The sequence below is a fragment of the Cedecea sp. NFIX57 genome (assembly GCF_900177785.1).
Classification (GTDB): domain Bacteria; phylum Pseudomonadota; class Gammaproteobacteria; order Enterobacterales; family Enterobacteriaceae; genus Cedecea; species Cedecea neteri_C.
Genome location: NZ_FXAS01000019.1, coordinates 1 through 56494, shown reverse-complemented (window position 1 = coordinate 56494; position 56494 = coordinate 1). Strand labels below are relative to the sequence as shown.

Annotated in this window: 59 protein-coding genes (1 of these 59 cut by a window edge); 30 read left to right on the top strand and 29 right to left on the bottom strand. The window is 56.2% G+C overall.

The features are described from left to right. From rlmC to B9Y90_RS16795, 13 genes are all read right to left on the bottom strand, one after another. Positions 1 to 839: the 5' portion of a 23S rRNA (uracil(747)-C(5))-methyltransferase RlmC gene (gene rlmC / locus B9Y90_RS16855; RefSeq protein WP_085541957.1), read on the bottom strand. The gene continues 292 nt to the left of window position 1, outside the view; the window shows 839 of its 1131 coding nt (coding positions 1-839); the start codon lies at positions 837 to 839; its stop codon lies off the left edge, out of view. Between the two features lie 48 nt (positions 840 to 887). Then, a complete protein-coding gene (locus B9Y90_RS16850; RefSeq protein ID WP_039291443.1) occupies positions 888 to 1361 on the bottom strand; it encodes a YbjO family protein in 474 nt (157 codons plus the stop codon). Between the two features lie 75 nt (positions 1362 to 1436). Next, the gene (gene potI, locus B9Y90_RS16845; protein WP_085541956.1) at positions 1437 to 2282 is read right to left on the bottom strand and encodes a putrescine ABC transporter permease PotI; all 846 of its coding nucleotides are present in this window, start codon (positions 2280 to 2282) and stop codon (positions 1437 to 1439) included. Continuing rightward, the gene (potH, locus tag B9Y90_RS16840) at positions 2279 to 3241 is read right to left on the bottom strand and encodes a putrescine ABC transporter permease PotH (RefSeq protein WP_085541955.1); all 963 of its coding nucleotides are present in this window, start codon (positions 3239 to 3241) and stop codon (positions 2279 to 2281) included. The genes potI and potH overlap by 4 nt, the downstream gene beginning before the upstream one ends. A gap of 9 nt (positions 3242 to 3250) precedes the next feature. Next, positions 3251 to 4384 carry a putrescine ABC transporter ATP-binding subunit PotG gene (potG, locus tag B9Y90_RS16835; protein ID WP_038474177.1) on the bottom strand — a complete coding sequence of 378 codons (1134 nt, stop codon included), beginning with the start codon at positions 4382 to 4384 and terminating at the stop codon, positions 3251 to 3253. A 141-nt stretch (positions 4385 to 4525) separates the two neighbouring features. Beyond that, the gene (gene potF / locus B9Y90_RS16830; protein ID WP_008461059.1) at positions 4526 to 5638 is read right to left on the bottom strand and encodes a spermidine/putrescine ABC transporter substrate-binding protein PotF; all 1113 of its coding nucleotides are present in this window, start codon (positions 5636 to 5638) and stop codon (positions 4526 to 4528) included. A 383-nt stretch (positions 5639 to 6021) separates the two neighbouring features. Then, positions 6022 to 6501, bottom strand: a complete 480-nt coding sequence (locus B9Y90_RS16825; RefSeq protein WP_008461058.1) for a YbjN domain-containing protein — start codon at positions 6499 to 6501, stop codon at positions 6022 to 6024. Positions 6502 to 6593: 92 nt separating this feature from the next. Beyond that, positions 6594 to 7496, bottom strand: a complete 903-nt coding sequence (gene rimK, locus B9Y90_RS16820) for a 30S ribosomal protein S6--L-glutamate ligase (RefSeq protein WP_038474187.1) — start codon at positions 7494 to 7496, stop codon at positions 6594 to 6596. Positions 7497 to 7571: 75 nt separating this feature from the next. Then, entirely contained in the window at positions 7572 to 8477 is a 906-nt protein-coding gene (locus tag B9Y90_RS16815; RefSeq protein ID WP_085541954.1) for a LysR family transcriptional regulator, read from the bottom strand. Positions 8478 to 8542: 65 nt separating this feature from the next. Beyond that, entirely contained in the window at positions 8543 to 9799 is a 1257-nt protein-coding gene (locus tag B9Y90_RS16810) for a nucleoside permease (RefSeq protein ID WP_085541953.1), read from the bottom strand. Positions 9800 to 9828: 29 nt separating this feature from the next. After that, positions 9829 to 10662: a xanthosine phosphorylase gene (gene xapA / locus B9Y90_RS16805; protein WP_085541952.1), complete on the bottom strand. Its 834-nt coding sequence runs from the start codon at positions 10660 to 10662 to the stop codon at positions 9829 to 9831. A gap of 140 nt (positions 10663 to 10802) precedes the next feature. Then, the gene (gene nfsA / locus B9Y90_RS16800; protein WP_061274268.1) at positions 10803 to 11525 is read right to left on the bottom strand and encodes an oxygen-insensitive NADPH nitroreductase; all 723 of its coding nucleotides are present in this window, start codon (positions 11523 to 11525) and stop codon (positions 10803 to 10805) included. After that, positions 11509 to 11808 (bottom strand): YbjC family protein, encoded by a 300-nt coding sequence (locus tag B9Y90_RS16795; protein WP_039291432.1) that lies wholly within the window; start codon positions 11806 to 11808, stop codon positions 11509 to 11511. Before B9Y90_RS16795 ends, nfsA begins: the two co-directional genes overlap by 17 nt. Positions 11809 to 11983: 175 nt before the next feature. Here B9Y90_RS16795 and B9Y90_RS16790 point away from each other — a divergent pair, with 175 nt between their 5' ends. Continuing rightward, positions 11984 to 12256: a GrxA family glutaredoxin gene (locus tag B9Y90_RS16790; RefSeq protein ID WP_008461049.1), complete on the top strand. Its 273-nt coding sequence runs from the start codon at positions 11984 to 11986 to the stop codon at positions 12254 to 12256. A 26-nt stretch (positions 12257 to 12282) separates the two neighbouring features. Here B9Y90_RS16790 and B9Y90_RS16785 read toward each other — a convergent pair whose 3' ends face one another. After that, on the bottom strand, positions 12283 to 12672 hold the full coding sequence (locus tag B9Y90_RS16785; RefSeq protein WP_085541951.1) for an inner membrane protein YbjM: 390 nt from the start codon (positions 12670 to 12672) through the stop codon (positions 12283 to 12285). A gap of 297 nt (positions 12673 to 12969) precedes the next feature. On the opposite strand from B9Y90_RS16785, the gene B9Y90_RS16780 reads away from it, so the two are divergent. Next, positions 12970 to 14652 (top strand): aspartate:alanine antiporter, encoded by a 1683-nt coding sequence (locus B9Y90_RS16780; protein ID WP_039296624.1) that lies wholly within the window; start codon positions 12970 to 12972, stop codon positions 14650 to 14652. 205 nt (positions 14653 to 14857) lie between these two features. Here the strand turns inward: B9Y90_RS16780 and B9Y90_RS16775 are convergent, their stop codons facing one another. Continuing rightward, the gene (locus B9Y90_RS16775) at positions 14858 to 15418 is read right to left on the bottom strand and encodes a TetR/AcrR family transcriptional regulator (protein WP_085541950.1); all 561 of its coding nucleotides are present in this window, start codon (positions 15416 to 15418) and stop codon (positions 14858 to 14860) included. A gap of 110 nt (positions 15419 to 15528) precedes the next feature. Between B9Y90_RS16775 and B9Y90_RS16770 the strand changes: the two genes are divergently transcribed. From B9Y90_RS16770 to B9Y90_RS16760, 3 genes are read left to right on the top strand one after another with little or no spacing between them, the layout of a single operon-like run. After that, a complete protein-coding gene (locus B9Y90_RS16770) occupies positions 15529 to 16734 on the top strand; it encodes an MFS transporter (protein WP_085541949.1) in 1206 nt (401 codons plus the stop codon). A gap of 11 nt (positions 16735 to 16745) precedes the next feature. After that, positions 16746 to 17558 carry a Cof-type HAD-IIB family hydrolase gene (locus B9Y90_RS16765; RefSeq protein ID WP_085541948.1) on the top strand — a complete coding sequence of 271 codons (813 nt, stop codon included), beginning with the start codon at positions 16746 to 16748 and terminating at the stop codon, positions 17556 to 17558. An 18-nt stretch (positions 17559 to 17576) separates the two neighbouring features. Then, positions 17577 to 18017: an acetyltransferase gene (locus tag B9Y90_RS16760; RefSeq protein ID WP_085541947.1), complete on the top strand. Its 441-nt coding sequence runs from the start codon at positions 17577 to 17579 to the stop codon at positions 18015 to 18017. A gap of 126 nt (positions 18018 to 18143) precedes the next feature. Here the strand turns inward: B9Y90_RS16760 and B9Y90_RS16755 are convergent, their stop codons facing one another. From B9Y90_RS16755 to mntR, 3 genes are all read right to left on the bottom strand, one after another. After that, positions 18144 to 19187, bottom strand: coding sequence for an aldo/keto reductase (locus tag B9Y90_RS16755; protein WP_085541946.1), 1044 nt, complete (start codon positions 19185 to 19187; stop codon positions 18144 to 18146). A 123-nt stretch (positions 19188 to 19310) separates the two neighbouring features. Next, the gene (locus B9Y90_RS16750) at positions 19311 to 20423 is read right to left on the bottom strand and encodes an SLC13 family permease (protein ID WP_085541945.1); all 1113 of its coding nucleotides are present in this window, start codon (positions 20421 to 20423) and stop codon (positions 19311 to 19313) included. 2 nt (positions 20424 to 20425) lie between these two features. Beyond that, positions 20426 to 20893 carry a manganese-binding transcriptional regulator MntR gene (gene mntR / locus B9Y90_RS16745; protein ID WP_008461034.1) on the bottom strand — a complete coding sequence of 156 codons (468 nt, stop codon included), beginning with the start codon at positions 20891 to 20893 and terminating at the stop codon, positions 20426 to 20428. Between the two features lie 190 nt (positions 20894 to 21083). Between mntR and mntS the strand changes: the two genes are divergently transcribed. Both mntS and B9Y90_RS16735 read left to right on the top strand, forming a co-directional pair. Then, complete coding sequence (gene mntS / locus B9Y90_RS16740) at positions 21084 to 21212, top strand: manganase accumulation protein MntS (RefSeq protein WP_085541944.1); 129 nt, start codon at positions 21084 to 21086, stop codon at positions 21210 to 21212. A 321-nt stretch (positions 21213 to 21533) separates the two neighbouring features. After that, the gene (locus B9Y90_RS16735; protein ID WP_085541943.1) at positions 21534 to 23117 is read left to right on the top strand and encodes a phosphoethanolamine transferase; all 1584 of its coding nucleotides are present in this window, start codon (positions 21534 to 21536) and stop codon (positions 23115 to 23117) included. Positions 23118 to 23188: 71 nt separating this feature from the next. Here B9Y90_RS16735 and ompX read toward each other — a convergent pair whose 3' ends face one another. Beyond that, entirely contained in the window at positions 23189 to 23695 is a 507-nt protein-coding gene (gene ompX, locus B9Y90_RS16730; protein WP_039291417.1) for an outer membrane protein OmpX, read from the bottom strand. Between the two features lie 370 nt (positions 23696 to 24065). Between ompX and rhtA the strand changes: the two genes are divergently transcribed. The 5 genes from rhtA (at position 24066) to glnQ (ending at position 28382) form a co-directional block, all read left to right on the top strand. After that, positions 24066 to 24953, top strand: a complete 888-nt coding sequence (gene rhtA, locus B9Y90_RS16725; protein WP_085541942.1) for a threonine/homoserine exporter RhtA — start codon at positions 24066 to 24068, stop codon at positions 24951 to 24953. Positions 24954 to 25263: 310 nt separating this feature from the next. Then, entirely contained in the window at positions 25264 to 25767 is a 504-nt protein-coding gene (gene dps, locus B9Y90_RS16720; RefSeq protein ID WP_016535541.1) for a DNA starvation/stationary phase protection protein Dps, read from the top strand. Positions 25768 to 26129: 362 nt separating this feature from the next. Beyond that, on the top strand, positions 26130 to 26876 hold the full coding sequence (glnH, locus tag B9Y90_RS16715) for a glutamine ABC transporter substrate-binding protein GlnH (RefSeq protein WP_008461028.1): 747 nt from the start codon (positions 26130 to 26132) through the stop codon (positions 26874 to 26876). Positions 26877 to 27003: 127 nt separating this feature from the next. Then, positions 27004 to 27663, top strand: coding sequence for a glutamine ABC transporter permease GlnP (glnP, locus tag B9Y90_RS16710; RefSeq protein WP_008461026.1), 660 nt, complete (start codon positions 27004 to 27006; stop codon positions 27661 to 27663). Beyond that, positions 27660 to 28382: a glutamine ABC transporter ATP-binding protein GlnQ gene (gene glnQ / locus B9Y90_RS16705; protein WP_008461025.1), complete on the top strand. Its 723-nt coding sequence runs from the start codon at positions 27660 to 27662 to the stop codon at positions 28380 to 28382. The genes glnP and glnQ overlap by 4 nt, the downstream gene beginning before the upstream one ends. A gap of 56 nt (positions 28383 to 28438) precedes the next feature. On the opposite strand, the gene rlmF is transcribed toward glnQ, so the two are convergent. Continuing rightward, positions 28439 to 29380, bottom strand: a complete 942-nt coding sequence (rlmF, locus tag B9Y90_RS16700) for a 23S rRNA (adenine(1618)-N(6))-methyltransferase RlmF (protein ID WP_085541941.1) — start codon at positions 29378 to 29380, stop codon at positions 28439 to 28441. 102 nt (positions 29381 to 29482) lie between these two features. Between rlmF and B9Y90_RS16695 the strand changes: the two genes are divergently transcribed. From B9Y90_RS16695 to B9Y90_RS16675, 5 genes are all read left to right on the top strand, one after another. Next, a complete protein-coding gene (locus B9Y90_RS16695; RefSeq protein WP_039291410.1) occupies positions 29483 to 30109 on the top strand; it encodes a flavin reductase family protein in 627 nt (208 codons plus the stop codon). A gap of 181 nt (positions 30110 to 30290) precedes the next feature. Then, positions 30291 to 30548 (top strand): multiple stress resistance protein BhsA, encoded by a 258-nt coding sequence (bhsA, locus tag B9Y90_RS16690; protein ID WP_085541940.1) that lies wholly within the window; start codon positions 30291 to 30293, stop codon positions 30546 to 30548. Positions 30549 to 30740: 192 nt separating this feature from the next. Then, positions 30741 to 32048: a PTS cellobiose transporter subunit IIC gene (gene celB, locus B9Y90_RS16685; RefSeq protein WP_085541939.1), complete on the top strand. Its 1308-nt coding sequence runs from the start codon at positions 30741 to 30743 to the stop codon at positions 32046 to 32048. A gap of 6 nt (positions 32049 to 32054) precedes the next feature. Then, positions 32055 to 33023, top strand: coding sequence for a N(4)-(beta-N-acetylglucosaminyl)-L-asparaginase (locus B9Y90_RS16680; protein ID WP_085541938.1), 969 nt, complete (start codon positions 32055 to 32057; stop codon positions 33021 to 33023). After that, positions 33020 to 34462 (top strand): leucyl aminopeptidase, encoded by a 1443-nt coding sequence (locus tag B9Y90_RS16675; protein ID WP_085541937.1) that lies wholly within the window; start codon positions 33020 to 33022, stop codon positions 34460 to 34462. The genes B9Y90_RS16680 and B9Y90_RS16675 overlap by 4 nt, the downstream gene beginning before the upstream one ends. Before the next feature lie 33 nt (positions 34463 to 34495). Here the strand turns inward: B9Y90_RS16675 and B9Y90_RS16670 are convergent, their stop codons facing one another. Further along, on the bottom strand, positions 34496 to 35329 hold the full coding sequence (locus B9Y90_RS16670) for a helix-turn-helix domain-containing protein (protein WP_085541936.1): 834 nt from the start codon (positions 35327 to 35329) through the stop codon (positions 34496 to 34498). A 361-nt stretch (positions 35330 to 35690) separates the two neighbouring features. On the opposite strand from B9Y90_RS16670, the gene ybiJ reads away from it, so the two are divergent. Next, the gene (ybiJ, locus tag B9Y90_RS16665) at positions 35691 to 35951 is read left to right on the top strand and encodes a DUF1471 family protein YbiJ (RefSeq protein WP_008461011.1); all 261 of its coding nucleotides are present in this window, start codon (positions 35691 to 35693) and stop codon (positions 35949 to 35951) included. Between the two features lie 130 nt (positions 35952 to 36081). Here the strand turns inward: ybiJ and ybiB are convergent, their stop codons facing one another. From ybiB to B9Y90_RS16635, 6 genes are all read right to left on the bottom strand, one after another. After that, positions 36082 to 37044: a DNA-binding protein YbiB gene (gene ybiB, locus B9Y90_RS16660; protein WP_039291403.1), complete on the bottom strand. Its 963-nt coding sequence runs from the start codon at positions 37042 to 37044 to the stop codon at positions 36082 to 36084. 14 nt (positions 37045 to 37058) lie between these two features. Beyond that, entirely contained in the window at positions 37059 to 39218 is a 2160-nt protein-coding gene (gene dinG, locus B9Y90_RS16655) for an ATP-dependent DNA helicase DinG (RefSeq protein WP_085541935.1), read from the bottom strand. A gap of 195 nt (positions 39219 to 39413) precedes the next feature. Continuing rightward, the gene (locus B9Y90_RS16650) at positions 39414 to 39812 is read right to left on the bottom strand and encodes a CesT family type III secretion system chaperone (RefSeq protein ID WP_039291397.1); all 399 of its coding nucleotides are present in this window, start codon (positions 39810 to 39812) and stop codon (positions 39414 to 39416) included. Between the two features lie 2 nt (positions 39813 to 39814). Beyond that, positions 39815 to 41194 (bottom strand): hypothetical protein, encoded by a 1380-nt coding sequence (locus tag B9Y90_RS16645; protein ID WP_085541934.1) that lies wholly within the window; start codon positions 41192 to 41194, stop codon positions 39815 to 39817. 77 nt (positions 41195 to 41271) lie between these two features. Continuing rightward, positions 41272 to 41907: a XopG/HopH/AvrPtoH family type III secretion system effector gene (xopG, locus tag B9Y90_RS16640; RefSeq protein ID WP_085541933.1), complete on the bottom strand. Its 636-nt coding sequence runs from the start codon at positions 41905 to 41907 to the stop codon at positions 41272 to 41274. 20 nt (positions 41908 to 41927) lie between these two features. Next, a complete protein-coding gene (locus B9Y90_RS16635; protein WP_176227881.1) occupies positions 41928 to 42410 on the bottom strand; it encodes a CesT family type III secretion system chaperone in 483 nt (160 codons plus the stop codon). A 227-nt stretch (positions 42411 to 42637) separates the two neighbouring features. Here B9Y90_RS16635 and B9Y90_RS16630 point away from each other — a divergent pair, with 227 nt between their 5' ends. Beyond that, positions 42638 to 43270 carry a response regulator gene (locus B9Y90_RS16630; RefSeq protein WP_008461003.1) on the top strand — a complete coding sequence of 211 codons (633 nt, stop codon included), beginning with the start codon at positions 42638 to 42640 and terminating at the stop codon, positions 43268 to 43270. Here B9Y90_RS16630 and B9Y90_RS16625 read toward each other — a convergent pair. After that, entirely contained in the window at positions 43248 to 44735 is a 1488-nt protein-coding gene (locus B9Y90_RS16625) for a histidine kinase (protein WP_085541931.1), read from the bottom strand. The genes B9Y90_RS16630 and B9Y90_RS16625 overlap by 23 nt on opposite strands. Before the next feature lie 45 nt (positions 44736 to 44780). Beyond that, positions 44781 to 45374, bottom strand: a complete 594-nt coding sequence (locus B9Y90_RS16620) for an RNA polymerase sigma factor (RefSeq protein ID WP_039291392.1) — start codon at positions 45372 to 45374, stop codon at positions 44781 to 44783. A 261-nt stretch (positions 45375 to 45635) separates the two neighbouring features. Here B9Y90_RS16620 and sctW point away from each other — a divergent pair, with 261 nt between their 5' ends. Genes sctW through sctU form a run of 11 tightly spaced genes read left to right on the top strand, consistent with a single transcriptional unit; the run spans position 45636 to position 56223 of the window. After that, entirely contained in the window at positions 45636 to 46811 is a 1176-nt protein-coding gene (gene sctW, locus B9Y90_RS16615; protein ID WP_085541930.1) for a type III secretion system gatekeeper subunit SctW, read from the top strand. A gap of 26 nt (positions 46812 to 46837) precedes the next feature. Then, entirely contained in the window at positions 46838 to 48934 is a 2097-nt protein-coding gene (sctV, locus tag B9Y90_RS16610) for a type III secretion system export apparatus subunit SctV (RefSeq protein ID WP_039291388.1), read from the top strand. An 11-nt stretch (positions 48935 to 48945) separates the two neighbouring features. Beyond that, positions 48946 to 49890, top strand: a complete 945-nt coding sequence (locus B9Y90_RS16605) for an FHA domain-containing protein (RefSeq protein WP_085541929.1) — start codon at positions 48946 to 48948, stop codon at positions 49888 to 49890. After that, on the top strand, positions 49884 to 51248 hold the full coding sequence (sctN, locus tag B9Y90_RS16600) for a type III secretion system ATPase SctN (RefSeq protein WP_039291386.1): 1365 nt from the start codon (positions 49884 to 49886) through the stop codon (positions 51246 to 51248). The genes B9Y90_RS16605 and sctN overlap by 7 nt, the downstream gene beginning before the upstream one ends. Then, positions 51235 to 51702, top strand: a complete 468-nt coding sequence (locus tag B9Y90_RS16595; RefSeq protein ID WP_085541928.1) for a type III secretion protein — start codon at positions 51235 to 51237, stop codon at positions 51700 to 51702. Before sctN ends, B9Y90_RS16595 begins: the two co-directional genes overlap by 14 nt. Next, positions 51699 to 52322: a type III secretion system HrpP C-terminal domain-containing protein gene (locus B9Y90_RS16590; protein WP_085541927.1), complete on the top strand. Its 624-nt coding sequence runs from the start codon at positions 51699 to 51701 to the stop codon at positions 52320 to 52322. Before B9Y90_RS16595 ends, B9Y90_RS16590 begins: the two co-directional genes overlap by 4 nt. After that, a complete protein-coding gene (locus B9Y90_RS16585) occupies positions 52319 to 53371 on the top strand; it encodes a FliM/FliN family flagellar motor switch protein (protein ID WP_085541926.1) in 1053 nt (350 codons plus the stop codon). The genes B9Y90_RS16590 and B9Y90_RS16585 overlap by 4 nt, the downstream gene beginning before the upstream one ends. Then, a complete protein-coding gene (sctR, locus tag B9Y90_RS16580; protein WP_008460987.1) occupies positions 53371 to 54036 on the top strand; it encodes a type III secretion system export apparatus subunit SctR in 666 nt (221 codons plus the stop codon). The genes B9Y90_RS16585 and sctR overlap by 1 nt, the downstream gene beginning before the upstream one ends. Positions 54037 to 54043: 7 nt before the next feature. Further along, a complete protein-coding gene (gene sctS, locus B9Y90_RS16575) occupies positions 54044 to 54310 on the top strand; it encodes a type III secretion system export apparatus subunit SctS (RefSeq protein WP_039291380.1) in 267 nt (88 codons plus the stop codon). Continuing rightward, positions 54307 to 55116 carry a type III secretion system export apparatus subunit SctT gene (gene sctT / locus B9Y90_RS16570; protein WP_085541925.1) on the top strand — a complete coding sequence of 270 codons (810 nt, stop codon included), beginning with the start codon at positions 54307 to 54309 and terminating at the stop codon, positions 55114 to 55116. The genes sctS and sctT overlap by 4 nt, the downstream gene beginning before the upstream one ends. A 24-nt stretch (positions 55117 to 55140) precedes the next feature. Next, a complete protein-coding gene (sctU, locus tag B9Y90_RS16565; protein ID WP_008460983.1) occupies positions 55141 to 56223 on the top strand; it encodes a type III secretion system export apparatus subunit SctU in 1083 nt (360 codons plus the stop codon). Positions 56224 to 56494: the final 271 nt, after the last annotated feature.

Genomic DNA, 56494 nt, shown 5'->3' with positions numbered 1-56494 from the left:
AGGCCAAGTTTTTCAGCCGACTGCTTTGCACTGGCAATTGCCTCGGGGGCAATTTCAATCCCGGTTAGCTTCATCTCCGGCGTGGCGCAGTGCAGGCCAAATCCTCCCACGCCGCAGAACAGATCCCACATATGGTTGACGGGTAGCGCGCGCACCCAGTCGCGAGCGGTGGCATACAGCCGGGAAGCAACCTCAGGGTTAGTCTGGAAGAAACTTTGCGGACGAATATAAAGCGGCACGCCGTTGAATACCTCTTCGAGCGCACGCTGTTCGGTCAGCGGAATTTCCTGCTCACCTTCCATAATCGCCATGTGTACGGGCTGAATGTTGGCCGAAATCACCTTGAGCTGAGGAAGTTGCTGCTGTAACCACGTCAGCGCCGCTTTCAACTGCTCCAGCTTGCTTTCCGAGCGCAGCACAAAGCGCAGCATCATGCCGCCATCCGCCAGGCTTTCGGTCAGCAGCAGATACTTCAGCTCGCCACGCTTACGCGCTACGTTGTAGGGCGTTAATCCCGCCCGGGCAATGAAGGGCTTCAGCGCCGCAAAAACAGGCTCAAATGAAACAGGATAAAGCGGGCAGTCGGTTAAATCTTCGGGCGTGCCGTCGCGGTGCAACATCCCCAGCAGCGGTTTTTCCACGCTGCCGCTGACCACCATTTTGGCTTTATTGCGAAACGCACGCTCAGGGCCGCTGACCGGCTGGCACCACTCGCCTACGGCAATGCCTTCCAGCAGCTGCCGGAGATCGGTCATTTTAGCGAGAAGCTGGTCTTCCACCGGTTGTTCAATCCACTGGCAGGAACGGCAGCGGCCGGCATCATAGAGCGCGCATTGCATAGAAAAACCCTGAGAAAAAACGAGGGCGCAGATTGTAGCACTCTGCGCTTACTGAAGTCTGAAAAAAAGCCGGCTGCGGGCGGGGACAAACAGCAAAAGCAGCACCAGAATATCGGGCAGCTTTTGGGTAAACAGCGAACGGAAGATCTCGCGCTTAGTGCCCCCGGCAACGCTGAATAGTTCGGGGTATCCCCAGCCCAGGGAGGACAGAGACAACCAGACCACGGAAATAATTTGGGTCAGCAGGAACAGCCAGCGCCCCCAGTTACGCCCTTTGACGATGACGAACGCGCAGCGCAGTTCGACAAAAAGCATCAACAGGCTGCCGAGAAAAACCAGCGTCAGGGGCCAGGTTTGCACGCTGCGATGGACAAAATCCATCACCCCGCTCACCCCGAGCATATTAAACAGCAGCAGCAGGTCGAGGCATCGGGTAGTGACGATGCCGATAGCCGCCACCATCACCAGCGTGGGGACGTTTAATTTTGCATGGGATGACCGCTGTTTCCTGATAATTTCCACAACCTCGCGTTCCTTACGTCACGGTGCCGCGACAAGCGCGGCACCGGAGGCACATCATTGCAGATTTTAGGCGTTTTAACCACGTCTTGCACTCTGGATATCGCGCAGCCGCTGCTTTTCTGCCCGCGCCATAAACCACCATGCAATCAAGCCGATAACGCCCACCACGCCGAGAATGATCGACGCCAGGGCGTTAATTTCCGGGTTAACCCCCATACGCACATTCGAGAACACCAGCATCGGCAGCGTGGTCGCGCCCGGCCCGGAAACGAAGCTGGCGATAACCAGGTCGTCGAGCGAAAGCGTGAACGCCAGCAGCCAGCCGGAGATAATGGCGGGCGAGATCATCGGCACGGTGATCACAAAGAACACTTTTAGCGGCGTCACCCCCAGATCCATCGCCGCTTCTTCAATGGAGCGGTCCAGCTCCCGCAAGCGTGAGCTAATCACCACGGCAACATAGGCGGTGCAGAACGTCACATGCGCCAGCCAGATGGTAAGCATTCCCCTGTCGCTCGGCCAGCCAATCGCGTGTGCCAGCGCTACGAACAGCAGCAGCAGCGAAAGCCCGGTGATCACATCCGGCATAACCAGCGGCGCCGTTAGCATAAAGGCAAATCCGGTTGAGCCACGAAAGCGACCAAAACGCACCATCACCACGGCAGCAATCGTCCCCAGGATAACCGCCATCGTGGCGGCAGCCGCAGCAATGGTCAGGCTCAGGCCAACGGCGTTCATCATCGCCGAATCCCGGAACAGCTCGCCATACCAGCGCGTTGACCAGCCGGCCCATACCGTCACCAGCTTAGAACTGTTAAACGAGTAGATAACCAGCATTAGCATGGGCGCATACAGGAAGGTAAAGCCAATGACCAGAATCAAAATTCGCCACGGAGAGCGCACAACCGGTAAGTTGTTCATGCGTGATCCTCCGCCGCTTTGTTCTGATATTTGTGGAACCACATGATCGGCACGATCAGCAGCAGAAGCATGATAATCGCCACGGCTGAGGCCACCGGCCAGTCGCGATTATTAAAAAACTCCTGCCACAGGACGCGACCAATCATGATGCTGTCCGGCCCGCCAAGCAGTTCCGGGATCACAAACTCTCCTACCGCCGGAATAAACACCAGCATCGAACCGGCAATAATCCCGCCTTTGGTCAGTGGCACAATCACGCTGAAGAACGTTTTCAGCGGCCGCGCGCCGAGATCTAACGAAGCTTCCACCAGCGAATAATCTATACGCGTCAGTGCGGTATAAATCGGCAATACCATAAAGGGCAGATAGGCATAAACCACCCCGATGTAGACCGCAAGGTTGGTGTGCAAAATCGTCAGCGGCTGGTCGATAACCCCGAGCCAAAGCAGCACGTTATTCAATATGCCGTTATTTTTCAGGATGCCCATCCACGCATACACGCGGATCAGGAACGAGGTCCATGAAGGCAGGATCACCAACAACAGCAGGATGTTTCGCGTTGAGGGCTTACTGTGCGCCACCGCCCACGCGAGCGGATAGCCCAGCGCCAGGCAACACAGCGTTGACACCGCCGCCACCTGCAAGGATTGCAGATAAGCTTCGAAGTAGAGCGGATCGTCCGTCAGCTGGAAGTAGTTCGCCAGATTCAGCGTGATCGACAGCTGGCCATCGGCCCAGCTCACCAGATCGCTGTAGGGCGGGATCGCCCGGGCTATTTCCGAAAAACTGATCTTAAAGACGATCAGGAACGGCAGCATAAACAGCAGGATCAGCCACAAATAGGGCAGCGCGATCGCCAGCTTGCGCCCGTGCGCCATCTGCAAGCGAGCGAGTAAACGCTTCACGCCCGAGGGCTGAGGAACAGCCGTCTCTGCCGGGCCTTCAGAAAGTGTTGTCATCTTGCCCCCTTAAACCGTCAGAACCACGCAGCTGTCGGCATCCCAGCACAGGCGAACTTCATCCCCCCAGGTGGGCGCTCCTTTACGGTAGCGGTGCTCATTTTGCAGCTGGGCGCTGATCATCTGCCCGCTTTTCAGCCGAACGTGGTAGATGGAGAGATCGCCGAGGTAGGCAATATGCACCACTTCTCCGACGGCAAAGTTATAGCCATCGGCGGGCGGCTCCTCGCAAAGCATCACCTTTTCCGGGCGCAGCGCGACGAAAACCGGCACGCCGTCGACCACGGAAGCGTCAGGATCCACCTTCAGCGGATGCACAAGTCCGGGGCTGTCTATCACCAGCCCGTCGTCCTGGCGCTCTTTCAACAGCCCTTCGAAGACGTTTACCGACCCGATAAACTCCGCGCTATAGCGGGTGGTTGGGTGCTCATAAATCTCTTCCGGCTCGCCAATTTGCACGAACTTGCCGCGATTCATGATGGCAATTCGCCCGGCCATGGTCATCGCCTCTTCCTGGTCATGGGTCACCATCACGCAGGTCACGCCGACGCGCTCAAGAATGTCCACCACTTCCAGCTGCATCCGGTCGCGCAGCTTTTTATCCAGCGCCCCCATGGGCTCGTCCAGCAGCAGCAATTTGGGGCGCTTCGCCAGGCTTCGGGCTAACGCCACGCGCTGGCGCTGGCCACCGGACAACTGGTGGGGCTTGCGCTTTGCAAACTCCTGCATGTGAACCAGCGTCAGCATTTCTGCCACCCGGCTGGTAATTTCCGCCTTAGGCAGTTTGTCCTGCTTCAGGCCAAAGGCGATGTTTTGCTCCACGGTCATGTGCGGGAACAGCGCGTACGACTGGAACATCATATTGATTGGGCGTTGGTAAGGCGGCACATGCGACAAATCAACGCCATCAAGCATGATTTGCCCGGCGCTGGGTTGTTCAAACCCCGCCAGCATACGCAGCAGCGTAGATTTGCCGCAGCCCGAAGCCCCCAGCAAAGCAAAAATTTCGCCTTTATAGATGGTCAGGCTGACGTCATCCACGGCATGTTGGCCATCAAACGATTTAGTAAGGTTACGAATTTCCAGCAGCGGCGTCAGCGCTTTGGGTGTTTTGGACTGCGGGCGAGGGATTGCGTCGTTCAATTCTGTTGCTCTCCGGCAAAAGCAAAAAGAAGATACGGCCCGGTTGCCGTACTTTTCGCCATTCTGGAAACAAGGGCTTCCGTTCAGGCTGGGGCGATTGCACAACTCTGGTGCAACCGCCCGGTGCAGGGTGTAACAGGACTATTTGCCTGTTTTAACCTTAGTCCACGCGCGGGTGATAACCCGGTCAATCTTCGCTGGCATCACCGTTTGTGTGAACAACTTGGCACGAATATCCGCCGGCGGGTAAATTCCCGGATTGCTGCGGACCTCTTCGCTCAGTAATGGCGTAGCTTCTTTGTTGGCATTCGCGTAGTAAATATGATTACTGATGTTGGCGATAACGTCCGGCTTCATCAGGTAGTTCAGGAACTGGTACGCTTCGTCTTTGTTCTTCGCGTCTACCGGCAGGGCAAACATATCGAAGTAGACCATCGCGCCTTCCTTAGGAATGGAATAAGCAACATTCACGCCATTTTTGGCTTCTTTGGCGCGGTTTGCCGCCTGCAGAATATCCCCGGACCAGCCAATCGCCACGCAAATGTCACCGTTGGCAAGGTCGTTGATGTACTGCGACGAATGGAAGTAACGAATATTTGGCCGCAGCTTCATCAGCAGATCGTTAGCCGCCCCGGTGTAGTCCGCGGCGTTGGTGCTGTTCGGATCTTTGCCCAGGTAGTGCAGCACGGTGGCGTAAATTTCACTTGGCGCGTCCAGGAACGACACGCCACAGCTTTTCAGTTTTTCAAGGTTTTCCGGCTTGAAGATCAGATCCCAGCTGTCCACCGGCGCGTCTTTCCCCAGCACGGCTTTCACTTTATCGACGTTGTAGCCGATGCCGGTCGTCACCATCATGTACGGAATGCCGTATTTGTTGTCGTGGTCGTTTTGCGCCACCAGCTTGAGCATTTCCGGATCGAGGTTTTTGTAGTTCGGCAGTTTGCTTTTATCCAGCGGCTCGAAGATACCGGCCTGCGCCTGGCGCTCAAGGAACTGCGAAGACGGCACCACCAGGTCATAGCCCGTGCTGCCCGCCATCAGCTTCCCTTCCAGCACTTCGTTGGAATCAAACACGTCGTAGACCACTTTGATGCCGGTCTCTTTGGTGAAGTTTGCCAGGGTATCCGGGGCAATATAATCAGACCAGTTATAAACGTGCAGCGTCTTTTGTTCGGCGGCAGAGCTGGCGGCAGAAGCCACCATCAGCGCGCCAGCAACCATCCCCAACAACCCTTTTTTACGTAGGTAGAGCATAATTTCATTCCTTCTGAATAAAGGCCAAACCAGGCTCGAATGAGCCGAATTTACGCAATGTGGCTTATCCGCATTCACCGCACGCTTTTTTAGCATGCAAAATTCATGCATCTCTATTCATTCTGCTGAAAAAGAATTTGGGTAATCTTCACGCAGACGTTGCTCGTTTTTACGGCCAAGCAAGAATAACTGTAGCCAGGGTTGGCGACTATAGCCCGGATGAAAAAACGCCTTTTATCAACTTTTTAGACATCTTTCGTCTATTCAGGCGGCAAAAACGCGCCTTATGGCAGGGATTTGTCTGGCTGTGACGGCTTTATGACAGAATAAAAACATGCAGAACGCGGCGGCGCTGGTGGCCGCTGCGTTAAAAAAAGAAAGGATCAGTGCAGAGAGTGGGTGTGAATAATTGTGCCGTCGCGCTCTTCTTCTTCGGCCACAAAAAGCAGCTGATTAGCGCAAGCCTCGAGGATCACCATCGAAACCTGCTCTTCGCTCTGCTGAACGAAGGCGGCAAACTGCTCGCGGGTAATGCCCACCGAGGCAGACAACGACTGACACACTACCAGCTTGGGCAGGTTATCATCCTGAATGTCGAGGAACGCTTTCACCGTCAGCGAGCTGGCGTTGATCGAGGAGAGATCGGATGCCAGCGGCAGCAGCGCCGACGGCTTAACTTCTGCCAGTGCGGAAAACAGAATAATGTTGTCCACGAGATCGATTTTCGCGTCGTATACGCCATCGAAGTTCTGCATATGGGGCAAATGCAATGCCTGGCAGGTATCGCACTCGAAAAAGGTTACGCCAGTTTCATCCAGCCAGCGGCGTAAAGTGTCCAGAGTCGGGACCACGAGTGAATCCATAAACGCAAAAACCTCATTACCTGTTCAAAAATTAACGTGCCATCTTACGCAAAAATGACACGTCATACTATGCATTAGCGCCGATTTGGCGATTATCCCCCGGTTTTAAGACAGTACCCAGGGCGGGCCTGCTGCTCAATCCATTTGATCATCAGCCCGGCGATATCGACACCACTTGTATTTTCAATGCCTTCCAACCCCGGCGAGGCGTTCACTTCCATCACCAGCGGCCCACGGTCGGCGCGTAAAATGTCCACCCCCGCAATATCCAGCCCCAGAGTGCTGGCCGCTTTTAGCGCCACCTCTCGTTCGAGGTCAGTAATGGTGACCTGATGCGCGACGCCGCCACGGTGCAGGTTTGAGCGAAAATCGCCGGGTTTGGCCTGCCGCTCAATGGCGGCCACCACCTCATCCCCTACCACCAGGCAGCGAATATCTCTGCCCTTCGCTTCTTTGATATATTCCTGCACCAAAATATGGGCGTTGAGGCCGCGAAACGCATCAATCACGCTTTCCGCCGCCTGCCGCGTTTCGGCCAGCACCACGCCAATGCCCTGCGTGCCTTCAACGAGCTTCACCACCAGCGGCGCGCCGCCCACCATATCAATCAGATCGCTGGTGTCGTCCGGCGAGTGGGCAAACCCCGTCACCGGCAAATCAATTCCCTGCTTCGCCAGCAATTGCAGCGAACGCAGCTTGTCCCGCGCGCGGGTGATCGCCACCGACTCATTCAGCGGATAGCTTCCCAGCATTTCGAACTGGCGCAGCACCGCCGTGCCGTAAAAGGTAATAGCCGAGCCAATACGCGGGATAACCGCGTCATAATGCGGCAGTTGACGCCCCTTGTAGTGCACGGAAGGCGCGGCCGGATTAATGTTCATATAGCAAGAAAGGGGATCGATGATCTCCACCTGATGACCGCGACGCGTTGCCGCCTCGCGCAGGCGCTTGCATGAGTAGAGCGTTCCATCCCGGGATAAAATAGCGATTTTCAACCTGCACCTCTGAGCAACCAGACCAAAATTAACCGCCCGCTAATCATACCACTGCCTTCACCTTTCAACGACGGGCTAATCGGCGGGAGACATCTTAAGTGCCTCAATTAATTGCTTTGTTGTCGAAGTAAGATGCACGGGATCAAAAACAGCATACAGGTCGGCGGGTATCGGTCTCTCCGGGGGGCGAAACACCACGCCAGGCCAGTTCATCTGCGCATAGCTGTCGGCGATGATGGTTAGCCCGAAACCGATGCTCACCAGCGCCAGCACGGTTTGCGGCTCCACCGCCTCACGAACAACCCTCGGGGTAAAACCAGCTTCACGGCAAACACGCTGCAGGAAAGTCCAGTCAGAGTGAATGGCAGTCATCGTCACAAACGCTTCATGCCGCAGTTGGGTAATGTCCACCGTTTGCTGCCGGGCTAACGGGTGCTGCTCCGGCAGCGCGACCATAAATGTCGCCTCATGCAGCTTTTCGCTCTTAAGGCCACCGGGCGGGCTGGTTTCCATCCGCCAGATCCCGGCATCAATCTCGTGGCGTTCAAGCAAGGCCAGCTGATCCCCTGGGGATTTTTCGCGGAAGGTCACATCAATGGCGGGATAGTCAGCAATAAACCGCTGTAGACCAAGCCGCAGCCCGCCCCAAATGGCGGTTCCGACAATCCCTAACTGGATCCTGCCCCCTTCTCCTCGGCCAATTTGTTCAACCCTGGCCAGGGCAAGGCTGGCGTTGTTCAGCAGCTGTTTTGTCTCTTCCAGCAGGACTTCGCCTGCGTGAGTCAGCGCCACGTGCCGGGAATGGCGGATAAACAGTACTGTACCCAGTTGAGCTTCCAGTTCTTTGATATGAAAGCTCAGGGGAGGCTGCGACATGTTCAGCCGTGCGGCGGCCCGGCCAAAGTGAAGCTCCTCGGCGACGGCCTGAAAATAACGCAGCAGCTTAAGATCGGTGCGATAGATACGCTGAGATGTATTCATGAGGCTCCCTGAGTGGCAAGCCTCATAAATTACCATCGCTTACGCTTGCTGTAAGGCCGGGCGCCTTAATGTGCGAGCGATGCCGAAGAATCACTCTGCTGACGGTGGCGATAGTGGAAACTAAAGTGGAAGACGACGGCGAGCACCAGCGCATAGCCAGCAAAAACCAGCCAGATGGTCGGCCAGTCTTTGACGCCATCGATGGTGAAATAATCCACCACATAACCGCTGACAATCGCCCCGAGATACGCCCCAACCCCGTTCACCATCGTCATAAACAGCCCTTGAGCGCTGGCACGAATACGTGAGTCCACCTCCTGCTCAACAAAAACGGAGCCAGAGATATTAAAGAAATCAAAGGCGCAGCCGTACACCACCATCGACAGTAACAGCAGCACAAAGCCCAAAGCAGAAGGGTCGCCCCAGGCGAACAGCGCAAAGCGCAGCACCCAGGCGACCATGCTCATCAGCATGACCTGTTTAATGCCAAAACGACGCAGGAAGAAGGGGATCGTCAAAATAAAGACCACTTCCGACATCTGCGAGACGGACAGCAAAATAGAGGGATACTGCACCACAAAGCTGTTGGCAAATTCCGGCTGACGGGCGAAATCATGCAGGAACGGGTTGCCGAAAGTATTGGTGATTTGCAGCACCGCGCCAAGCAGCATGGCGAACAGGAAAAAAACCGTCATTTGTGGCTTTTTGAACAGCACAAACGCGTCCAGCCCCAGGCGGCTCACCCAACTGCGCGTGGCCTGGCTTTTTATCACCGGGATAGTCGGCAGCGTAAGCGCATACAGCGCCAGCATCCCGGAAGCCCCTGCGGCAACATAGAGCTGCATGCTGCTCAGCTCTATGCGCATCAGGCTGACGGTCCACATCGCCGCAATAAAGCCCACGGTACCGAACACCCTCACAGGCGGGAAATGCGTCACCGTATCCAGTCCGTTTTTTTCCAGGCAGGCGTAAGACACCGTATTGGACAGCGCGATAGTCGGCATAAAGGCCAGCGCATTACCCAGCATTGCCCAAAACATCAACCCAGGCTGGTCGATGCTGGCTGCCCAGACCAGCATCCCCGCTCCGACAAAATGGCAGAGAGAGTACACCCGATTGGCCGGGAGCCATTTATCGGCCACAATGCCGATAAGGCCCGGCATCAGCAGCGCAGCAAGCCCTTTGGTGCTGTAAACCATGCCAACATCTGCGCCCTTAAAGCCGAGCGTATTGATCATGTAAGAGCCCAAAGTGACCAGCCACGCCCCCCAGATGAAGTACTGCAAAAACAGCATGATTTTTAAGCGGAGTTTAATCGCCATCTGTTTTCCCTGCCTTGGTCAATGGGGGATCAGGCCAGTTTGCCGAGGAAGCCGCAAATCAGGTTAATAAAGTTCTGCCGCGACAGCGCAGCCGCTTTCAGCGTCTGTTCGTGGGAAAGTTGAATACTCCCCAGCCCCTCGGCAAGGTTGGTAATGGCCGAGACGGCAACCACCTTCAGGCCACAATGGCGAGCGCTGATCACCTCCGGCACAACCGACATCCCCACGACATGGCCGCCAATGATTTGCATCATGCGAATTTCCGCTGCGGTTTCGAAGTTTGGCCCTGGATAAGAAACAAACACCCCCTCGTGTAGCGGGAACCCCTGCTCACGCGCAACCTGCTGGAGTACGGCGCGATAGTCAGCATCATAGGCGTTTGCCAGCGAGAAAAAGCGCTCACCAAACCGCTCATCATTTGGCCCAACGTTCGGCGTGCCCGGCATCGTATTAATATGATCGCTGAGTGCCACCAGGCTTCCGGGTTCTACTTCCGGGCGCAGAGAACCTGCGGCGTTGGTAGAAAACAGAATTTCACATCCCAGCAGCTTAAAAGTGCGAATTGCGCTGGTCATCACTGACATCCCACGTCCTTCATAAAAGTGCCCCCGCCCTTTCATACAGGCTACAGGTACGCCAGCCAGCGTGCCGACGACCAGTTCACCCGCATGACCGTGGACGGTGCTGACGGGGAACCCGGGCAGCTCTTCGTAGGAAAACGTTACTGGGGAGTCGATTTTTTCTGCCAGTTCCCCCAGCCCGGAGCCGAGAATGAAAGCAATGCGTGGCACCAGGCCGTTAATGCGGGCGCGAATAATGTCGGCGGCATAGAAAGGGGAATGATCAAAAACAGAGGTAGGCATAGAAGGTTCCTTGTCAGATTGTCGTTATAACTTCAGCAGTTATAACGACTCACCGACGGATGAAACCAATACCGTTTGAGGCCACGATTAATACTGAAAATGTATCGATCGCCGCGTTGATGACCTGGCAGCCGGGTGAATTAGCGGGTCGCCCAGCCCTGCTTATGCAGGTAATCCAGAATGAAAGGCCGACTTTCTTTAATGATGGTACGGCTGATGTGGTCGCTCCAGGTGTCGCGCCGCGTGTTGCTGTCCCGGCTCAAATAATACTGCGCCAGCTGCTCGTCGTACTCGTCCAGCAGCGGTCTGTTCAGCGGCTGATAGCGGTTTTCATGCACCAGCATCGCAGCCGGCATACGCGGCTTGATATCCGGCGTGGCGGCAGGCCAGCCCAGGCAAAGCCCGAACAGCGGCAACACGTATTTCGGCACGCCCAACAGCTCTCCCACCGCTTCGATATTGTTGCGGATGCCGCCAATATAGACGCCGCCTAACCCCAGCGATTCTGCGGCGGTAAATGCATTCTGCGCCAGAATTGCGGTATCAACCGCACCAAGCAGCAGCTGTTCCGCCAGCCCAAGCCGGGCATCCGGGCAGATTTGCAGGTTGCGGTTAAAGTCGGCGCAGAACACCCAAAACTCGGCCGCCTCTGCCACATGTTTTTGCCCACCGGTCAGGGGTACTAGTTGTTCACGTAACGCTTTATCCGTGATGCGAATGATTGAGCTGCACTGAAGGAAGCTGGAAGTCGAAGCCGCCTGTGCGCTGGCTATAATAGCTTCGCGCTGCTCGTCGGTAATGGGTTCCCCGGTAAAATGACGAATTGAACGGTGGGAACGAAGCAGATCAATGGTCGGCGTCATCGCGATTTTCCTTTGGCTTTTTTAAATCAGAGTGTTTTGAAGCTGAATCAGGCTGCGTCAGCTGCGGTGCGAGACGTTTAGCAATATTCCACGTCATGATGATTGCCGCCGGCAGCATCAGCCCAAGGCCAATAAATACCATGACTATCGCCGCCGTTGCAGTGGCCACAGATGCGGGCAACGTCAAGTATCCCTGCAGCGAAAGAAAAGCAAGCGCCAAAAAGCCTATGCCCACCGCTTCCAGCACCACCACCGATTTTGGTAACGATCCGACCGCGCGCATATCAGCGCCTCCTGTGTTCAGGTCAGCTATCATCGAGGCCGCGCCCCTCCCACTTAAAGGAGATAGCCTACGGGCATCGAACTAACAGGCACGACCTTCTTTAAAAATGTGACGGATGTCGGCATTATAAGCGCATTCGCCGGTTCGTATCGGCCATAAAAACTGAGGAGAGAGCATGTTTGCAGTAATTTTTGGACGCCCTGGCTGCCCATATTGTGTTCGCGCTAAAGAACTGGCTGAGAAACTGACCGCCGAGCGTGATGACTTCAACTTCCGTTACGTTGACATCCACGCCGAAGGCATCACTAAAGCTGACCTGGAAAAAACCGTGGGTAAACCGGTTGAAACCGTGCCGCAGATCTTCCTGGATCAGAAGCACATTGGCGGTTGCACCGATTTTGAAGCTTACGCAAAAGAACACCTGAACCTGTTCCAGACCGCACAGTAAGCTTTAAGAATGCAGAAAACCGACTCTCAGGAGTCGGTTTTTTTATGCGTGCGATTCCGGTTCTTACACATAAAAAATAGCAGATAACACAGCGAACCGAGCGACGACCAGAAGACCGCGCTGAGCAGCCAGGCCATTTCCTGCCAGAAAGAGCGCGTGACGGGGAAAAACAGGTGAGCTATCAACAGGCAGAACGGTGACGCAAGCATTGCCCCTGCTAGCGGTTTGACGACTCTATCGCCCTGGGAAAAGAAACTGGCCGCGGCACCCGGGAAGAGGAAAAACAGCAGTCCAAGCTCATAGTGCCCGGTGGCAATAAACCGCCCCATCACGTCCAGGCGCAGCGAAAGAAAAACCAGAATAAAGAGCACGAAGCAGCAGGTAATTCCTAGCCACCTTTGCGCGCGTCTGTGCATTTTACCTCCTGACATCTGCTTTTGCTCGAAAATACCCCGCCGGAAAATTCAGCAGCGTCTTTACCCGATTTGATAATGCCTGGCCATCCGTGCCGATAAAGCATTGCCACATTTAGCACAATATTCTTACTAGCCGCTGATACAGAGAAAGATTAAACTAGCGGCGGAAATTCGGTCGTCGCGTGAGATATTTATATGCGTGATAATTTGCCGGCCGTCGCTGACGAAACCGTCAAAACCTTAGCGCATAACTCTATCTCTTTCAACAGCTTACTGGTAAACAAGAAGTTAGCCTTCGTGAATATAAACGTCGCAGATTTGTTAAACGGGAATTACATCCTTTTGTTATTTGTTGTACTAACGCTCGGACTCTGCCTGGGGAAATTACGCCTCGGTCCGGTGCAACTGGGTAATTCCATTGGTGTTTTAGTGGTCTCTTTATTACTCGGGCAACAGCATTTCTCGATCAATACCGACGCGCTAAACCTGGGTTTTATGCTGTTCATTTTCTGCGTTGGCGTCGAAGCCGGGCCAAACTTTTTTTCTATTTTCTTCCGCGACGGCAAAAATTACCTGATGCTGGCCCTGGTGATGGTCGGCAGCGCTCTGTTGATTGCGTTAGGGCTGGGCAAACTGTTTGGCTGGGATATTGGCCTGACAGCCGGTATGCTCGCCGGCGCTATGACCTCCACGCCCGTGCTGGTCGGAGCGGGCGATACCCTGCGCCATTCAAGCATCCCCGCCGCGCAGCTTGCGACCTCGCTGGATAATCTGAGCCTCGGCTATGCCCTGACCTACCTGATTGGCCTGGTCAGCCTGATCGTGGGGGCTCGCTATTTGCCGAAGCTGCAGCATCAGGATCTGCAGACCAGCGCCCAACAAATTGCCCGCGAGCGCGGTCTGGATACCGATGCCAGCCGCAAAGTTTACCTCCCGGTGATCCGCGCCTACCGCGTCGGGCCAGAGCTGGTTGCCTGGGCCGACGGTAAAAATCTGCGCGAACTGGGGATTTATCGCCAGACCGGCTGCTACATCGAACGTATTCGTCGCAACGGCATTCTGGCTAACCCGGACGGCGATGCCGTGCTGCAAATGGGCGATGAAATCTCGCTGGTGGGCTACCCCGACTCGCATGCGCGCCTTGACCCAAGCTTCAGAAACGGTAAAGAAGTCTTCGACCGCGATCTGCTGGACATGCGCATCGTCACCGAAGAAATTGTGGTGAAAAACCACAATGCCGTGGGCCGTCGCCTGGCGCAGCTCAAGCTCACCGACCACGGCTGCTTCCTGAACCGCGTGATCCGCAGCCAGATTGAAATGCCTATCGACGACAATATCGTGCTGAACAAAGGCGATGTCCTGCAGGTCAGCGGCGATGCCAGACGAGTGAAAACCGTTGCCGAGCGCATCGGCTTTATCTCCATCCACAGCCAGATAACCGACCTGCTGGCCTTCTGCGCCTTCTTTGTTATTGGCCTGATGGTGGGCATGGTCACCTTCCAGTTCAGCTCGTTCAGCTTCGGCATCGGGAACGCTGCTGGCTTGCTGTTCGCAGGCATCATGCTTGGCTTCCTGCGCGCCAACCACCCAACCTTCGGCTACATTCCGCAGGGTGCGCTAAATATGGTGAAAGAGTTTGGCCTGATGGTGTTTATGGCGGGCGTTGGCCTGAGCGCCGGCAGCGGCATCAGCAACGGCCTCGGTGCTGTGGGCGGCCAGATGTTGATTTCCGGCCTTATCGTGAGCCTGGTGCCAGTGATTATCTGCTTCCTGTTCGGCGCCTATGTCTTACGCATGAACCGCGCCCTGCTGTTCGGTGCGATGATGGGAGCGCGTACCTGTGCGCCAGCGATGGAAATCATCAGCGACACCGCCCGCAGCAACATTCCTGCATTGGGGTACGCCGGCACCTACGCTATCGCTAACGTATTGTTAACGCTGGCCGGGACGTTAATTGTCGTGATATGGCCAGGTTTGTGATCGCAACCACAGACAAAGAAAAATACTTTTTTTTTATACCTGAGCGAACTTTCTTCCGGGGCGTCAGTCTGAATTAGTGCCACTGCTTTTCTTTGATGTCCCCAATTTGTGGAGCCCATCAACCCCGCCGCTTTCGGTTCAAGGTTGATGGGTTTTTATTTTTTAGGGCTTTAATAACAAACGCTTACTAACCCCTCTGTTCGCTTTATTTTGTATCCCCCGTCCCCACAATCCTGCGCACCATCACCCGCATATCATCCCGGCTCATCGGCTCGCGATCGGTGACGTAGTGCAGCGTCATGCCTTCCAGGAAAGCATCCAGCGCACGGGCGGTTAGCGGATCGAAAAACGGCTCCAGCGCCTGCTGGCTGCGGATCATCCACTCCTGCATGATGTCTTTTAGCTGCGGATTGCAGCTGGCATAAGCATAAAGCTGGTACATCACCTGCATGTTGTACGGCGTGGCCACGCAGCCGCCGCAAATCATATCCACAATCGCTTCGCAGGCCTCATCGCGATTGGTGGCCTGCTGCATACGCTCGCGGTAGCTGTCCGACATCTGATGGGCAAACAGGGTAAACGCTTCACAAAGCAGCGACTCGATCCCGGCAAAATAGTAGGTCATCGACCCCAGCGAAACGCCAGCCTCGGCGGCAATTTTGCGATGCGTGATATCGCTGATGCCGTGCTTTACCACCATATCCAGCGTCGCCTGCAAAATACGCGAGCGGCGTTCGGGGTCATTCCGGCGCGGGGCTTTGCTCATCATTACCTACCTGAATTTAGAGTATGACAAAGAGTCTATACCGGGATGTGTACAAATGTACACAAGCTTGCTAGTCTGCACCCCTGTTTCTCTTTCACTGGTTGTTGTTCATGTCTGTTTCGCAGAGAAAAGCCTTACAGCTCCGTACCTGGGCGTTATTCACCTTCTTCTTCCTTCCGGGCCTGGTGATGGCATCCTGGGCCACACGCACGCCCGCCATCCGCGATACGCTCAGTGTCTCGACGGCCGGAATGGGCATCGTATTGTTTGGCCTGTCGATAGGGTCAATGGGCGGTATTCTCTGTTCCGGCTGGCTGGTGAAACGCTTTGGCACCCGCACCATTATTCGCAGCGGTATGACGCTGATGGTCGCCGGAATGTTAATGATGAGCTTCGCGCTGTACCTTGCTTCCCCGGTGCTATTTGCCTTCGGCCTGGCGCTGCTCGGCAGCGGGATGGGTTCATCCGAAGTGGCCATGAACGTTGAAGGCGCCATTATTGAGAGCCTGATGAAGAAAACGGTGCTGCCAATGATGCACGGTTTCTTTAGCTTAGGGACGCTGGTGGGCGCCGGAATTGGCCTGACCCTGACCGCGTGGAACGTCGTTTCCTGGGGGCACCTGCTGCTGATTGGTCTGCTGACCATTGCGCCGATTGCCATCGCGCTGATCGCCGTGCCGCACGGCGTGGGCAAAGACAACCCGGAGAAAACCGAAGCACACGAGCCGCACCGCCCGTTTTACAAAGATATTCAGCTATTGCTGATTGGTTTTGTCGTGCTGGCGATGGCCTTTGCCGAAGGCTCAGCCAACGACTGGCTGCCGCTGCTGATGGTGGACGGGCACGGCTTTAGTCCGACCTCAGGATCGCTTATCTACGTAGGCTTTACCCTAGGTATGACGGTCGGGCGCTTCACCGGCGGCTGGTTTATCGACCGCTATAGCCGGGTTTTTGTGGTCCGCGCCTGTGCGATCATGGGCATTATTGGTATCGGCACCATTGTGTTTGTGGACAACGCCTTCCTTGCTGGCGTATCGGTGATTTTGTGGGGGCTGGGCACCTCTTTAGGCTTCCCGCTGACCATTTCCGCCGCGGGTGATACCGGCCCCGATCCGGCCAGCCGCGTCAGCGTTGTTGCCGCTTCGGGCTATGTGGCCTTTTTAGTGGGGCCGCCGCTGCTGGGCTTCCTCGGCGAGCATTATGGGCTGCGCCAGGCCATGTTAGTTGTGCTGACGTTAATGGTGATTGCGGCGCTGGTCGCCCGCGCCGTGGCTAAACCGGTGCAATCTTCCGGGCAGACTTTAGAAACTGAATAATGGAGAGTTCAATGAGCATCAAACTGATTGCAGTAGACATGGACGGCACTTTTCTTAATGACGAAAAAACCTACAACCGTGAACGCTTTGCCGCGCAATACCAGCAGATGAAAGAGCAAGGTATCCGCTTTGTGGTGGCCAGCGGGAACCAGTATTTCCAGCTGATCTCCTTCTTCCCGGAGATTGCCCACGAAATCTCTTTTGTCGCCGATAACGGCGGCTGGGTGGTCAGCGAAGGCGAAGACCTGTTCAACGGCGAGCTGACCAAACAAGAATTCAATACTGTGGTCGATCACCTGCTGACCCTGCCTCACGTGGAGATCATCGCCTGCGGCAAGCATAACGGCTATACCCTCAACGGCTATAGTGACGATTTCAAAGCGCTGGCGGCGAAGTTCTACCATCGCCTTGAACACGTAGAAAGCTTCTCCGACCTCGACGACGTGTTCTTCAAGTTTGCCCTGAACCTGCCGGACAGCCAGCTTGATGAAACCATGGACGCCCTGGGCGCAGAGTTGGAAGGCATTATGGTGCCGGTCACCAGCGGGCACGGCTCTATCGACCTGATTATTCCGGGCATTCATAAGGCTAACGGCCTGCGGATCCTGCAGGAGAAATGGGGTATCCAGGACAGCGAAGTGGTGACCTTTGGCGACGGCGGCAACGACATCGAGATGCTGACCCAGGCGCAATACGGGTTTGCGATGGCCAACGCTCCGGACAAGATCAAGCGCATTGCCAGCCATCAGGCCGGGCACTGCAATCAACAAGGCGTGCTGGATGTGATCGACAAGATCCTGAAGAAAGAAGCGCCGTTTAACTAACGACCTCTGAGAACAAGAATGTTAACGATAAGACAAGCCACTCCGGCGGATTTTGATGCGCTGGCGGAAATCTGGGAAGCATCCGTTCGCGCCACGCATGATTTTTTACCTGAGGAAAATATCAGGGCGCTGAAGCCACAGGTGCGCGAACTCTACATGCCGCAGATCCCGATTCTGCAGGCATGCGGCAAAACCGGAGAGCCTCTGGGCTTTATCGGCTGCCACGAAAACCGGATTGAAATGCTGTTTGTTTCGCCTGAAAGCCGCGGCACGGGCGTAGGCAAGCAGCTTTTGCAATACGCCATTGAACGTTTGCAGGTCGATGAGGTGGATGTGAATGAGCAGAATCCGCAGGGCGTAGGTTTCTATCTGCATATGGGATTTGCTCAGACCGGGCGGTCTGAACTTGACGGTGAAGGGAATCCTTTCCCTTTGCTGCATTTGAAGCTGAGCCGGTAGTTTTATCCTCACCCCGGCCCTCTCCTTAAAAAGGAGAGAGGGAAACATAAAGCAATAAAAACACCGATCGGTCCCCTCTCTCCTCAGGAGAGAGGGTTAGGGTGAGGGGAAAAACAGCCTCTCCACCTAAAACTGATTTCTCAGCTGTTCCCGGCGATACTCCCCCTGCCGCTCAAGCATCCAGCCCGGATATTCACGCGGCAGCTCACTCACCGCATTTAGCCTTTCAAGCTCGTCCGCGCTAAGCTGCACGCCCGTGGCGGCGATGTTATCCTCAAGCTGCTCAATGCGCTTCGCACCAATGATGACCGTCGTCACCGCCTGCTGATGCAGCAACCAGGCCAGCGCAATCTGCGCCACGGAAACGCCCTTGGCATCGGCGATGTCACGCATCACATCCACGCAATCAAACGCGCGATCCCTGTTGACCGGCGGGAAGTCAAACTCCAGGCGGCGACTCCCGGTTTCGGCTTTACCGTCGCGCTCGTACTTGCCACTGAGCAGCCCACCCGCAAGCGGGCTCCACACCATCAGGCCGACGCCTTCACTTTGCATCATTGGCACCAGCTCTCGCTCCAGATCTCGCCCGGCAAGGGTGTAATAAGCCTGCAAAGAGGCAAAGCGGGCCAGCCCCAGACGTTCGGAGATCCCGAGCGCCTTCATGATTTGCCAGGCCGCCCAGTTGGAAACGCCGATGTAGCGTACCAGGCCTTGCTGCACCAGCGAATCCAGCGCCCGCAGCGTTTCCTCTATCGGCGTCGCGGGGTCAAAACCGTGCAGCTGGTACAGGTCGATATAGTCCAGTTGCAGCCGCTGCAGGCTCTCTTTAACGCTGTTTAGCAGATGAAAACGCGAGGAACCTCGAGAGTTCGGCCCGGCGGTGCCAGTTTCGCCAAACGCTTTGGTAGCCACCACCACATTCTCACGCGGCACGTTAAGGTTTTTCAGCGCCTGGCCGGTAATGATTTCCGAACGCCCGCCGGAGTAAACATTGGCGGTATCAATAAAGTTAATCCCGGCTTCCAGTGCGCGCGCAACCAGCTTGTCGGCATCATTTTGTGCGAGCTGGCCTATTTTGCCCCATATGCCGTCTTCACCACCAAAAGTCATGGTGCCCAGGCAAAGCTCTGAAACAAACAGGCCGGTATTTCCTAATTTTTTATAACGCATAGCGGTACCTCATGTTCAGGATTTCAGGAAGGAAGAGTGCGGACTGCCAGTTATACGCGTCGCGCACGGTTCTGGAATGGGGGATTTCTGCTCATTCCTTGCCTGTTTCTGCCTGAGTTGGCGCTAGCGCAAAAGCAGTAATAAGCCGTAGCCGACCAGCGCGGCCCAAAGCAACATAGGGAGGGAATAGAGATGGAAGCGCCACCAAATACGGCGGTCGTTGGCCATACGCAGGGCAATCAGGTTCGCCAGCGACCCCGGCAACAGGCCAAAGCCGCCGATATTGACCGCGAAGGCCAGCAGCAGCGAAGCAGGTACATAGTTCAACAGCAAAATGGTGGCAGGCACATTGCTGATGAATTGTGACAGCAAAATACCCAGGCCAAACAACTCGCCCGCTGAGAGCTGCGCCACGCCCTGAAGCGAATGCTGCAGTACCGGTAACTGGGTGATGAGGTGCACATCAATAAACATCACCACAAATACCACCAGCAGGCTCCAGTCGATACTGAGCAGCACTTTGCGCGCCAGCCCCAGGAACCCAAGCGCAATCAGCCCCAGCCCCCAAAGCTCAAGCTTGAGCTCCAGCGCCAGAATAAAGACGATGTAAAACGCCAGGCAGCACCAGACAAGCTTAGGCTGCCAGCGGCTGTCATTCACTTCGCCGTGGTAACGCAGCGGTTTTGGTTTGAAGCAGATCCACGCCAGGATCAGCAGGCTGACGGTCATGGCCAGCGCCAGCGGCATCATCTGCCAGGTAAACGCGCCGAAAGAGAGCCCGGAATGCCCCCACAACAAGATGTTCTGCGGATTACCGACAGGCGTGAGCAAAGAGCCGGCATTGACCGCCAGCGCCTCAAAAATAATCAGCTTACTGGCCGGTACCGAGCAGAGCTTTTTCAGCGTGATGGTCAGCGGAACGATGATGAACAGCGCGACATCGTTGGTCAGGAAAGTAGACAGCAGAGCCGCCGCCGCAACCATAAACAGCGCCAGCTGCCGCTCGTTGGCGAAACGCGCCACCATCTTACGACCCAGCACGTCGAAATAGCCGCTCAGCTCGACGCCTTTGGTCAACATCATCAGCCCGGCCAGGGTAATAATGGTGTGCCAGTCTATGGCGGCGGGCCATAAAGCCGGGCGGAACGGCACCGCCAGGCTCAGGGCGACGCCGATTAACAACAATAAATGCAGGAATCGATCGCGCAGGAACGGCTGCGCAAGACGCAGCAGCATGTTTAGCCTATACCCCGCTCAGCGCTGAATTTGCGGAAAGCCTCCAGCGTCTCTTCGCTGACGTGGTGTTCCACACCTTCGGCATCAATACGCGCGGTCTCCGGGCTGATGCCCAGCGCGAGGAAGAAGTTTTCAACAATCTGGTGCCGTTCCCGACTCTGCTGCGCCAGTTTTTCACCTTCCGGTGTTAAAAAAACGCCACGCCATGGAATCTGCTCAATCAGCCCAACGGATGCCAAACGCTTTAGCATCTTGGCAACCGTCGGCTGGGAAACTCCAAGACGGGCCGCCATATCCACCTGGCGAACTTCGCCGACCTCATGAATCAAATCCGAAATCAACTCAACATAATCATCAATTAACTCACGACGGTGCGCTTCGCGTACCTGCCTGAAGCCCTCAACATGCTCTTCAATATTCGGTAATGGCGTCACTTTTTCGCTGTTCTTTTGCCCTGCCCGACGGCTCATAGTGCTTCCTCTTCCAGTGGCGCGGCGTCGTCATCTGACGACGGAAGGCTTTATTGTAAACCAGCATTGCTCATCCACAAAAAATTAACGAAATAGCCATGGCTATAAAATATAGCCTGTGCTATACCTGTATATAATCCAGTCAGGCTTGTTTATGGAAAAACGGTCACACGGCTAACAGGAGGACGCTATGAACGAATTTAAGAGGTGCATCAACGTGTTTACACAATCTCCCTTCCAGGTACGCTTAATGCTGCTGAACATGATTTGTGATTGGGTCGCCGGTAAACCCCAGCAGAAAAAAGAAAAACAACAATAACGCCAGGCCCCGCCGCCTGGCGATTTTGTTTAGTCTTTCACGCAAGCGTTCATTCTTTTGTCACAATCCCCCTGCAAAATTCCCGTTAATGGCTAATCTGGCCGAGCTTTAACCCCATCATTTGTCGGATTTGCAATCAGCCTCGCAAAACCTCGCTCTGTTATCAGTTGATATTCTTATCTCACAGCTCTATCTTCTTGCAGCCCTGCACATGAAGCGGCTCGCAGATGCGGTGCAATTCCCCTTCGTTTCCGTCTGTCAGGCAGGCTCTACCCTTATCGCCAGGGTCACCGCATGGCGTTTTGCAAGACCATAATAAAGATGAATGTAACGGTTAAAGATACCCTGACTGCACGCGGAATCATGTTGAATCCGTGGGCTGGTTTCTATTTTTTGCAGTCTCTGCTGATAAACTTTGCGCTGGGCTATGCCTTCAGCCTGCTCTACGCCATCGCCTTTAGCTGCGTACTGATGCTGCTGTGGCGCACGGCTCCGCGAACACAAAAGATCCTGCTTGGGCTTTGCAGCCTCGTGGCGGCGATGTACTTCCCGTTCGGCCAGGCCTACGGCTCCCCTAACTTCAATACCCTGCTGGCGCTGCACTCAACCAACTTTGAAGAGTCCACGGAAATCATGACCATTTTCCCGTGGTACAGCTACGTGGTTTCTCTCTTTATTCTCGCCCTTGGCGTGATGGCGCTGCGCCGCAAACCTGAAGAAAAACGTTCCTGGGGTCATTTCGATAGCTTATGTCTGGCCGTCAGCGTGGTCTGTTTTTTTGTCACGCCGGTAACTAACCTCGCCTATGGCGGCGTGTTTAAATTTAAAGATACCGGCTACCCGGTGGTGCGCTTTGTGAAAGATGTCGTGGTCAACAACCACGAAGTTGTCGAGGAACAGGCGCGCATGAAAGAACTGTCGCAGCAAAAAGACTCGTGGAACGTGCTGTCGGTTCAGCCTAAATATCATACCTATGTCGTGGTAATTGGCGAAAGCGCTCGGCGTGATGCGCTGGGTGCTTTCGGCGGCCACTGGGACAACACCCCTTTCGCAAGCCAGGTGAAAGGCAGCCTGTTTATGGATTACGTCTCCGCCAGCGGCTCAACGCAAAAATCGCTGGGGCTGACGCTGAACCGCGTCGTGGATGGTAAACCCCAGTATCAGGACAATTTTGTTACCCTGGCAAACCGCGCGGGCTTCCAGACCTGGTGGTTCTCAAACCAGGGGCAAATCGGCGAATACGATACCGCCATCGCCAGCATCGCCAAACGTGCGGACGAAGTGCAGTTCCTGAAAAACGGGGATTTTGAGGCTGACAAAAACACCCGCGATGAAGCCCTGTTAAAAATGACGGCTCAGGTTTTTGCCACTCAGCGCAATACGCCGCAGCTGATTGTGCTGCATTTGATGGGCTCACACCCGCAGGCCTGCGATCGCACCCAGGGGAAATACAAAGATTTTGTACAGTCTAAAGAGACGTCCTGCTATCTCTACAGCATGACGCAAACCGACGACTTGCTAAAACAGCTTTATCTGCAGTTGCAAAACACCGGGAACAGCTTCTCAATGGTCTATTTCTCTGACCACGGACTGGCGTTCAAAGAACGTGGCACCGACGTGCAATATCTGGCGCACGACGATAAGTTCCAGCAGAATTTCCAGGTACCGTTTATGGTGCTGTCGAGCGATGACACCACGCACCGGCTAATCAAAGCACGCCGCAGCGCCAATGATTTTCTAAACTTCTTCTCTGCATGGACGGGAATTAAGGCGAAAGAACTTACGCCAAAGTACAAGTTTATTTCCGAGCAAAAGGCCGGCCCAATCTGGATCACCAACTTCAACCTGAAGAAAGTGGACTATACTCACCTGCAGACGGATATGTTTGAAACCAGGACACGTTAACTTTTGCCGGTTAACCGATAAAAAAAATCCGCCACTTGGGCGGATTTTTTATTTATATCCCGGAAGGGATATTAGAAGCGGTAGCCTACGCCAGCGATCCAGGTGCCAACGTCAACGCTACGAATACGGCTCTGCTCGTAGGAGAAGTCCAGAGCAACGTTTTCGATTGGGTTGAACTGCAGGCCAGCACCGTAGGAGAAGCCGTAGTCGCTCACAGAGTTATGCTCTGGGAATGCAGTCTGCTGGAATTTACCGTAGCCAACACCGACAACGCCGTAGATGCTTGCCCAGTCGTTGATGCGGTAAGCAGGACCAGCGGTGATACCGTAGTACTGGCCTTTGTTGTACACGCCGTCAGAAGTGTCGCTTTTCTGGGTGTAGGTGAAGGAGCCGATGTAGCCCAGCGGGGTATCATTTTCGTAACGGTATTTCAGGTTGAAACCGCCAGCTTTGTTAGCAACGCCCTGCATATCGCTCTGAGCATAGCCACCGGTTACGGTGCTGGTTGCTGCAGATGCGGTACCTACGGAGACGGCCAGAACACAGGCCAGAGCTGAAAGACATGCAATTTTTTTCATAATATCCACCTCAAATGTGCTTCAAGTAAGTCCTAAGTTTTAAATATAACAAAACCATGACAGAAACTCTTCGCCAATTGTGTTGTCTAACGATCTTTTTCCTGTAACATAACATTTCCACTACATGCTAAATCACTAAAAAATCAGCAGATACCACCTTTCGACGGCAAATTCTAATCCCTTTAACAACATCGTCATTCAGATAATTCTGGAATTATTTTTGACACAAACTGACAAAAGTTCCCCGATCGTACTCCACGTCATGAGAATTTTTCTTAATGAAAGTTCAACCAGCCATAACTTAATCCTTTAGACTGGGCAGACTTTTATTTTCTTGACCAAACACAGACAAATACTGACAAGGTACAGGATGCCGCAAACCTCCCGTAATATGCCGCGCTGGCTGCCGATCGTGGTTTTACTTATCGCCATGACCTCGATTCAAAGCGGCGCTTCACTGGCAAAATCATTATTCCCGCTAATAGGTCCTCAGGGCGTCACTTCGCTGCGCCTGTTTTTAGGCACCATTATTCTCGCGGTGATTTTTAAACCCTGGCGCCTGCGTTTTCAGCCGGAGCAACGCCTGCCTTTATTGTTTTATGGGCTGGCGCTGGGCAGCATGAATTACCTCTTTTATGTCTCTCTGCGTACCGTGCCGCTGGGCATTGCGGTAGCGTTAGAATTTACCGGCCCTCTAGCCGTGGCACTTTTTGCTTCACGCCGGGCCGTGGACTTTATCTGGGTGGTGCTGGCGGTTGCAGGGCTGTGGTTCCTGCTTCCCCTGGGTCAGGACATCTCCCACGTAGATCTGGCCGGTGCCGCCTGCGCACTTGGGGCCGGTGCCTGCTGGGCCATCTACATTATTGCCGGGCAAAAAGCGGGCGCGGAGCACGGCCCGGCCACGGTCGCGTTTGGTTCTCTGATCGCGGCCATTATCTTTGTGCCCCTGGGCGCCTGGGAAGCCACCAGCTCGCTGCTGCAGTGGTCGCTGTTGCCTGTCGGCCTGGCGATTGCCGTGCTTTCCACGGCGCTACCCTACTCGCTTGAAATGATTGCGTTAACGCGACTCCCTACCCGCACCTTTGGCACGCTAATGAGCCTCGAGCCTGGCCTTGCGGCGCTGTCAGGTATGCTATTCCTCGGCGAACATCTGACGCTGGTTCAGTGGTTAGCGCTGCTCTCTATTATCGCGGCATCGGTGGGCTCAACCCTGACCATGAAGCGCGAAGCACAGATTAAAAACGTCGACATAAATTAATCTGTCACCCTGCATTTAATGCGGTGATAATTACCGCATTAAATGCCTCACTCCTAATCAAGCACTTATATTCTCCGCCAACTGTAATACTCAATAAGAATTATTTTCTTTTCGCCGTCATATTTATTCATCATTTTTGACATAAATTAAAAACACTCAATAACCATCTGTTAATTAACAAATTGTTGTTTTCCACTTTTCTCTTACTATCAGTTTGATAGGTATTACCCTCACCAGCAAAGTTAAAATGTGGTGCTATACTTATTGCCGGTAATTCATTGGGACACCAACATCAAGAGGATGAAAGATTATGAGTACCGCTAAACTGGTAAAAACTAAATCTACAAACCTGCTATATACCCGCAATGATGTGAAAGACAGCGAGAAAAAAGCCACCATCGAGCTGCTGAATCGCCAGGTCGTCCAGTTCATCGACTTGTCGCTGATTACCAAACAGGCTCACTGGAATATGCGCGGGGCTAACTTTATTGCCGTACACGAAATGCTGGACGGCTTCCGCACGGCGCTGACCGAGCACCTGGACACCATGGCAGAACGTGCCGTGCAGCTTGGCGGCGTAGCGCTGGGCACCACTCAGGTGATCAACAGCAAAACCCCGCTGAAAAGCTACCCGCTGGATATTCACACCGTTCAGGAACACCTGAAAGAGCTGGCCGATCGCTATGCCATTGTGGCAAACGATGTGCGTAAAGCAGTTGGGGAAGCAAAAGACGAAGATACCGCAGATATTTTGACCGCGGCTTCCCGCGATCTGGACAAATTCCTGTGGTTCATTGAGTCCAATATCGAGTAATCAGAGCATTTTCCTATGGCTCCTCCTCCGCCCGGGGGCGGAGCCTGCACCAAAACAGCGCAGACCATCGATTAATTCATAGTCTAAAGTTAATCAAATGTAATAATCACCTCACACAATCGTTAACGAATGATTGTTTTGTCCACTGATTTCGCGGTAAAACTAACCCCTGCCCTGCCGGTCCATTTCGCGCACCAAAATGGTGCACCATAACGGTGCGTTATGACCCGCTTGCAACGCTCAATGTGCAATGTTAAATAATCACATCCTTGCAAAAACAGTAAGTTGCAAATTTGGCACGATTCTTTCATGAGTCGCCGCTGACGCAGGGGATCGCCCCGTGGATTAACAAAGGAAATGCTATGAAGTCGATTTTGAAAGTTTCACTGGCTGCACTTACCCTGGCTTTCGCTGTATCTTCCCATGCCGCAGATAAAAAACTGGTCGTTGCGACCGACACCGCGTTCGTTCCTTTTGAATTTAAACAAGGCGATCAGTATGTCGGCTTTGACGTGGATCTGTGGGCGGCTATCGCCAAAGAATTGAAGCTGGACTATACCCTGAAGCCAATGGACTTCAGCGGCATTATCCCTGCCCTGCAAACTAAAAACGTTGACCTGGCGCTGGCCGGGATCACCATCACCCCTGAGCGCGAAAAAGCGATCGACTTCTCCGACGGCTACTACAAAAGCGGCCTGCTGGTGATGGTCAAAGCCAATAACAACGACATCAAAAGCGTGAAAGATCTGGACGGTAAAGTGGTTGCTGTTAAAGGCGGCACCGGTTCCGTTGATTACGCAAAAGCTAACATCAAAACCAAAGACCTGCGTCAGTTCCCGAACATCGATAACGCCTACATGGAACTGGGCACCAACCGCGCTGACGCGGTTCTGCACGACACGCCAAACATCCTGTACTTCATCAAAACCGCCGGTAACGGTCAGTTCAAAGCCGTAGGTGAGTCTCTGGAAGCCCAGCAGTACGGTATCGCTCTGCCTAAAGGCAGCGACGAACTGCGCACCAAAATCAACGGCGCGCTGAAAACCCTGAAAGAGAACGGCACGTACAACGAAATCTACAAAAAATGGTTCGGTACCGAACCTAAATAATAATTCTAAGTATGAATAAGTTCTGAGGGGCGCCTTTCGCCCCTCTTATTATTAAACGCCTCTCACGCTGCCAGGCCCCGTCCTGAAAGCCCAAGAGGTGAATCACGGTAGACAACAGGAACACATCATGCAGTTTGACTGGAGCGCCATTTGGCCTGCAATTCCCATCTTGTTTGAAGGCGCTAAGATGACCCTATGGATTTCTATCCTGGGTCTTTGCGGCGGTTTAGTAATTGGTTTAGTGGCGGGCTTTGCTCGTACCTACGGCGGCTGGATTGCCAACCACGTAGCGCTTGTTTTCATCGAAGTGATTCGCGGCACGCCAATTGTGGTGCAGGTGATGTTTATCTACTTCGCCCTGCCGATGGCTTTTACCGATCTGCGTATCGATCCGTTCAGCGCGGCGGTCGTCACCATCATGATCAACTCCGGAGCCTACATCGCAGAAATCACCCGTGGTGCGGTGCTCTCTATTCATAAAGGGTTCCAGGAAGCGGGCCTTGCGCTTGGGCTATCAAAACGTGAAACCATCCGTCACGTCATTATGCCACTGGCACTGCGCCGTATGCTGCCGCCGCTGGGTAACCAGTGGATCATCAGCATCAAAGATACCTCGCTGTTCATCGTTATCGGTGTAGCAGAGCTGACTCGTCAGGGTCAGGAAATTATCGCCGGTAACTTCCGCGCGCTGGAGATTTGGAGCGCCGTTGCGGTCTTCTATCTGATTATTACCCTGGTGCTGAGCTTCGTGCTGCGTCGCCTTGAAAGAAGGATGAAAATCCTGTGATTGAATTTAAAAACGTTTCTAAGCACTTTGGCCAAACCCAGGTGCTGCACAATATTGACCTGAACATCAAACAGGGTGAAGTGGTGGTGATTATCGGGCCAAGCGGCTCCGGCAAATCGACCCTGCTGCGCTGCATCAACAAGCTGGAAGAGATCACCAGCGGTGACCTGATTGTTGACGGCCTGAAAGTGAACGATCCGAAGGTAGACGATCGCCTGATTCGTCAGGAAGCTGGCATGGTATTCCAGCAGTTCTATCTGTTCCCGCACCTGACGGCGCTGGAAAACGTCGCCTTCGGTCCGATTCGCGTCCGCGGCATGAAAAAAGATGCGGCTGAGAAGCTGGCGAAAGAGCTGCTGGCGAAAGTTGGCCTGGCGGAACGCGCGCATCACTATCCGTCAGAGCTTTCTGGTGGCCAGCAACAGCGTGTAGCCATTGCCCGTGCCCTTGCAGTGAAGCCGAAGATGATGCTGTTTGATGAGCCAACCTCGGCCCTCGACCCGGAACTGCGTCATGAAGTGCTGAAAGTAATGCAGGACCTGGCCGAAGAAGGCATGACCATGGTTATCGTTACCCACGAAGTTGGCTTTGCCGCGAAAGTGGCTTCTCGCCTGATCTTTATCGACAAAGGTCGCGTGGCGGAAGACGGCAACCCGCAAGAACTTATCGACAACCCACCGAGCCCGCGCCTGCGCGAGTTCCTGCAGCACGTCGCATAACGTTCTTCTCAGGCGGCAGGCCCGGTGCCTGCCGCCTGCTAACCCAACGGATTAACTTATTTCCCGCGAGTTTTCGCCCAGCGTGCACGCTGGGCATCATCCATAAAGCTCCAGGCGATGAAACGGCTCTGTTTTTGCCCCTGCGCCATCTCTTTTTTCACCACTTTCACCACGCCGTTTTCCTGCATCACGCGGTAGAGTGCAGGCAAGTTTTCGCCTTTTGAAACCAGCGACGTAAACCACAGCACCTGGCGACCAAACGCCTTACTTTCTTTGATCATCTGGCTAACGAAGGCCACTTCGCCGCCCTCGCACCACAGCTCCTGCTCGCGACCGCCAAAGTTCAGCGCGGCCCCTGCGTCCTGGCCAAGATTGCGGCGCTTACGCTCGCTGCCGCTGCGTGCCGCCTCAACTGAATCGTGGAACGGCGGATTACATAGCGTGGCATCATAGGTTTCATTTTTGTGGATAATGCCGTCCAGAATGCAGTCGGCATTTTTCTGGCGACGAAGGCGGATCATGCGGCTAAGCCCTGGATTGCCGTCTACAATTTGCTGCGCGCTGCGAAACGCATCGCCGTCCAGCTCGGAGCCGGTAAAACGCCAGCCGTATTCGTGCTGCCCGATGAGCGGATAAATGCAGTTTGCGCCGACGCCGACATCCAGGACGGAAGCCTGGGCAGGCACCACGCCGCCGTTGCCTTCCGCCAGCAGATCGGCCAGATGGTGAATATAATCCGCCCGTCCCGGCACCGGTGGGCAAAGGAACCCTTCGGGGATATCCCACTGCTTAACCTGATAAAAATGCGCCAACAGCGCCTGGTTCAGCGCCTTCACCGCCAGCGGATTTGCGAAATCAACGGTTGTGTCGCCGTGTGGCCCCGGGCGTAAAAACTCGGCCAGCGCCGGGCTGCTCGCGGTTAATGCGGCAAAGTCATAGCGGCTACGGTGACGGTTACGCGGATGCAAACCAGGCTTGGTGTCGGCAGGGGTTTTCATTGGGGGCTTCTCCTTGTGTGGGCGCGTAAGATACTCTGCTCTCCGCGTCGGGTAAATACATCGCTGACGATTTGACCTTTCCAACATGAATTCAGGTGCGTAATGAGTAAAAAACGTTATTACTACGAGCCCTCGGAAGGCCACGGTTTACCACACGATCCGCTGAACGCCATTGTCGGGCCGCGCCCTATCGGCTGGATCTCCTCCTGCAACCTGCAGGGCCAGCGCAACCTCGCGCCCTACAGTTTCTTTAACTGCTTTAACTATCGTCCACCGATCATTGGTTTTTCCAGCACCGGCTGGAAAGACAGCGTCCAGAATATCCTCGACACCAAAGAATTCGTCTGGAACCTGGCCACGCGCCCGCTGGCAGAACGGATGAATGAAACCTCCGTCACGCTCCCCAGAGGAGAAGATGAGTTCCTGCGAGCTGGCCTGACTCCGATTGCAGGCACGAAGGTCAGCGCAAGCCTGGTGGCAGAAAGCCCGGTCAATTTTGAATGCCGCCTGTCGCAGTGTATTCGCCTGACCTCTGCCGACGGCGACGAGCTGAACAGCTGGCTAGTGCTGGGGGAAGTGGTTGCCGTGCACATCGATGAACACTTGCTCATCGACGGTATTTACCAGACCGCACTGGCGCAACCCGTGCTGCGGGCCGGAGGGCCAACCGCTTATTACACGGTTGATGAATCGCAGCGTTTTGACCTGGTTCGCCCCGACGCGCGCTAAACCAACAATATCAGCCACCTACATGTCTGTTTTTTGTCAGTTTTAGGTCAAGTTTTATCGTTCAAAAAACACGCACAAGTCCATCAATTTTTTGCGTCATTGTCTGTGCCAAGGGGAACTAGACTGTAATTGTCAGACAACAAAAAGGTGTTTTGCTCTCAACGCTCAAGAGGATGTAAAGATGAAAAAACTGCTGTATTTCTCTGCGGTTATCTCTCTTGCTGCACTGCCTTTTGCCTCCATGGCAGCCCAGGAAATGAGTGACGCAAACCTTAGCCAAATGCGACCCATCGGCACCGTAACGGCCAAAGCTAGCAACCTTGACGATCTGCAGGCCAAACTGGCGGAAAAAGCCAAAGAACAGGGTGCAACCGGCTATGTGATTAACTCCGCCGGCGGCGATAACCACCTGTACGGGACCGCCACTATCTACAAATAGCCCGCCCTTCGGCTCACATAATGCCCTGCTTTGCGGGGCATTTTTATTGCACTTTTCCTCTAAAATAATTTAAGCAATCATATGATACTTATATGACTCATCTGTGAATTAACTCACTTTATTCGCCCCGAACAACCACTAAGGTAGAGGCACGCAAGAATTGTCTCTTGTGATTACTTTCGGAGCGGTAAAATGAAAAACCTGATGGCCGCATTAGAAGCCCGGCTGATGCCCCTGGCTGCCAAAATGGCGCAACAGCGCCACCTCGGCGCCATTCGCGACGCCTATATCTCGTTCATGCCGTTTATTATCGTTGGTTCCATTCTGCTGGTGATCTCGTCCTTCCCAAGCACCCATTACCAGCAGTTTATGGCTTCTGTTTTTGGTGAGGGGTGGTCTACCACCGTTGAAATCCCCTTTAACGCCATCTTCTCTACGATGGCGGTGTTTATCAGTTTTCTGGTGGCCTACCGGCTGGCAGAACGCTACAACATCGACAGAATGTCGTCGGGCATTTTGTCCCTCTCCTGCTTTCTGATCCTCACGCCTTTCGCTAAGCACCCGGACATCGGCAATATTATCCCAATGGAATGGCTGGGATCGAAGGGGCTGTTTGTGGCGATGTTAGGCGCGCTGGCAAGCACGGAGCTTTTTGCCTGGATGCTGCGCCAGAACTGGGTGATCAAAATGCCGGATGGCGTCCCACCGGCGGTGCAGAAATCCTTTGCCGCGCTCATTCCGTCGCTGCTGATTCTGATTATCGCGCTGGCGGTTCGCGTGCTGTTCGCCAAAACCGACTACCACACCATTCACCAGTTCGTGTATGAAGTGCTGGCGACGCCTATTCGCCACTTCGGCACCTCTTACATTGGCGCGCTGTTCACCTGCTTCAGCATCACCAGCCTGTGGTCGGTGGGCATTAACTCCGGCTCGATGGTCAACGGCATCCTTCGCCCCTTCTGGATGGAAAACCAAATGGATAACCTGGCCGCTACGCAGGCCGGGATGCCGCCGCCACACGTAGTCACGGAACAGTTCTACGACATGATCTGGATGGGCGGCGCGGGCGCTACATTGTCTCTGGTGATTGCTATGCTGCTTTTTGCCCGCAGCCAGCATATCAAAAACGTTTCGCGCCTGGCCGTCGGCTCCTCCATCTTCAACATTAACGAGCCGGTGCTCTTTGGCCTGCCGGTCATCATGAACCCCGTCATGCTGATCCCGTTCAACCTTGTGCCGCTGGTGCTGGTCACCGTGCAGTACATCGCGATGTCCATCGGCATGGTAGCCACCACCACCGGGGTGTATATCCCCTGGACGCTGCCGCCGGTGTTAAGCGGATTTATCGTCACCGGCCACCTGAGCGGCGCGGTTATCCAGATAATCAACCTGTGCATCGGGGCGCTGATTTATCTGCCGTTCCTGAAAGTGGTCGACCGGCAATATCGGGCCAATGAATCACCGGCTCAAGTGACTGAACGTAAACCCGCCACGGAGTAGTTAAACATGACGTTAGCAGCAAACTGGGGAACGATCGCCACCTGGCGTATGGCATGGGAAGGGATAGGCGAAGCCGCTGAACGCCTGCAGCAAGGCAGTTCGGCGAGCGATGCCGTCGTGCACGCGGTTAAATGCGTGGAAGATTATCCCTTCTATAAATCGGTCGGTTATGGCGGCCTGCCGAATGAGCAAGGCGAAGTCGAACTCGATGCAGCCTTTATGGACGGGACCAGCCTCGCGCTCGGTGCCGTCGCCGGGGTGAAAAACATCGCCAACCCGATTCTGGTGGCCAAAGCCCTGAGCGAAGAGCGGTTCAACAGTTTTATGGTCGGCCAGGGCGCCGAAGTCTGGGCTAAAGACCGGGGCTTCGAAAGCAAAACCATGCTGACCGAGCGTGCGTACAACCATTACCTGAAGCGTAAGCGAGAAACGCTGGATCGCGGCTTAAGCCCGTATACCGGGCACGACACAGTGGGCGTTATCGCCCTCGACGACCAGAAACGAATGTCGGTCGCCACCTCTACCAGCGGCCTCTTTATGAAACGCCCTGGCCGGGTGGGCGACTCACCGGTCTCCGGCTCCGGCTTCTACGCCGACAGCGAAGTGGGTGCCGCGACGGCGACGGGCCTCGGGGAAGACCTGATGAAAGGCTGTATCAGCTATGAAATCGTCAGCCGCATGGCGCGCGGCATGTCGCCCCAGCGTGCGGCTGAGTCCGCCGTGTACGATCTTGAAGTCCGGCTAATTGCCCGCTATGGCCGGGCAGGCGACCTGTCCGTCGTCTGCATGAACAACCGGGGCGAATACGGCGCGGCGACAACCATCGACAACTTCTCCTTCTCTGTTGCCACCCCGGCGCAACCCGCCCAGGTGTTTCTTACCACCCGGGACGGCAACCGCACGGTCATCCGCCCGGCAGACAGCGAGTGGCTGGACGCCTATAAGCAACGCATCACTGCGGAGGTAATCCAATGAAATGTATACTCGTTTCGCCCGATGCAGCCTTTAACAACGCCCATCTTATCTTGTGGGACACCTCGCTAAGCCGCTGGCCAAATGCGCTTCAGCCCTTGCTGGAAGAGATGTCTGCCCACGATGAGCCGCAAACAACCATCTTTGGTTTACAGGGTATTTGTGAGCGGCTGTCGCTGCTGCCTTCAGCAGAAATAGCTCAACCCGCCGTGCTTCGCCAGCTGCTTTCTGCCGTTGAAACGCTGCTGCCCTCCCCTGTTTTGCAGCCCGTTGCACTGGATCTTGCTGGCTTTAATCTGGCGGATGAAACCACGTTTATTCGCCTGCGCACGCTGCTAATTGCCCTTCTCAACCGCTTCTATCAGCTGCCGCAGCTGGGCTATCGCGAAGACGAGCGGCAAAGCAATGGCGAACTGTGGCTGATTACAGAACCCAACAATGCGCTGGCTCGCCGTCTTGCTTCCCAGGCCGAAGCCATCGCCCAGGGCATGCTGCTCTCTCGCCAGCTGGCGGATTTGCCCGCGCTGGATTGCCGCCCGCAGGATGTGGCACTGCAGGCAGAAACCTGGGCCAGCCAGCACCCGCAAACCCAGTGTGAGATTCTGGATGAGCAGGCTATTTTTGACCACGGCCTCGGCTGCCTGCACGCCACGGGTAAAGGCAGCGTCAACCCTCCCCGGCTGGTGACGCTACGCTGGCAGGGTGCCCACGAAGAATCGCCGGTATATGCTCTCATAGGGAAAGGGATCACCTTTGATACCGGCGGCATGTGGCTGAAAGAAGGCGAAGGCATGCGCACCATGAAATACGACATGTGCGGTGCGGCGGTGGTATTCGGCATGATGGAAACGGTGAAGCGCCTTAACCTGCCCATTAACGTCGTGGCCGTTATGGCGCTGGCGGAAAACATGCCCGGCAGCACAGCAATGATGCCGGGTGACGTCGTGCGCTCCCACGCAGGTGCCAGCGTGGAAATCATTAATACCGATGCCGAAGGCCGACTGGTTCTCGCCGACGCGCTCAGCTATGCCGCAGCACGTTTTAAGCCCGCCGAAATGATTGACGTTGCCACGCTGACCGGCGCGGTAGTCAAAGCGCTGGGCTACGATATTTCAGGGTTGATGAGTAACAATGAAGCCCTAAGCCAGCGCCTGCAGCAGGCTGGTAGCCTGACCCAGGATCGCGTCTGGCCGCTGCCGCTGGACGAAAGCTTTGACGGCCAGGTCAAAAGTGCGATTGCCGACTACACCAACACGCCGCCCAACAACGCCGCCATTGCGGTATCCGCCGCCCAGTTCCTGAGTAAGTTCTGCCACCAGCGTCCGTGGGCGCATCTGGACGTCAGCGGTACCACGCTGTCGCGTGGAAAATTCACCCAGGCCAGCGGCCGTCCCGCGCATTTGCTGACGCAGTATTTCCTGTCTCTGTGTGAGGGGAAATAGCGTTGCCATGAATTAAGCGCCCGAAGGGGCGCTCTAACGATTGGGATGATGAAGCTTCAACCACGCCTCAGGCGTCAGGTTCTTCAGCCGGCTGCGGATAATCCTTTTATTGAGCAGATCTTCAAACTCCAGCAGCACGGCCCCCAGCCCCAGCCGCTTATCAAAGCGCTCGCCGTTCAGTAGCGTCTCCAGCGGCTGCTGGTAGTTGCCCTGCCCGGCTTTTTCCAGCCAGGCTTCCTGCTCCGCGGCCTGTAAAGGTACATCCAGCGCTCCGGCAAGCTTCTGCGTAAACGGGCAGGATTTCGCCGTTAAGGAAAGCACGGCCAGCGGCAACCCTTCCCGTAGAAAACCCACCAGCGGCTCAGGCACCTCTTCACTGCCGCGCTCACGCAGCGCAACGGCCATATACCCCGAGGTTCTTTCGCTGAACACCAGCAGTTCACCTTGCTTATGGCTAATGATTTCCGGCAGCGGGAAGCTATCCAGCACAATATGACCCGGCGTCTGGCTGAGCGTCGGCTTAGTCATGCGCGACTGCTGCCAGTTTTGCAGCATACGGCTGACGCTTGCGCGGGAAATCCCCTGCTGAATCAGCAAACGAGCGGCTTCGAGAAGTTCATCCAGGGAAAGCGCCAGGCGTAGCCGCAGGAATACCAGCATCGATTCCTGCTCGTGGCTTAACGCCCGATGGATAGTATTCGGTCGGTGAGATTTGTCGTAACAGTCGTCGCGTTTACGCCAGCGCCGAACGGTATCGACCGAAATGTTCAGCTCCTCCGCCAGCTCGCCGTCCGTTTTCGTTGACTCCTGAATGTACTTTCGCGTACGCGGCGTTGTTGTGGCGTTGGAGTGCAGCTTTATCTCCATCGAACCTCATCCGTCGGGTTAAAAAGGAAAGACCACAGTATAAAAGCTTCCCCGCCAGCTTACTGCGCAAATCATCAACATCAGGCTGAAAAAGAGGCGCAAGCGATTGCTCATCAGGTAAGACCAGCGTTGACAAAAAGAGTAGCAAAATGTGCGCAAACTAAGTGTTTCCAGGGTTAACGTCACGCAGTGAAACTATTCACCCCGTAATCACTATTTATTTCAATACGTTATAACTAATTCAATTTTTTTGATTAAGGTCGTCAATTCTCTTCGATTTATTCTTCCGCAGAAAAGTGTGACCATAATCACATCGACGGAACAACGTCACCTTAACAGAACAACCTGCGAGAATTTAGCCATGAAAACCATCAAATATGCTGTAGCTGCAATTGCTCTTTCTACTCTGTCTTTCGGTGCTTTCGCTGCCCAATCCGTAAACGAAGCCCAGGCGCAGAACCTGAATAAAATTGGCGTTGTTTCCGCCACTGGCGCAACAACTCTGGACGGCCTGGAAGCAAAACTGGCCGCTAAAGCAGAAGCCGCCGGCGCAAGCTCTTACGCGATCACCTCTGCTAACACCGAAGGCCAAATGAGCGGCACCGCGGTTATCTACAAATAATCCCGCGCTCAAGTCATACCCTCATCAAGGCTGGTACCCTCATCGGCCTTGATTGCACTACCCTTGTTTAACCCTGATGTTACCCTTGTTTGCCCGCGATGCCTGTCGCGGGCTTTTTTTTGTTTAGTATTCAGAAAACTTCGGCAACCCGCGCCAGGCCGGCCTCAAGCGTTGCAGCCTCTCCGGTGGCAACCAGGCAACAGGCCATCTGAATTTTCAGCGACTGCGGCACCGGCTCAACGCCCGCCACGCAGCGCTCAATCCAGCGGGCGGTAACTTCAGGATCTTTGCCTGATGGCAGCGCAACACCTTCATGTTCGGCTTGCCGCTCGCTCACGATACGGGTGCCCTGCCCATCAATCAGCGTTATTTGCGGGCAGCGCAGCGGGTTGGCATACACTTCACCTTCCGTGCCGTGCATTAACAGCCCACGCCCGCCGATATCCGCAAAAAACTTCGCCACTTTCGGGACATATTCCGGGTGAGAAACGCTCGCCAAACGCAGCGCGGCATTCTCCTCAAACGGGGTGGCCAGTTTCGCCAGTGTGTGCGCGCTGTTACGTACGCCCATACGCCAGCGCATAGCCAGCTGATTTTCCATCGGCGGGCAAAGCGCGCCGATCGGCAGATAGACGGGATGATGAGATTCAAGCTTCGCCTGCGCCTGCCCGGCATGGCGGGTCGGCTCAATGCCCAGCAGCGTAAAAATAGTTTCCGTCAGCACTCGGGTGGGATCTTCACTCACGCCGTGAACCACAACGGGGTAGCCAAGTTTGTTGAGCAAAAGCGCGAGCAACGGCGTGAGGTTAGCCTGCTTGCGGGCGCCGTTATAGGAAGGAATGACAATCGGCATCGGCTTGCCAGAAGGCGGCGTGAGCGTAATGACATGCTGCTTCATCGCCTCATAAAAACCGAGCATCTCCGCTTCGCCTTCGCCCTTAATACGCAGGGCAATCAGCACCCCGCCCAGCTCAAGCTCAGGCACTTCGCCCTTCAGCATGTGGCTATACAGCCCTCGCGCGGTATCAAAATCGAGATCTCTGGCGTGGTTTTTCCCACGACCAATTTCTTTAATGATTTTGCGATAGTCCATTCAGACTCTCCTTGCTATTTCTTGCTCACACGTTTGCGCCGTACAGTGTGTTTCGGCGTCGTTATTATCACTTTTGCTTCCGGCGCGTCGGGCTGTTCAATCGGGAACACCGGCAGCGCGGCCAGCAGACGCTCGCCGTAGCGTTTACTCAGCAGGCGGCGGTCGTAAATGACTATCTCACCATAGCAGGCGTGGCTGCGAATTAAACGCCCAACTTGTTGAATCAGATTAAAAGAGGCGCTGGGTAAACTCTGCACTTCAAAAGGATAGCGGTTGAGACTTTTCAGCCACTCCCCTTCGGTAACCACCACCGGGCTGTCTACCGGCGGGAAGGCAATCTTATGAATGTGCACCTGGGTCAGCAGTTCGCCTTTCAGATCCAGCCCTTCGGCAAAAGATTGCAGGCCAATCAGCACGCTGGTTTCCCCGGCCTGAACGCGCTGGCGATGCAGCTCCACCAGCCGGTAACGGGGCTGATCGCCCTGCACCAGCAGCATCAGCCGCAGATCGGTAACGTGGGTTAAAAACTGCTGCATGGCGCGGCCGCTGGCGAACAGCACCAGCATCGCTTTATGTTCGCCTTTCGCCAGCTGCGCCCTGAAGAAGGCGGCCATCTCGGCAATGTGCTGCGCCTCGTGCTCCATCAGCGGCTCAAAGCGCATTTTGGGGATAACGATTTTCCCCTGCTCAATATGGTTAAACGGCGAGTCCAGATGGATAAACCGGTCGCCCGCTTTCTCGCGCAGGCCGCTCATCTCCTGCAGGCGGTCAAAGCGGTTGAGCGAGCGCAGCGTGGCGGAGGTCACAATCACATGCGGCACTTTGCGCCAGAGCATTTTCTCCAGCTGATCGCTGACGCGGATCCCCACGCAGTGGAAGAACAGATGCGGCTGCCCCTCGCGGATTTCGCGCGTAACCCACTTTGACACCGGCGCGCCGGAAGCCTGCTCCATCGCCGCCAGCTTCCACAGCTTACTCTGCGCTTCAAAGAAGCCTAACGCCCGGTTCATTTGCAGCAGAGCCCGGTGCAAACGCACGATATCGTGGCTGGCCGTTTTTTCGCTAAGATCGTTAAGCAACGCTTCCGACAGGCCACGCAGCGCCTCCATCAGTTTCGCGAGGCGCTGGCAAATCACCATGATCTCTTCGGGCAGGACGCCCATTTCAAAGCGGTGTTCGCCTTCCCGTTCCCCCGGCAGCCAAAGGCTAACGATCGCGTTAAACGACTGCAGCAGCTCGTACACTTCGTCGCAGTGATTGGTCAGGCGTTCCGGCACGGTCAGCGGCGGTGGACTTTTGGGCCGGAACTGCGCCATGCAGGTTTCCACCAGCTTGCTGAACAGGTCGAGCTGCAGGCGGCTGTAGCCTGGCGTTATCTCCGCGCTCATCTCCAGCGCGTCACGGGCTACGTCCGCCAGATGATGGCCTTCGTCCAGCACCAGCAGCAGATTTTTCGCCTCCGGCAGCACCGCATCGCTTTCCAGCGCCGCCATCACCAGCGCGTGGTTAGCCACGACCACTTCCGCCTCGTCGATTTCCCGGCGCGCCACAAAGAACGGGCACTCTTTATACCAGTGGCAGTTTCGCCCCAGACAGCTGGCTTTGTCGGTGCTTAGCCGCCGCCAGAGATTGTCGTCAATCGCCTCATCGGTGTGATCCCGCAGTCCGTCCCATTTATAGCCGTCGAGGCTGGCTTTAAGTTTGGCGCAGCGCTGCTGTTCGGCTTTGCTGGTAGGCGACATCTCATCGTCCAGAAACGCCAGCAGATCGCCCTGCGTAAAATTGTCGGTCGCCAGAGCGGCCAGGTTGCGCGGGCACACATAACGCCCACGCCCAAAGGCGGCGGTAAACTTCAGGTCGGGAATGATTTTGCGCAGCAGCGGCAGGTCTTTGCTGTAAATCTGGTCCTGCAGCGCTACGTTGGCGGTGCTGACCACCAGGGTTTTTTGATCCCCTCTGGCAATAGCAATGCCGGGGATCAGGTAAGAGAGGGTTTTGCCGACGCCGGTCGGCGCTTCAATAGCCAGGTGCCGCCCTTCTTCACCGGCAAGGGTCTTCGCCACCTCGGCGATCATCTGCCGCTGAGGCGCTCGCGGAATAAAATCCGGAATCTGCTGCTGTAACGCCTTATACCAGGCACCGATTTGCGCTTTTTGCGCCGACGACAAAGCCATAACTTCACTTCTTTCTCTGAATAATTTAAGTCACAGAACTGCGTCTGTGGCCCGAATTATGACGAGATACTGTATAAACAGCCACTATTGTTTTACTTTTACTCCCCTGACCCTGCCGTTTTTTGCCTCTTCTGGGAGGTGCATTCAGAAAAACGTTTTAACCGCACAGGGGCGGCTAAAACGTGGAGACCGCTATTACACTAACCACGCGGCCAGCTTTTCGGCCTGCTGCGCAAAACGGTTAAACAGCCGCTTCAGCACTTCCGGCTCCAGTTGATGGAACGGCAGGCTACTCCACTGCACAACCTGCTGCTGGTCGGGCAGCAGCCCGGTGAGCACCGGGGGATAATCCATCCCCAGCAAATTGGCCTGCAGCAGCACCGTGAGTGTGTCGGTGTCGCTAAGTCGGGTAGGTTGAACGGGCAACATGCAGCTCAGCAGCAGGTGCCCAACCGGAGATTCGCTGATCTCCAGCGTCACGCCCTCGCCAAGCTCAACGGAATAGCCTTCTGCATTCTCAAGCTCGACTCTTTGCCCAAGCTCATCGGTCAACAGCGGCTGCAAAATTTGCGCTAATTTTGAAGGTGCGGGCATCGTTAGTTACCTATAATTCGCCGGAAAGCGGCAGTGACTGAGTTAGAGCGAGGCCGCGTCCGGGTCGGGGCTGGCGCGGTGCCATAGACATCAGGCGGGATAACAGGCGGCTCACGGTAAACCGGTCGGCTTGCCATCGGGTGCACAGGCGCGTGGGCGTACATCGGCGACGGGCCATAGCTGTAAACCGGTGCGGCGGCTGGCGGCGGGCCATAGCTGTAAACCGGCGCGGCTGCAGGCGGCGGGCCGTAGTTGAACGCGGGGCCATGACCCGGCAGCGGAACCGTGCTGTACATCCCTCCCGGCGCGGGAGGCGGTGGGGCATAAATCGGCACCGGGGCCGGGCGAATATCTACGGAGTTTGTCCGGCGGCGAGGCGCTGCGGGTGGGACTGCATTGGATGCCGTTCTCGGACGACGACCACGGGAAGACGATTCTGCGGCGAACGATTCCGTGCGCTGACGAGGCCTGTCGTTACTGGTGAACGTGGGCGCAGGTGTTCCTCGCTGCTGCGCATCTGCCGCCGCCTGAGGCCCGATCATTCGGGAGCGCATCTGCCCGACGGACAGCGACTGGTCAAAATGCTGCACAACGCCGCGGCTGTCAGTGCCATCGTACTGAATTCCCAGGTTATTGGAGGCGTGACGCTGCACGTATCCCGGCCCCGCTGCCACCGAGTCCCGCAGTTTTTCAGGGCTAAGCTTGGCGAGTTTTGGCGCAGCCTTGCGGAACGCTTTATCCACTTCCGCCTGCGTTGCTTTCTCGCCTCGCAGCAGTTTCTCGCGGACATCATCGTCCCGGTGGCCAACAGGGTACGTATGCAGTACGTGATAACTGTCGCCGAATTTCGCGTCTTCTATCCGCATCGCCCGGCCAAATTCCGGCCAGGGGTCCGACACCACAGACCGCCCGTTTTCCCGCGGATCGCCGATGATCACAAAGGCGTGGTCGACGTCACGGTTATGCACCACAGAAACCGGCTGTTTGACGCGGGTGTTCGCCAGTAATAACGCATTCACCGCCGCCATTTCGCCGCAGTTGCCCGCCCGAAACTTAGAGGCTTCCCAGGCACGCACGGTGTAGTCCCCGTTACCCGTTCCCTTCTGCGACAGAAGCGTTCGCTTATAGGATTCGGCCATCGTGGCACGAACGTGGTTCTTTTGGTTGCCCGACCCCATGTCCAGAATGCGCCAGGTATCATCTATTGCCTTATTGGCGTAATAGAGCGCGTCCGCCCGGCGCGACGACACGTTCACGGTGCAATCGAAATGCTGAGTGTTATTAGGCTCCAGCGCGAGGCGCATGGAGACCCGTCGGTTTGAGTTACCGCTTATCAGGCCAGGATCGACCCGCAGGCTGGTATCAACGTTGTTTAACGGCATGATATCTCCCCACTTTAGTTGTTACGTCAACAGGTTATGTGGGGAGAGCGGCGCGATGGTTCCTGCTGCGGAAGAATTTACCCTGCGGCGTACTGCCCGCGCAGCGGCAGGCCGTGCTCCTGGCGAATACCGTTTTCGGACAGCGCTTCGCCCGCATACTTGCCGATGCCCACCGCGCGGGATTCCTCCTGCCCGGCCGGCGAGCCCGTATCGTAGCGGTCGGAAGTCCCTCCGGTGTATGTCCCTTTCATCATGCGGTAGCCGTGAACCAGCTCATGGGCAAGCGACACAAAAGCCAGCGAAGGATCGTCCAGCAGGCTTGGGCGGCCATGGGCGTCAATAGCCACGGACTGCCGCGGGTTCCAGTCGACGCTGACGCTGGTCCCCTCGCCTTTCTTACCGAGCGGCTGTTTTTGGGCTAATTGCGTCGCTTTTTTATTGTGCGCCTTATCGTATTCGCTGCCGGGGAGGTGAAACCGACGAACCTGAGAGTCGGTCAACACCGGGCGGGCCACCGTATTCGCCATCGCCGTCACCTTCACTTTAACGAACCGCCCCTGGGTGCTGAGATTACGCAGTTCATCCACCAGGCTTCGGCCATTGGGCCGGCTGAGCAGCTTATGCAAAGCGCTTTCGGCAGCGAGATAATCTTCCGGGCGGTGATATTCAATGGCGATATGTGGTGCAACATTACTGGCAGAAATCGTACTCATCTTTTCTCCTTGGTGGGGCGTTAACGTCGCAGCATCAGCGCTTCAATCTGGCGGCGCTGCAGCCGGTCTTTTTCTGCCTCTGGCGTTGCCTGGCGCTCGCGCGGCGAGGCAGGCTGGCACCAGCGGCCAATCACCGACAGCGTCCAGCTCAAACGCTCCAACAAGGGAAGCAGCGTGTCGAGGTACAGCTCGTCCAGCGGCAAAGCCGCCCAGACCACCAGCTGCGCACGGTCTTTGTCGGCAGCAACGGTGATGGCCGGCCGCTGGTCAATGTTCAGATTGGCCTGTAACAGCTCGAGAAGCAGCGCCTCGCCGGGATTGTCCGGCAGCGCCAGCAGGCCCATCATTGCCAGCGTCAGGTTTTCCGTTAGCTCCAGGAAAACCTGCTGGCCGCCGTCGAGGGTTAACGAGTAGTAGCCCTGGGCGTTGAACACCATGCCGGGGGCATTCAGCTGTTTAAACAGCGGCTGGAGTTTGTGGTAAAGCCGCTCGGCAATCACCATGATTTCACCTGTCTCAGTGAGGAACATGGGGCGTAAGTGGCAGACAGACGGAGCGGGTTCCGGGGAGAACTTGTAACAAGCTGCAACCTTATCACCCCCGGCAAAGCTAGATTCGCCGCAGCGAGGCTGCTATGTTCATTTAACACGCGTCTTTGCAAATCGTGCGTGATAATTATTTTTATAAAAAAGAACGAGTTAATAACTATAAATTATGGATGACAGACGGTATGGCAATCAGACTCCTCCTCGCGGACGATCACATTTTGATGCGCGAGGGACTGAAACAGATTTTTTCACTGGATAAGAAAATCAAAGTGGTGGCGGAAGCGGGCTGTGGCAAAACGGTGCTGTCGCTGCTGACGGAAATCGATGTTGATGTCCTGCTGCTGGATCTCTCCATGCCCGGCGACTCCGGGCCGGAGCTGGTACAGCAAATCACCCGCCTGTGGCCGATGCTGCCGGTGCTGGTGTTGAGCATGCACAACGAGCCGCAAATCGCCCAAATGGTCCTCGCCAGCGGCGCCCACGGGTTCATTACTAAAGACCAGGCTCCGCAAACGCTGCTGCACGCTATCCATCGCGTCGCCTCTCGCCAACGCTACATAGACCCTTCGCTGGCGGAAGCTATCGTCTTTTCAACTCAGGAAAACGACCAGCTTCGCCGCTACGCCACGCTATCCCAGCGCGAGAAGCAGATCCTCCGCCTGCTGAGCAGCGGCGAAAACATCAATGGCATCGCAGAAACGCTAAGCATCAGCAACAAAACGGTCAGCACCCACAAGACCCGGATGATGGAAAAAATGCAGTTCGACAACAACGCCGACATCATCAAGTTTGCTATTCGCTATCATAAACTTTAGCCGGAGCCGGCAGGGCATAAGGGATCTCGATATGCACACAGCTCCCTTTGCCCGGCGAACTGTGGATGTTAAACGTCCAACCTTTCATCATGCAGCGCTCCCGCATACTCAATAATCCAAAGGCCCCGTCTGATACCTGGCCGGGGTCAAACCCTTGCCCGTCGTCATTAATACAAATCAGCACGACGTTGCCCCTTGTGAGCACCTTCACCTCCACTTCCCGCGCTTTGGCATGCCGCTGCACATTAGTGAGCGACTCCTGCACCACGCGAAAAATCGCGGTGACCTCATCGTCACACAGCGACACCGGCAGCGGCTGAATCGTCAGCGTACACACGCCGGAACGGTGCTTGTTGAACTGGTCCCGCAGCCAGATAAGCGCGGGCTTTAGCCCCATATTCAGCACCGCCGGGCGCAGCTGGGTGGCGATATCTCGCACCACTTTGATGGTGCCATCCACCAGTTGCGTGAGCGGTTCGACTTCATGCTGCAGCGCAGGATGGTTCTGACCCAGCAGCGAAATCCCCACCCGCAGCGAAGTCAGGTGCTGGCCCAACTCATCATGGATTTCCCGCGCCATATGTTTGCGTTCGTTTTCGACGCTACTTTGCAGCTTCTGGGTCATTTGCCGCAGCTGTTCGTGAGTCTGCCGCACCTGCTGTTCGGCAAAATATTGCCGGGAGGCAGGACGAGCGATCACCAACACGGATTTCAGCGTCTGCTGCTGGGTAAATTCAGGAATAAAACGCGCCTGGTAAATCCTCGACACCCGCAAGTCGGACCGCAAGCCGTGCAGCACGGCCTCCAGCTGAATATGCTTATTCAGCACCAGTTGCAACGACCAGCTGATCTGCTCCATCAGCGTCGAATCCCCGATAAGCGAATTTATCTTCAGCCCGATGGCCGCCGCGCTCTTAGGCATACACTGTAGCGCCGTTTCGTTGGCATAGAGCAGCCTCTGTTCACTGTCCACACGCAGAATCGCATCCGGCATATTGTCCAGAATGTCGCGAAGTTCGTTTTCACGATCGTAGTAAAAACGATGAATATCATTGCGATAGCGAGTATCGCACACCACCATCATCACCCAGTTCTGCCGCTGAAACTCGAAGCGGCTCGGGCAAACTTCAACCGGGATAGCCTGCGTTGCCGCCTGAAACCGGGCGTTAATTTTATCGCCGTAAGGCGAATGTTCTGGCCGATCTAACTGCTGCTCAACCACCGCCAGCAGCGGCAGATCGCCATAGCCTCTCAGCCGGGTAAAAATATTTTCGCCCACCAGATGCCCGGCCCTTGCCTGGCCGGCATCTTCCGGCAGGCAAAGACTGAGCGCCTTGTGGTTGGCAAAAACAATATTGAAATCCCTGTCAACAATGAAAACCAACTCGCGCATGCTATTGAAAGCGGCGCTCAGCAATGCCTGAGTATCATTGGGCCGTGGGTGCGGCCCGCCGTCTTGTTTCATAGAGTGTGATTCTTCTCGTTCAGGGAGTAACGAAGCACCGCTCGCTCAGTTCAGACTGTCCCACCCCAGATCCTGTTTCAAAGACTGCCGGAGGCGGGATAGACGGGAACGCACGGTACCGATAGGAATAGTCATCCGGTCAGCCGCTTCCTGGTAGCTGATATCGTGATCAACGATCAGCTGTAATAATTGCTGATAATCTTCAGGGAGTTGCGCAATGCGCTGCAACACTTTCGACAGGATGTCCTTACCCTCAGTCACCCCTTCCGGCTGCTCCGAATGCAGCAGCGTACCAAGCACATCATCGTTTAACTCATCGTGCAGGTAGCTCACTTTGACCGATTTATAGTGATTTTTCACCAGGTTTACCGCAATCCCGAACATCCAGGTTTCCGGGCGCGATGTGCCGCAAAACTTGTGCTTGTTACGGATCACCTCATACCAGGTGTTCTGCACAAGGTCTTCTATATCGGCAAAGTTTGCCACGCGTTTACGAATAAAATTATACAGCCGCTGTTCGTTGTCGCGCATCACGCGCTCCCAGTTAACCACCGGAAACTCGCCCTGCACAACGTTGGACTCAAAAGCAGACTGTGCATCCGGGAAAACCTGTGATTCGAAATCAAACATTGCTGACATAGTGAACACCTTTTATGGAATAGATTCAGGAGTTCGTCCTATAGCAAGCGCCATGCCAGCGAAAAACACCAAGTTAACACACTGATTATTAACGTTTAATTTTTATAAATCAGATTAATATGAGCAAAAACACACACAGCCAGAAAACGAGTTTGTGCAACTTTTTACACATCCCCAGCGGCGGAAATTTTTTATTTATCGGGGAACCGCCCCAGGCCTTAGCCCACACACTGACAGGCGAATCGGGTAAGGCACACCGCAATGAACATGAGAATCCCCCAGCACCACCATCACCATAATCTGCGTCTCGAAACCGAACAGGCGGACGCGCTGGTCGATGAGCTAATCAGCGACACTAACAACGACAAGAGCGCGGCGAGCAGTTCATCGTCCGCTACCCGTGCAGCACCCGCGCCGCAGCGGCCCGGTGCCGCCCAGGAGTCGATGGCATCGACCTTTGCGGAAAGCATCGAGCAGAAAATCAAACACGAGGAGCAACGCACGCAGTCCACCCAGCTGCGCCGTATCTCCGTGGCGGCAATCAAGGTCACTCACCTTGTGGAGCTGGGGAAACTGCTGGAAAGCCCGTCGGGGAAAGAGCAGGCCGAGCAGGAATCGGCTTTCGAACGGATGTTGTCGGGTGGCGACGGGAAGACCCCGACGTTGGATGATTTGCTCGAACAGGCCAATCACGACCCGGCCTCCGCATTTGTCACCCTCAGCCTGATGGCGATGCGTCTGCGCAACGGCAGCAATCCGGCGCTGGCGGCACGCGTCGAGCAAATGCTTGCCGACCTGCAACAGCAGCACCCGGAAAAAATTAACGCGGGGGTGAATACCGCCCCGGCGATTGCCGCGTTCAGTAGCGATCCGGCGCAGAAGCGCGAAATGCGCAAGCTCTATTACAGCGGCGTGATCAACCAGCAGTCCGCCGACAACATCATGGACGTGCTGCTGGACAAGTTTGGCGTCGACGGCTTCGTGCCCGCACTGCGCACATTACAGCGCGCGCTTTCCGATGACATCGCCGCGCTGGCCCCTTCCGCCCCGCCGACGGCCCTGCGCCGCCTGCTTTCCGGGCTGAACGACACCCGCGCCATTACGCACACGCTGTCGGAAGTCGCCCAGTTCCTCGACCGTCTGAAGAGCAAATATTCCCACGTCACGATGGGAGCCGATGTCATGACACGCTCTTTGCTCAGCATGTGCCGCAACGGCTTCTATTCCCGCGACCTGACCCAGCTTGGGCTGCAGGTGGTGGGTGAAAAACCCTTACAGCAGTCGCTCTTTTTCAACGGCCTGCTGACGCTGCTTCAGGCGCTGCCGGAAAAAATTTGGGGCGGGAACGATGAAACCCGCAGCAACGCCCTGCTTCTGCTGCGCACCCTGAACGGCGAATACGCCGCGTGGGAAAAACGCAACCAGTTGGCGCAGTAAACGGACTTCACCAGGATTGAATAGCCATGAACGCTTTGTTTAACCTTCTTAACCGGCTGGCAATTACCGCCATGCAACGCTCCGAAGTCGTCGGGGCTTTCATCGCGCTGGCGGTGGTGTTCATGCTGATCATCCCGCTGCCGCTGGGGCTGATTGACGTGCTGATTGCGGTCAACATCAGCGTGTCGTGCCTGCTTATCATGACGGCGATGTACCTGCCCAAACCGCTGGCGTTCACCACGTTCCCGGCGGTGCTGCTGCTGACCACCATGTTCCGCCTCGGGCTGTCTATCTCCACCACGCGCCAGATCCTGCTGCAGCAAAACGCCGGGCATATCGTCACCGCCTTCGGCAACTTTGTGGTCGGCGGCAACCTGGCGGTGGGGCTGGTGGTGTTCCTGATCCTGACGGTGGTGAACTTCCTGGTGATCACCAAAGGCTCGGAGCGTATCGCCGAAGTGGCCGCCCGCTTTACCCTTGATGCCATGCCGGGCAAGCAGATGTCTATCGACAGCGACCTGCGCGCCGGGCTGATTAACGTCCAGCAGGCCAAAAGCAAACGTGAAGATCTGGCGAAAGAGAGCCAGCTTTTCGGGGCAATGGACGGCGCAATGAAGTTCGTGAAAGGCGATGCTATTGCCGGGATCGTGATCCTCAGCATTAACATGGTGGGCGGCTTTTGTATTGGCGTGCTGCAGTTGGGCATGGCCGCGGGCGATGCCGCCAATGTCTACTCCATTCTGACCATCGGCGACGGCCTGATTGACCAGATCCCGGCGATGCTTATCTCCCTGACCGCCGGGATGATGATCACCCGCGTGTCGGCCAACGAAGACATCCCCAACAACAACATTGGCCGCGAAATCAGCGACCAGCTGACCAACCAGCCCAAGGCGTGGATCATGTCCGCCATCGGCATGTTCTGCTTCAGCCTGCTGCCGGGCATGCCCACGGCGGTATTTATCGTGCTCGGCATCATCACCCTGGGCTCGGGGCTGTTCCAGCTGTGGCGCGCCAAACGCGCGGCGGCCACCAGCACCGGCGGCGAAGTTGTCGCCCCGGAAGCCAACGGCGAAGAAGATATCCGTACCTTCAACCCGAGCCGCCTGTTTGTCCTCAGCTTCTCGTCGGCTCGCGCGGGTGATCCGGCGGCCATGGCGCTTATCGAAGACATTCGCCGCCTGCGGAACCGCATCGTGAACCAGTACGGCTTCACGCTGCCGGTCTTCAACATCGATTTTTCGCCGTACCAGCCTGACGATGAATTTCGTTTTCTGGTGTATGAAGTGCCGAAGGTGATTGGCACCTTTACCTCAAGCAAGCGGGCGCTGGACTACCGCCTGCTGGCCCAGGAAGAGACCGGCACCGAACTCAGCACCGAAACCTATCCGCAGGAAAAAGGCTGGGCGTGGCTGGAAGAAAACGATCCGCTACTGGATAAATTCCAGATGGAATCCTGGAGTTCGCACCAGCTGCTGCTGGCCCGCATGGAAGAAGCGCTCTTTGCCAGCGGCCCGCGCTTTATCGGCCTGCAGGAGACCCGCGCCATTATCTCGTGGCTGGAGATGGACCTGCCGGAGCTGGCGCAGGAATTCCAGCGCATCTTCCCGATCACCCGCCTGAGCGCCGTGCTGCAGCGCCTGGTGGCCGAACGTATTTCGCTGCGCTCGGTGCGAAGCATTACCGAATCGCTGATTGTGCATGGCCAGCACGAGCGCGATGTGGGCTTGCTGGTCGACCAGGTTCGCATCGACATCAAAGAACACATTTGCCACCAGTACAGCCACGACGGCGGGATACAGGTCTGGCTGCTGACGCCGGAAACCGAAGAGATCCTGCGTGACAGCCTGCGGCAGACGCAGAACGAAACCTTCTTCGCTCTAAGCCAGGACAAGCACGCCCTGCTGCTGGAGCAGCTACGGGAAGTGTTCCCCCTGTTCCAGCGGCAAACCAGCGTGCTGCTGTCCGCCCAGGATTTACGTAGCCCGCTGCGCCTGCTCATTCAGGACGAATTCCATCACGTCCCGGTGCTGTCGTTCGCCGAGCTGCAATTTAACCTGCCGGTCAACGTGCTGGGGCGCATTGATATTCACGAAAACGCGCTTGACGCCTTCACTGCATAAAGGGTGCTGCCATGTATGAGCTGAGAGTATTAAACGGATTACATGAAGGCGCGGCGCTGCCGTTAAGCGGCGAACGCTGGCAGTTAGGTAACGCCGCCGACAGCGATTTGCAGCTCAACGATGGCGGTATTAAAGCCAGCCACGCTCTGCTAAGCCGCAGCGCCGAAGGCTGGATGCTCACGCCGATGGAGGGCACCGTTTGCCACCGCCACGGCGAACGACTGAGCGCCCAACAGCTCTGGCAGCCCGGTGAAATCTTCGCCGTCGGCGGCGTCTGGCTGACGCTTGCTGCCGCTGACGACGAATGGGATAACCGCCCGCCACCGCCGTTGCCTGCTGTCAGCCCGAGTGAGCCAGAATCCGCCATACGCGAACCTGTCGGCGGAACACAAAGCAAACCGGCGCCGGCCGCACGCCGTTCGCTGCTGGCAAGAATTCTGCCCCGCTGGGCGCAAATATTCACCTTATCCAGCCTGATGCTGCTGACCTTTACCATCTTTAGTTGGGTACTGCAGCCCGGCATCGCCCAGCAAAACAGCGACGACGAGCCGCAAATTAAACCGGCGATCACCAATAGCAATGAACTGCGCAGCGTGGTGGAACAGGATCTGCGCGAGCGGGAGCTCTATAACAAAGTGCAGCTGACCAGCACGCCGCAGGGGATTACGCTCACCGGCGATTTGCAGGAAAACCAGTTGCCGATTGTCAGCCGCATGGTGGACAGCATTCGCAGCGATTATCAGCTTAAGGTGATGCTGACTAACCAAACCAAAGTGCGCGAGGCCGTGCTGCCCTTCCACATCGTGCAAATTACCGCCGGGCCGAACGCCAACATCGTGACCGAAGACGGGCAGCGCCTGTTTGTCGGCGACGAACGCAACGGCCTGCGCCTGACCGGCATTACCGGCGACAGCGTACAGTTTGGCGGCAAGGAAAACATCGCGGTGAAATGGTAATGGTGCGATATCAGAACGACCTCAACAGCTGGTTTGCAGAGCGCCACCGTTCGCTTAACCAGCTTTCCGCCGTCAGCGCGCACGGGCGCATCACCGGCATCAGCGGCATTCTGCTGGAAAGCAGTTTGCCGCAGGCGCGCATCGGCGACCTGTGTCTAATCAGCCGCAGCGGTGATACCGAAGTGATGGCCGAAGTGGTCGGCTTTAACCCGCGCCACACCTTACTTTCTGCGCTGGGGCCGCTGGACGGCATTGCCCAGGGCGCCCGCGTCACGCCGCTGTTTCAGCCCCACTCTATTAGCGTATCAGACAGCTTATTTGGTAGCGTGCTGGATGGTTTTGGCCGCGCCATTGACGAAGACAGCTTGTCTGCTTTTGCACTAGCCAGCGAAACACCGGACGCCCGGGGCGTGCTCGGCGACGCCCCCCCACCTACGGACAGGCCGCGAATTGATACTCCCCTGCCGACGGGCATTCGCTCCATCGATGGCGTACTGACGATTGGCGTGGGCCAGCGTGTGGGCGTCTTCGCCGGGGCTGGCTGCGGCAAAACGACCCTGCTTGCAGAAATGGCGCGCAACACACCGTGCGATGCCATTGTGTTTGGCCTGATTGGCGAGCGTGGCCGCGAACTCCGCGAATTCCTCGACCACGAGCTGGACGCCGAACTGCGCTCACGCACCGTGCTGGTGTGCTCCACCTCTGATCGCAGCAGCATGGAACGCGCCCGCGCGGCGTTTACCGCCACGGCCATTGCCGAGGCTTTCCGTAACAAAGGCAAAAACGTCCTGCTGATTATCGACTCGCTGACGCGTTTTGCCCGCGCCCAGCGTGAGATTGGCCTGGCGCTTGGCGAACCGCCTGGCCGGGGCGGACTGCCTCCGTCGGTCTATACCCTGCTGCCGGGGCTGCTTGAACGCGCCGGGAAAACCTCGCGCGGCTCCATCACCGCCCTTTATTCGGTGCTGATTGAACAGGACTCAATGAACGATCCCGTGGCCGACGAAGTCCGCTCGCTGATAGACGGCCACATTGTCTTAACCCGCCGCCTGGCGGAGCGCGGGCACTATCCTGCCGTGGACGTGCTGGCCAGCCTGAGCCGAACCATGAGCAACGTCGTTCCACGGGAACACATTGCCGAAGCCAGCACGCTGCGCCAGATGATGTCGGCATACCAGCAGGTCGAAATGCTAATTCGCCTCGGCGAATACCAGCCGGGAAATGACCCGATGACCGACGCCGCCGTGCAGTCTCAGTCGGCCATTAACGCGTTTTTACGCCAGGCCAACCACGCCCCGAGCGACTTCGTCGACACTCGCCAGCAACTGCAGGAGGTGATTGCTTATGCGCCGTTATAGCGAGGCCGAAACACCGCTCTCACCCGATCCGCAGCAGGTTGCCCTCGAGCAGGTACTGACGCTTTTGCTGCCCATCCGGCGGCGACGCTTACGCCGCTGTGAAGGCGAGCAGCGACAGCACGAACAGCAGCTCCGGCGCTGCCAGCAGGCCGTCGAACAGGGCGAACAGCAGCTGGCAGAAAAGAAAATCGGCTATTTGCAGCTGCGCAATGATTTTGTGCCGCAGCACGCGGGCATCACGCAGCCGCTTAACGACCTGCGCGAAACGCTGGATGTTGAGAAATCCAGCCGCGCAGGGGTGATTCAACAAATTCAGCACACGCACCAGCTACAGGCAGAGGTGCAACAGCAGCAGGAACGGCTGACCGCCGCGCAGTCAGCCGTGCAGCGCTGCCAGCGGGACATCGAAAAAATGGAGTATTTGCTCAACCAAAATCAGGGGAACGCTTTATGATTCACCACGCGCTAAAAAACGCTCACCCGCAGCCGAAGCTTTGGCAGCAGGCTCATCCTGCTCCGCAGCCACACCACCAGCCGGAAAACACCCCGCAAACGCCTGCACCTCGCACACCACGCGCGCCGGGGAATAACACGCCCTTCATGCCGCAGATGCCCGCTCGCAGCGCGTCTTCGTCCAGCCGGGCCAGCGATCGCCAGAAGCTGTCGCGGGATGAAAAAGAGTTCAGCGATCTCCTGTCCGACGATGAACCAGCCCCGGTGATGCCCGTTCTGGCGCTCAATCTGTTTGACGGCTCGCTCGGCGGCGCTGAACAGCCGCAGCAGGCCAGTGAATCCCAGTCTTCCGCCCTGCGTGCCATGCTGGAATCGCACCTGGTGCAAGGTATTGAACAACAGGAAAGCCTGCCCGCCCGTTTTAGTCTGCTGCTACCGGATTTAGGTGAAGTGGTGGCTCAAGTGACCCCGGCCAATGGCGATGGGCTGGATATTGCACTCGGCTTTTCCGCCGAGGCCTGGGACAAAGTTCGCGGCTTTGAACAGGACGGGCAAGGCTCGCTCAGCGGCCGTCTGGGGAAAAAAGTTCGCCTGCGCTTTAAGCGGCGGGAGGCGGTATGAAACGCCCGATGCTTGCCGCCCAGTCACATGACGAAGCCCGGCTGCGGCGCTGGATCGGCAGCGGCTGGCGGCTCCCTTTCTTCCGGGAAGAACTGGCCGGTGAACTTCGCCTCTTACCTTCCCGAACGCAGCCCCGGTCAGACATTCCGGGTGAAGCTTTTCACTGCGCGGCTGGCACGCTGCTTTTTAGCGACCCGCTGCCGGTGTTGGGACTGATGGCCGATTGCCCGGCGCTGCCCGGCGTTTCCACCGAGAACAATGCCTGGTACTGGCGCTATTTCAGCCAACAGCTCAGCCCCCAACTGGCTGAACTCTTTGAGTTTCTGCAGCCTGCCGAAGAACGGCAACAACCTGACATCACGCTGCGCTTTGAGGTTTTTCTCGGCGAAGCCCAGGCCAGTACGCTGTTGTCGCTCTCCTGGGACACGCTGCATCAGCTTGCCCGGCATCCCGCCTGGCAGCGGCTGATCGCCCCACTCAACCCAGAATTTCCGCTTCAGTTACCGCTGACCGTTGGCAAACTCCAGCTTTCCTCAGGTGCCGCCCGCCGCCTGGCCAGCGGAGATTTGCTTTTGCCCTCAGAGACGTTCTTCTCGCCGGAAGGACACGGCGTTATGCCGCTGGCACGGCGACAATTTCAGGTTCACCTGGAACTGGCGAGCGAAACCACTCACAGAGACTTACTACACATTACGTTTAGCGAGGAGCTAACCATGACTTACCCGAACGCCCCCCTGGAGTACGACGATCAGCAGGACGGCGAAGAAGTGGTACCCGCCGGGGAATGGCAAACAACACGGGGGAGTTTCGACGACTTGTCGCTGGATTTAACCATCCGCTGCGGTAACTTGCAGCTGACGCTCGGCGAACTACAGCAGCTGGACGCGGGATCAACGGTATTGGTTCAGCACGTCACGCCGGGCGAGGCTCTGCTGTGCCACGGCAACAGCCTGCTGGCAAAAGGTGAACTGGTGGACGTTAACGGTACGCTCGGCTTCCAGGTCACCCGCATGCTCCGCCAGACGGGTACGGCCATGGAACCCGTGTGATGGCCGAGAATATCAGCTCATTCAATCCGCTGGCGCTGGCCATCCTGCTGGGGGCCATTTCCCTGCTGCCCCTGCTGCTGATGATCACCACCAGCTTTCTGAAGATTTCGATGGTGTTGATGCTGACGCGAAACGCCATTGGGGTACAGCAAACGCCGCCCAACATGGCGCTTTACGGCATCGCGCTGGCCGCCACGCTGTTCGTGATGGCGCCGGTATTCGACGGGATGCAAACCCGCTTCAAAGAGAAACCTCTCGATACCACCAGCGCCGAGCGCTTAGAGAACAGCTTGCAGTACGGCATTAAGCCGCTGACCGACTTTATGCTGCGCAACAGCGACCCGGACCTGGAAACGCACCTGATGGAAAACAGCCAGCGCATGTGGCCGAAAGATCTGTCTGAGAAGGTCGTCCACCAGCGCGACAACCTGCTGATCCTGATCCCGGCGTTCGTGCTGTCCGAGCTGCAAAACGGCTTCAAGATCGCCTTTTTAATTTTTATCCCTTTCCTGGTGGTGGACCTGATTGTCTCCAACGTGTTGCTGGCGCTGGGGATGCAGATGGTGTCGCCGATGACCATCTCTTTACCGCTCAAAATTCTGCTTTTTGTCATGGTCAGCGGCTGGACGCGCCTGCTGGACGGCCTGTTCTACAGCTATATGTGAGGACGTTATGGACATGATCTACATGTTTAAGCAGGCGGTGCTGATGGTGGTTGTGCTCTCCGCGCCGCCGTTGGTGGTCGCCGTGCTGGTGGGCATTGTGGTGTCCCTGCTGCAGGCGGTGTTTCAGCTCCAGGATCAGACCCTGCCCTTCGCCATCAAGCTGGTGGCCGTGGGCACCACGCTGGCGCTGAGCGGCCGCTGGATTGGCCTGCAAATGGTGGAGCTGGCGCAGTCCGCCTTCAACATGATGGCCGCGTCCGGAACCCTGCGATGATTGCCGCCGAACTGACGCCGATGTTCAACGGCATGCTGGGACTTGGGCTGGCAATCGCCCGTGTTTACCCGTGCGTGCTACTGACGCCGCTGTTTGCGTTCTCTGCCCTGAAAGGGATGATCCGCACGGCGGTTGTCGTGCCGCTGGCGCTTTTTGTCACGCCGACCATTGTCCCGATGTTGACCCACGCCCCGCACACGCCGTGGGGCATTGTCGCCATGATGCTGAAAGAAGTGGTGCTGGGGATTTTTCTTGGTTACCTGTTGGCGCTTCCCTTCTGGCTGTTTGAGTCAGTGGGCGTGCTGTTTGATAACCAGCGAGGGGCGCTCAGTGGCGGCCAGCTTAACCCGGCCCTGGGCGCAGACGAAACGCCGCTCGGCTACATGCTTTTGCAATGGTCGATGATGGTGCTGATCGTCAATTTTGGCCTTTCGCTGGCCACCCAGGTTATCTGGGACAGCTATCGGCTATGGCCGGTGGACAGCTGGCTACCCGACTTCCGCGAGCAGGGGTTCCTGGTGTTCCTCGGCCAGGTGAAGCAGATGTTTATCGATACCATTCTGTACGCTGGTCCACTGGTGCTGCTCCTGCTGTTTCTTGATTTTGCCGTCGGCGTGCTCAGCATCTACAGCCCGCAGCTGCAGGCCACAGTGCTGACCGTGCCGCTGAAGTGCATCGCCGGGCTGCTGTTCTTCATCTTTTACCTGCCCACGCTGGAGTATTTCGCCGGCCACCAGTTCAGCGGCCTGCGCGATATGATCCCGCACCTGGCGGATATTCTGCCCGCCCGTCAAACCACCTGGTAACGCCGCTTCGGAGGGTGCCAAGCCGTGAGTGAAAAAACAGAGAAGGCCAGCCCCCATAAACTTCAGGAGGCGCGTAAAAAAGGCCAGGTCAGCCAGAGTCAGGACATCCCCAAACTGCTGATCATGTTCGGCGTCCTGCAGCTGATTTTTTCCATGATGGAGGCCAGTATGGCAAAGCTGCAGGCGCTGATGCTCCTGCCGCTGATGCGCCTCAGCAGCCCTTTCAATCAGGCGTTAGGAGAAGTTGGCGGCGCCGCGCTGCTGACCGTCGGGGTGTTTTTTATGATGACGGTGGGCACCGTGATCCTGCTGCGCATTGCCGCAGGCTGGATCCAGTTTGGCCCGCTGTTTGCCATCGCCGCGCTGGCCCCGAAGCTTGAGGCGCTGAACCCGCTGAATAAATTCAAAGAGATGTTTTCGGTAAAGCAGTTTATTCAGATCCTCAACAGCCTGCTGAAGGCCATCACCCTTTCGGTGGTGTTCTGGCTGCTGATCAAACCCCGCCTGTCGCAAATGGCCAATCTTTCAGGCGGCACGCTGGACGGTTTCTGGCACGCGGGCGTGGCGATTCTGGAAACCCTCGCCCACACCATCGTTGGCGTGATGCTGGTGTTTTCGGTGGCTGACTTTGCGCTGCAGAAATACTTCTTCCTCAAGCAAAACCGCATGAGCCACGAGGACGTGAAAAACGAGTACAAGCAGATGGAAGGTGACCCGCATACCAAAGGCCACCGTAAGCATGTCGCCCACGAAATCCTCAACGCACCGGCAAAAAAAGTCACTCCACAGGAGATGGAAAAAGCCGACGTGCTGCTGGTGAACCCGACGCACTACGCCGTGGGGCTGCGCTATCTGCCGGACGAAACGCCGCTGCCAGTGCTGCTGTTTAAAGCGCAGGACGAAGACGCCAAAGCGCTGATTAAACTGGCGCACGCCGCCAATATCCCGGTGGTTCGCTACGTCTGGCTTACCCGTAATCTTTACCGCACCACCGAAGAAGGCGCCTATATCCCACGCGACACGCTAAAAGCGGTGGCCGCTATTTACCGCCTGCTGCGCAAACTTGAGGGCCGCCTGAAGGGCGAGACGATTGAGTTTGAGGAGTAGTGGGGGCGATTTCCTGTCAGCAATACTCATGTTTATGCAGGATTGGTTAAGGTTCCGTTCACTTCCAGTCCTGCTTTACATGCAGCCCCCGCACCGGTGAACGTCTTAGGGGAGTCACCGTCACTCCCCTAAGAACCCGGACTCCCGGCGAAATAAATCGACCGCTGAAGCGGCAAACCTCCGTTTTATCTCCCAGTCCTGGGTCGGCTGAGATGCGTTCCCGACGCTCTCAACCTCCGGCCGTTCCCGACGGCCGGCCCCTGGCCAGTCG

Coding starts and splice junctions, on each gene's coding strand:
- B9Y90_RS16630 (WP_008461003.1), top strand. CDS start 42,638: ATGGCAATCAGACTCCTCCTCGCGGACGATCACATTTTGATGCGCGAG.
- B9Y90_RS16790 (WP_008461049.1), top strand. CDS start 11,984: ATGTTTGCAGTAATTTTTGGACGCCCTGGCTGCCCATATTGTGTTCGC.
- B9Y90_RS16590 (WP_085541927.1), top strand. CDS start 51,699: ATGATTCACCACGCGCTAAAAAACGCTCACCCGCAGCCGAAGCTTTGG.
- B9Y90_RS16695 (WP_039291410.1), top strand. CDS start 29,483: ATGAGTAAAAAACGTTATTACTACGAGCCCTCGGAAGGCCACGGTTTA.
- potI (WP_085541956.1), bottom strand. CDS start 2,282: ATGAACAACTTACCGGTTGTGCGCTCTCCGTGGCGAATTTTGATTCTG.
- potH (WP_085541955.1), bottom strand. CDS start 3,241: ATGACAACACTTTCTGAAGGCCCGGCAGAGACGGCTGTTCCTCAGCCC.
- glnH (WP_008461028.1), top strand. CDS start 26,130: ATGAAGTCGATTTTGAAAGTTTCACTGGCTGCACTTACCCTGGCTTTC.
- xopG (WP_085541933.1), bottom strand. CDS start 41,907: ATGAGTACGATTTCTGCCAGTAATGTTGCACCACATATCGCCATTGAA.
- B9Y90_RS16810 (WP_085541953.1), bottom strand. CDS start 9,799: ATGGCGATTAAACTCCGCTTAAAAATCATGCTGTTTTTGCAGTACTTC.
- celB (WP_085541939.1), top strand. CDS start 30,741: ATGAAAAACCTGATGGCCGCATTAGAAGCCCGGCTGATGCCCCTGGCT.
- ompX (WP_039291417.1), bottom strand. CDS start 23,695: ATGAAAAAAATTGCATGTCTTTCAGCTCTGGCCTGTGTTCTGGCCGTC.
- dps (WP_016535541.1), top strand. CDS start 25,264: ATGAGTACCGCTAAACTGGTAAAAACTAAATCTACAAACCTGCTATAT.
- sctW (WP_085541930.1), top strand. CDS start 45,636: ATGAACATGAGAATCCCCCAGCACCACCATCACCATAATCTGCGTCTC.
- B9Y90_RS16595 (WP_085541928.1), top strand. CDS start 51,235: ATGCGCCGTTATAGCGAGGCCGAAACACCGCTCTCACCCGATCCGCAG.
- B9Y90_RS16625 (WP_085541931.1), bottom strand. CDS start 44,735: ATGAAACAAGACGGCGGGCCGCACCCACGGCCCAATGATACTCAGGCA.
- B9Y90_RS16680 (WP_085541938.1), top strand. CDS start 32,055: ATGACGTTAGCAGCAAACTGGGGAACGATCGCCACCTGGCGTATGGCA.
- B9Y90_RS16770 (WP_085541949.1), top strand. CDS start 15,529: ATGTCTGTTTCGCAGAGAAAAGCCTTACAGCTCCGTACCTGGGCGTTA.
- bhsA (WP_085541940.1), top strand. CDS start 30,291: ATGAAAAAACTGCTGTATTTCTCTGCGGTTATCTCTCTTGCTGCACTG.
- ybiJ (WP_008461011.1), top strand. CDS start 35,691: ATGAAAACCATCAAATATGCTGTAGCTGCAATTGCTCTTTCTACTCTG.
- B9Y90_RS16675 (WP_085541937.1), top strand. CDS start 33,020: ATGAAATGTATACTCGTTTCGCCCGATGCAGCCTTTAACAACGCCCAT.
- potF (WP_008461059.1), bottom strand. CDS start 5,638: ATGCTCTACCTACGTAAAAAAGGGTTGTTGGGGATGGTTGCTGGCGCG.
- xapA (WP_085541952.1), bottom strand. CDS start 10,662: ATGCCTACCTCTGTTTTTGATCATTCCCCTTTCTATGCCGCCGACATT.
- B9Y90_RS16605 (WP_085541929.1), top strand. CDS start 48,946: ATGTATGAGCTGAGAGTATTAAACGGATTACATGAAGGCGCGGCGCTG.
- B9Y90_RS16585 (WP_085541926.1), top strand. CDS start 52,319: ATGAAACGCCCGATGCTTGCCGCCCAGTCACATGACGAAGCCCGGCTG.
- glnP (WP_008461026.1), top strand. CDS start 27,004: ATGCAGTTTGACTGGAGCGCCATTTGGCCTGCAATTCCCATCTTGTTT.
- dinG (WP_085541935.1), bottom strand. CDS start 39,218: ATGGCTTTGTCGTCGGCGCAAAAAGCGCAAATCGGTGCCTGGTATAAG.
- B9Y90_RS16760 (WP_085541947.1), top strand. CDS start 17,577: ATGTTAACGATAAGACAAGCCACTCCGGCGGATTTTGATGCGCTGGCG.
- B9Y90_RS16775 (WP_085541950.1), bottom strand. CDS start 15,418: ATGAGCAAAGCCCCGCGCCGGAATGACCCCGAACGCCGCTCGCGTATT.
- sctN (WP_039291386.1), top strand. CDS start 49,884: ATGGTAATGGTGCGATATCAGAACGACCTCAACAGCTGGTTTGCAGAG.
- mntR (WP_008461034.1), bottom strand. CDS start 20,893: ATGAGCCGTCGGGCAGGGCAAAAGAACAGCGAAAAAGTGACGCCATTA.
- B9Y90_RS16670 (WP_085541936.1), bottom strand. CDS start 35,329: ATGGAGATAAAGCTGCACTCCAACGCCACAACAACGCCGCGTACGCGA.
- sctR (WP_008460987.1), top strand. CDS start 53,371: ATGGCCGAGAATATCAGCTCATTCAATCCGCTGGCGCTGGCCATCCTG.
- ybiB (WP_039291403.1), bottom strand. CDS start 37,044: ATGGACTATCGCAAAATCATTAAAGAAATTGGTCGTGGGAAAAACCAC.
- B9Y90_RS16825 (WP_008461058.1), bottom strand. CDS start 6,501: ATGGATTCACTCGTGGTCCCGACTCTGGACACTTTACGCCGCTGGCTG.
- B9Y90_RS16650 (WP_039291397.1), bottom strand. CDS start 39,812: ATGCCCGCACCTTCAAAATTAGCGCAAATTTTGCAGCCGCTGTTGACC.
- rlmF (WP_085541941.1), bottom strand. CDS start 29,380: ATGAAAACCCCTGCCGACACCAAGCCTGGTTTGCATCCGCGTAACCGT.
- B9Y90_RS16765 (WP_085541948.1), top strand. CDS start 16,746: ATGAGCATCAAACTGATTGCAGTAGACATGGACGGCACTTTTCTTAAT.
- B9Y90_RS16785 (WP_085541951.1), bottom strand. CDS start 12,672: ATGCACAGACGCGCGCAAAGGTGGCTAGGAATTACCTGCTGCTTCGTG.
- B9Y90_RS16755 (WP_085541946.1), bottom strand. CDS start 19,187: ATGCGTTATAAAAAATTAGGAAATACCGGCCTGTTTGTTTCAGAGCTT.
- nfsA (WP_061274268.1), bottom strand. CDS start 11,525: ATGACGCCGACCATTGATCTGCTTCGTTCCCACCGTTCAATTCGTCAT.
- B9Y90_RS16735 (WP_085541943.1), top strand. CDS start 21,534: ATGAATGTAACGGTTAAAGATACCCTGACTGCACGCGGAATCATGTTG.
- B9Y90_RS16795 (WP_039291432.1), bottom strand. CDS start 11,808: ATGCGCGCGGTCGGATCGTTACCAAAATCGGTGGTGGTGCTGGAAGCG.
- B9Y90_RS16620 (WP_039291392.1), bottom strand. CDS start 45,374: ATGTCAGCAATGTTTGATTTCGAATCACAGGTTTTCCCGGATGCACAG.
- B9Y90_RS16645 (WP_085541934.1), bottom strand. CDS start 41,194: ATGCCGTTAAACAACGTTGATACCAGCCTGCGGGTCGATCCTGGCCTG.
- sctV (WP_039291388.1), top strand. CDS start 46,838: ATGAACGCTTTGTTTAACCTTCTTAACCGGCTGGCAATTACCGCCATG.
- B9Y90_RS16635 (WP_176227881.1), bottom strand. CDS start 42,410: ATGGTGATTGCCGAGCGGCTTTACCACAAACTCCAGCCGCTGTTTAAA.
- sctT (WP_085541925.1), top strand. CDS start 54,307: ATGATTGCCGCCGAACTGACGCCGATGTTCAACGGCATGCTGGGACTT.
- sctS (WP_039291380.1), top strand. CDS start 54,044: ATGGACATGATCTACATGTTTAAGCAGGCGGTGCTGATGGTGGTTGTG.
- B9Y90_RS16750 (WP_085541945.1), bottom strand. CDS start 20,423: ATGCTGCTGCGTCTTGCGCAGCCGTTCCTGCGCGATCGATTCCTGCAT.
- B9Y90_RS16815 (WP_085541954.1), bottom strand. CDS start 8,477: ATGAATACATCTCAGCGTATCTATCGCACCGATCTTAAGCTGCTGCGT.
- rhtA (WP_085541942.1), top strand. CDS start 24,066: ATGCCGCAAACCTCCCGTAATATGCCGCGCTGGCTGCCGATCGTGGTT.
- mntS (WP_085541944.1), top strand. CDS start 21,084: ATGAACGAATTTAAGAGGTGCATCAACGTGTTTACACAATCTCCCTTC.